The organism is Cohaesibacter gelatinilyticus (genome assembly GCF_900215605.1).
In the GTDB taxonomy this organism is placed as follows: Bacteria; Pseudomonadota; Alphaproteobacteria; order Rhizobiales; family Cohaesibacteraceae; genus Cohaesibacter; species Cohaesibacter gelatinilyticus.
The window spans coordinates 1-55203 of the sequence record NZ_OBEL01000008.1 but is presented as its reverse complement, the minus strand read 5'-3'; the positions used below and the strand labels follow the sequence as shown (position 1 = coordinate 55203).

At 52.5% G+C, this 55203-nt stretch carries 61 protein-coding genes and 2 pseudogenes (1 of these 63 only partly in view); 32 read left to right on the top strand and 31 right to left on the bottom strand.

The features are described 5' to 3' along the window. The 3 genes from CRO57_RS22485 to CRO57_RS22475 form a co-directional block, all read right to left on the bottom strand. A protein-coding gene (locus tag CRO57_RS22485) for a tripartite tricarboxylate transporter permease (RefSeq protein ID WP_097155777.1) crosses the window boundary here: on the bottom strand, positions 1–821 show its 5' portion. 715 nt of this gene lie to the left of the window's left edge; 821 of the gene's 1536 nt are visible here — the first part of the coding sequence; it begins with the start codon at positions 819–821; the stop codon falls past the left edge of the window. An 8-nt stretch (positions 822–829) separates the two neighbouring features. Beyond that, complete coding sequence (locus CRO57_RS22480; RefSeq protein ID WP_097155776.1) at positions 830–1369, bottom strand: tripartite tricarboxylate transporter TctB family protein; 540 nt, start codon at positions 1367–1369, stop codon at positions 830–832. 133 nt (positions 1370–1502) lie between these two features. Continuing rightward, complete coding sequence (locus CRO57_RS22475; RefSeq protein WP_097155775.1) at positions 1503–2456, bottom strand: tripartite tricarboxylate transporter substrate binding protein; 954 nt, start codon at positions 2454–2456, stop codon at positions 1503–1505. Positions 2457–2616: 160 nt separating this feature from the next. On the opposite strand from CRO57_RS22475, the gene CRO57_RS22470 reads away from it, so the two are divergent. Genes CRO57_RS22470 through CRO57_RS22465 form a run of 3 tightly spaced genes read left to right on the top strand, consistent with a single transcriptional unit; the run spans position 2617 to position 4920 of the window. Beyond that, complete coding sequence (locus tag CRO57_RS22470) at positions 2617–3399, top strand: IclR family transcriptional regulator (RefSeq protein WP_097155774.1); 783 nt, start codon at positions 2617–2619, stop codon at positions 3397–3399. Next, positions 3392–3565, top strand: a complete 174-nt coding sequence (locus CRO57_RS24840) for a hypothetical protein (RefSeq protein WP_170956217.1) — start codon at positions 3392–3394, stop codon at positions 3563–3565. Before CRO57_RS22470 ends, CRO57_RS24840 begins: the two co-directional genes overlap by 8 nt. Further along, the gene (locus CRO57_RS22465; RefSeq protein ID WP_097155773.1) at positions 3562–4920 is read left to right on the top strand and encodes an aminotransferase class III-fold pyridoxal phosphate-dependent enzyme; all 1359 of its coding nucleotides are present in this window, start codon (positions 3562–3564) and stop codon (positions 4918–4920) included. The genes CRO57_RS24840 and CRO57_RS22465 overlap by 4 nt, the downstream gene beginning before the upstream one ends. Positions 4921–4994: 74 nt before the next feature. Here CRO57_RS22465 and hpaR read toward each other — a convergent pair whose 3' ends face one another. Then, on the bottom strand, positions 4995–5459 hold the full coding sequence (gene hpaR, locus CRO57_RS22460) for a homoprotocatechuate degradation operon regulator HpaR (protein WP_097155772.1): 465 nt from the start codon (positions 5457–5459) through the stop codon (positions 4995–4997). 230 nt (positions 5460–5689) lie between these two features. Between hpaR and CRO57_RS22455 the strand changes: the two genes are divergently transcribed. From CRO57_RS22455 to hpaI, 6 genes are all read left to right on the top strand, one after another. Next, positions 5690–6079 (top strand): 5-carboxymethyl-2-hydroxymuconate Delta-isomerase, encoded by a 390-nt coding sequence (locus CRO57_RS22455; protein ID WP_097155771.1) that lies wholly within the window; start codon positions 5690–5692, stop codon positions 6077–6079. Then, positions 6079–7590: a 5-carboxymethyl-2-hydroxymuconate semialdehyde dehydrogenase gene (hpaE, locus tag CRO57_RS22450; protein WP_097155770.1), complete on the top strand. Its 1512-nt coding sequence runs from the start codon at positions 6079–6081 to the stop codon at positions 7588–7590. The genes CRO57_RS22455 and hpaE overlap by 1 nt, the downstream gene beginning before the upstream one ends. A gap of 100 nt (positions 7591–7690) precedes the next feature. Next, positions 7691–8536 carry a 3,4-dihydroxyphenylacetate 2,3-dioxygenase gene (hpaD, locus tag CRO57_RS22445; RefSeq protein WP_097155769.1) on the top strand — a complete coding sequence of 282 codons (846 nt, stop codon included), beginning with the start codon at positions 7691–7693 and terminating at the stop codon, positions 8534–8536. An 82-nt stretch (positions 8537–8618) separates the two neighbouring features. Continuing rightward, complete coding sequence (locus tag CRO57_RS22440; RefSeq protein ID WP_097155768.1) at positions 8619–9470, top strand: fumarylacetoacetate hydrolase family protein; 852 nt, start codon at positions 8619–8621, stop codon at positions 9468–9470. After that, on the top strand, positions 9467–10270 hold the full coding sequence (gene hpaH / locus CRO57_RS22435) for a 2-oxo-hept-4-ene-1,7-dioate hydratase (RefSeq protein ID WP_097155767.1): 804 nt from the start codon (positions 9467–9469) through the stop codon (positions 10268–10270). Before CRO57_RS22440 ends, hpaH begins: the two co-directional genes overlap by 4 nt. 12 nt (positions 10271–10282) lie before the next feature. After that, positions 10283–11065 carry a 4-hydroxy-2-oxoheptanedioate aldolase gene (gene hpaI / locus CRO57_RS22430; protein ID WP_097155766.1) on the top strand — a complete coding sequence of 261 codons (783 nt, stop codon included), beginning with the start codon at positions 10283–10285 and terminating at the stop codon, positions 11063–11065. Positions 11066–11146: 81 nt separating this feature from the next. Here the strand turns inward: hpaI and CRO57_RS22425 are convergent, their stop codons facing one another. Continuing rightward, positions 11147–12082: an AEC family transporter gene (locus tag CRO57_RS22425; RefSeq protein WP_097155765.1), complete on the bottom strand. Its 936-nt coding sequence runs from the start codon at positions 12080–12082 to the stop codon at positions 11147–11149. A 373-nt stretch (positions 12083–12455) separates the two neighbouring features. Here CRO57_RS22425 and hpaD (CRO57_RS22415) point away from each other — a divergent pair, with 373 nt between their 5' ends. Further along, on the top strand, positions 12456–13310 hold the full coding sequence (hpaD, locus tag CRO57_RS22415) for a 3,4-dihydroxyphenylacetate 2,3-dioxygenase (RefSeq protein ID WP_097155763.1): 855 nt from the start codon (positions 12456–12458) through the stop codon (positions 13308–13310). Between the two features lie 51 nt (positions 13311–13361). Here hpaD (CRO57_RS22415) and CRO57_RS22410 read toward each other — a convergent pair whose 3' ends face one another. The 4 genes from CRO57_RS22410 to CRO57_RS22395 form a co-directional block, all read right to left on the bottom strand. Further along, positions 13362–13742 carry a type II toxin-antitoxin system RelE/ParE family toxin gene (locus CRO57_RS22410; RefSeq protein WP_097155762.1) on the bottom strand — a complete coding sequence of 127 codons (381 nt, stop codon included), beginning with the start codon at positions 13740–13742 and terminating at the stop codon, positions 13362–13364. Between the two features lie 5 nt (positions 13743–13747). Next, positions 13748–13978: a ribbon-helix-helix domain-containing protein gene (locus CRO57_RS22405; RefSeq protein ID WP_097155761.1), complete on the bottom strand. Its 231-nt coding sequence runs from the start codon at positions 13976–13978 to the stop codon at positions 13748–13750. An 85-nt stretch (positions 13979–14063) separates the two neighbouring features. Continuing rightward, positions 14064–14954, bottom strand: a complete 891-nt coding sequence (locus CRO57_RS22400) for an SDR family oxidoreductase (RefSeq protein WP_097155760.1) — start codon at positions 14952–14954, stop codon at positions 14064–14066. Next, positions 14951–15310 carry a VOC family protein gene (locus CRO57_RS22395; RefSeq protein ID WP_097155759.1) on the bottom strand — a complete coding sequence of 120 codons (360 nt, stop codon included), beginning with the start codon at positions 15308–15310 and terminating at the stop codon, positions 14951–14953. The genes CRO57_RS22400 and CRO57_RS22395 overlap by 4 nt, the downstream gene beginning before the upstream one ends. Positions 15311–15409: 99 nt before the next feature. On the opposite strand from CRO57_RS22395, the gene CRO57_RS22390 reads away from it, so the two are divergent. Beyond that, entirely contained in the window at positions 15410–16303 is an 894-nt protein-coding gene (locus CRO57_RS22390) for a LysR family transcriptional regulator (protein WP_170956216.1), read from the top strand. A gap of 115 nt (positions 16304–16418) precedes the next feature. Here the strand turns inward: CRO57_RS22390 and CRO57_RS22385 are convergent, their stop codons facing one another. The 4 genes from CRO57_RS22385 to iolD are packed head-to-tail and all read right to left on the bottom strand — an operon-like array spanning position 16419 to position 21039. Next, entirely contained in the window at positions 16419–17252 is an 834-nt protein-coding gene (locus CRO57_RS22385) for a class II fructose-bisphosphate aldolase (RefSeq protein WP_097155757.1), read from the bottom strand. 18 nt (positions 17253–17270) lie between these two features. Continuing rightward, entirely contained in the window at positions 17271–18113 is an 843-nt protein-coding gene (locus CRO57_RS22380) for a 5-deoxy-glucuronate isomerase (RefSeq protein WP_097155756.1), read from the bottom strand. Between the two features lie 44 nt (positions 18114–18157). Beyond that, the gene (iolC, locus tag CRO57_RS22375; protein WP_244580186.1) at positions 18158–19135 is read right to left on the bottom strand and encodes a 5-dehydro-2-deoxygluconokinase; all 978 of its coding nucleotides are present in this window, start codon (positions 19133–19135) and stop codon (positions 18158–18160) included. Positions 19136–19143: 8 nt separating this feature from the next. Then, positions 19144–21039: a 3D-(3,5/4)-trihydroxycyclohexane-1,2-dione acylhydrolase (decyclizing) gene (gene iolD, locus CRO57_RS22370; protein WP_097155754.1), complete on the bottom strand. Its 1896-nt coding sequence runs from the start codon at positions 21037–21039 to the stop codon at positions 19144–19146. A gap of 155 nt (positions 21040–21194) precedes the next feature. Here iolD and CRO57_RS22365 point away from each other — a divergent pair, with 155 nt between their 5' ends. The 5 genes from CRO57_RS22365 (at position 21195) to CRO57_RS22345 (ending at position 26527) form a co-directional block, all read left to right on the top strand. Then, complete coding sequence (locus CRO57_RS22365; protein ID WP_097155753.1) at positions 21195–22316, top strand: Gfo/Idh/MocA family protein; 1122 nt, start codon at positions 21195–21197, stop codon at positions 22314–22316. Between the two features lie 65 nt (positions 22317–22381). Continuing rightward, on the top strand, positions 22382–23284 hold the full coding sequence (locus CRO57_RS22360; RefSeq protein WP_097155752.1) for a TIM barrel protein: 903 nt from the start codon (positions 22382–22384) through the stop codon (positions 23282–23284). Positions 23285–23342: 58 nt separating this feature from the next. Beyond that, positions 23343–24500, top strand: coding sequence for a Gfo/Idh/MocA family protein (locus CRO57_RS22355; protein ID WP_097155751.1), 1158 nt, complete (start codon positions 23343–23345; stop codon positions 24498–24500). Positions 24501–25017: 517 nt separating this feature from the next. After that, on the top strand, positions 25018–25560 hold the full coding sequence (locus tag CRO57_RS22350; RefSeq protein WP_097155750.1) for a hypothetical protein: 543 nt from the start codon (positions 25018–25020) through the stop codon (positions 25558–25560). Positions 25561–25615: 55 nt separating this feature from the next. Next, on the top strand, positions 25616–26527 hold the full coding sequence (locus CRO57_RS22345) for a dienelactone hydrolase family protein (RefSeq protein ID WP_097155749.1): 912 nt from the start codon (positions 25616–25618) through the stop codon (positions 26525–26527). Positions 26528–26531: 4 nt separating this feature from the next. Here CRO57_RS22345 and CRO57_RS22340 read toward each other — a convergent pair whose 3' ends face one another. Then, positions 26532–27158: a dioxygenase family protein gene (locus tag CRO57_RS22340; RefSeq protein ID WP_210200980.1), complete on the bottom strand. Its 627-nt coding sequence runs from the start codon at positions 27156–27158 to the stop codon at positions 26532–26534. Between the two features lie 218 nt (positions 27159–27376). Between CRO57_RS22340 and msrB the strand changes: the two genes are divergently transcribed. Next, positions 27377–27877, top strand: a complete 501-nt coding sequence (msrB, locus tag CRO57_RS22335) for a peptide-methionine (R)-S-oxide reductase MsrB (protein ID WP_097155748.1) — start codon at positions 27377–27379, stop codon at positions 27875–27877. Between the two features lie 9 nt (positions 27878–27886). On the opposite strand, the gene CRO57_RS22330 is transcribed toward msrB, so the two are convergent. The 3 genes from CRO57_RS22330 to CRO57_RS22320 all read right to left on the bottom strand — a co-directional run bounded on the left by CRO57_RS22330 (position 27887) and on the right by CRO57_RS22320 (position 30725). Then, positions 27887–28765, bottom strand: coding sequence for a DMT family transporter (locus tag CRO57_RS22330; RefSeq protein ID WP_210200979.1), 879 nt, complete (start codon positions 28763–28765; stop codon positions 27887–27889). A 93-nt stretch (positions 28766–28858) separates the two neighbouring features. Next, positions 28859–29740, bottom strand: coding sequence for a LysR family transcriptional regulator (locus CRO57_RS22325; RefSeq protein ID WP_097155747.1), 882 nt, complete (start codon positions 29738–29740; stop codon positions 28859–28861). 142 nt (positions 29741–29882) lie between these two features. Beyond that, positions 29883–30725 carry a DUF6544 family protein gene (locus CRO57_RS22320; protein WP_097155746.1) on the bottom strand — a complete coding sequence of 281 codons (843 nt, stop codon included), beginning with the start codon at positions 30723–30725 and terminating at the stop codon, positions 29883–29885. Between CRO57_RS22320 and CRO57_RS24435 the strand changes: the two genes are divergently transcribed. The 3 genes from CRO57_RS24435 to CRO57_RS22305 all read left to right on the top strand — a co-directional run bounded on the left by CRO57_RS24435 (position 30720) and on the right by CRO57_RS22305 (position 31892). Next, on the top strand, positions 30720–31031 hold the full coding sequence (locus tag CRO57_RS24435; RefSeq protein WP_141401321.1) for a hypothetical protein: 312 nt from the start codon (positions 30720–30722) through the stop codon (positions 31029–31031). The two genes, CRO57_RS22320 and CRO57_RS24435, sit on opposite strands and share 6 nt — an antisense overlap. Then, a complete protein-coding gene (locus tag CRO57_RS22310) occupies positions 30991–31209 on the top strand; it encodes a DUF6500 family protein (protein ID WP_097155744.1) in 219 nt (72 codons plus the stop codon). Before CRO57_RS24435 ends, CRO57_RS22310 begins: the two co-directional genes overlap by 41 nt. A gap of 173 nt (positions 31210–31382) precedes the next feature. Continuing rightward, positions 31383–31892 (top strand): hypothetical protein, encoded by a 510-nt coding sequence (locus CRO57_RS22305; RefSeq protein WP_097155743.1) that lies wholly within the window; start codon positions 31383–31385, stop codon positions 31890–31892. A gap of 86 nt (positions 31893–31978) precedes the next feature. Here the strand turns inward: CRO57_RS22305 and CRO57_RS22300 are convergent, their stop codons facing one another. Beyond that, entirely contained in the window at positions 31979–32950 is a 972-nt protein-coding gene (locus CRO57_RS22300; protein WP_210200978.1) for a serine hydrolase domain-containing protein, read from the bottom strand. Between the two features lie 257 nt (positions 32951–33207). On the opposite strand from CRO57_RS22300, the gene CRO57_RS22295 reads away from it, so the two are divergent. From CRO57_RS22295 to CRO57_RS22285, 3 genes are read left to right on the top strand one after another with little or no spacing between them, the layout of a single operon-like run. Then, a complete protein-coding gene (locus tag CRO57_RS22295) occupies positions 33208–33597 on the top strand; it encodes an MAPEG family protein (RefSeq protein ID WP_170956215.1) in 390 nt (129 codons plus the stop codon). Positions 33598–33644: 47 nt separating this feature from the next. After that, on the top strand, positions 33645–34067 hold the full coding sequence (locus CRO57_RS22290) for an ABA4-like family protein (protein ID WP_097155740.1): 423 nt from the start codon (positions 33645–33647) through the stop codon (positions 34065–34067). A 27-nt stretch (positions 34068–34094) separates the two neighbouring features. Continuing rightward, on the top strand, positions 34095–34334 hold the full coding sequence (locus tag CRO57_RS22285) for a hypothetical protein (RefSeq protein WP_097155739.1): 240 nt from the start codon (positions 34095–34097) through the stop codon (positions 34332–34334). 13 nt (positions 34335–34347) lie between these two features. Here the strand turns inward: CRO57_RS22285 and CRO57_RS22280 are convergent, their stop codons facing one another. The 10 genes from CRO57_RS22280 to CRO57_RS22230 form a co-directional block, all read right to left on the bottom strand. Continuing rightward, positions 34348–35037 (bottom strand): TetR/AcrR family transcriptional regulator, encoded by a 690-nt coding sequence (locus CRO57_RS22280; RefSeq protein ID WP_097155738.1) that lies wholly within the window; start codon positions 35035–35037, stop codon positions 34348–34350. An 89-nt stretch (positions 35038–35126) separates the two neighbouring features. Next, positions 35127–36119, bottom strand: a complete 993-nt coding sequence (locus CRO57_RS22275; RefSeq protein WP_097155737.1) for a LacI family DNA-binding transcriptional regulator — start codon at positions 36117–36119, stop codon at positions 35127–35129. 158 nt (positions 36120–36277) lie between these two features. Next, on the bottom strand, positions 36278–37303 hold the full coding sequence (locus CRO57_RS22270; RefSeq protein ID WP_097155736.1) for an ABC transporter permease: 1026 nt from the start codon (positions 37301–37303) through the stop codon (positions 36278–36280). Between the two features lie 14 nt (positions 37304–37317). Further along, entirely contained in the window at positions 37318–38343 is a 1026-nt protein-coding gene (locus CRO57_RS22265; protein ID WP_097155735.1) for an ABC transporter permease, read from the bottom strand. Continuing rightward, positions 38321–39103, bottom strand: a complete 783-nt coding sequence (locus CRO57_RS22260; RefSeq protein WP_097155734.1) for an ATP-binding cassette domain-containing protein — start codon at positions 39101–39103, stop codon at positions 38321–38323. Before CRO57_RS22260 ends, CRO57_RS22265 begins: the two co-directional genes overlap by 23 nt. Before the next feature lie 135 nt (positions 39104–39238). After that, positions 39239–40171, bottom strand: coding sequence for a sugar ABC transporter substrate-binding protein (locus CRO57_RS22255; RefSeq protein ID WP_097155733.1), 933 nt, complete (start codon positions 40169–40171; stop codon positions 39239–39241). A 300-nt stretch (positions 40172–40471) separates the two neighbouring features. Continuing rightward, a complete protein-coding gene (locus tag CRO57_RS22245; RefSeq protein ID WP_097155731.1) occupies positions 40472–41347 on the bottom strand; it encodes a DMT family transporter in 876 nt (291 codons plus the stop codon). Between the two features lie 198 nt (positions 41348–41545). Beyond that, positions 41546–41896: a RidA family protein gene (locus tag CRO57_RS22240; RefSeq protein WP_097155730.1), complete on the bottom strand. Its 351-nt coding sequence runs from the start codon at positions 41894–41896 to the stop codon at positions 41546–41548. A gap of 70 nt (positions 41897–41966) precedes the next feature. Further along, positions 41967–42161, bottom strand: coding sequence for a hypothetical protein (locus CRO57_RS22235; protein ID WP_097155729.1), 195 nt, complete (start codon positions 42159–42161; stop codon positions 41967–41969). 51 nt (positions 42162–42212) lie between these two features. Further along, a complete protein-coding gene (locus tag CRO57_RS22230) occupies positions 42213–43010 on the bottom strand; it encodes a helix-turn-helix transcriptional regulator (RefSeq protein WP_097155848.1) in 798 nt (265 codons plus the stop codon). Positions 43011–43253: 243 nt separating this feature from the next. Between CRO57_RS22230 and CRO57_RS22225 the strand changes: the two genes are divergently transcribed. From CRO57_RS22225 to CRO57_RS25410, 7 genes and pseudogenes are all read left to right on the top strand, one after another. Then, positions 43254–44816 (top strand): ABC transporter substrate-binding protein, encoded by a 1563-nt coding sequence (locus CRO57_RS22225; protein ID WP_097155728.1) that lies wholly within the window; start codon positions 43254–43256, stop codon positions 44814–44816. Between the two features lie 99 nt (positions 44817–44915). Next, on the top strand, positions 44916–45854 hold the full coding sequence (locus tag CRO57_RS22220; protein WP_097155727.1) for an ABC transporter permease: 939 nt from the start codon (positions 44916–44918) through the stop codon (positions 45852–45854). Positions 45855–45867: 13 nt separating this feature from the next. Next, positions 45868–46725: an ABC transporter permease gene (locus tag CRO57_RS22215; protein ID WP_097155726.1), complete on the top strand. Its 858-nt coding sequence runs from the start codon at positions 45868–45870 to the stop codon at positions 46723–46725. Continuing rightward, positions 46722–47699: an ABC transporter ATP-binding protein gene (locus tag CRO57_RS22210; RefSeq protein WP_097155725.1), complete on the top strand. Its 978-nt coding sequence runs from the start codon at positions 46722–46724 to the stop codon at positions 47697–47699. Before CRO57_RS22215 ends, CRO57_RS22210 begins: the two co-directional genes overlap by 4 nt. Next, entirely contained in the window at positions 47696–48622 is a 927-nt protein-coding gene (locus CRO57_RS22205; protein WP_097155724.1) for an oligopeptide/dipeptide ABC transporter ATP-binding protein, read from the top strand. Before CRO57_RS22210 ends, CRO57_RS22205 begins: the two co-directional genes overlap by 4 nt. 18 nt (positions 48623–48640) lie before the next feature. Beyond that, complete coding sequence (locus tag CRO57_RS22200) at positions 48641–50275, top strand: amidohydrolase (protein WP_097155723.1); 1635 nt, start codon at positions 48641–48643, stop codon at positions 50273–50275. A 136-nt stretch (positions 50276–50411) separates the two neighbouring features. Then, positions 50412–50806 (top strand): annotated as a pseudogene (locus tag CRO57_RS25410) (M81 family metallopeptidase). Here CRO57_RS25410 and CRO57_RS22190 read toward each other — a convergent pair. Further along, positions 50769–51374, bottom strand: a pseudogene (locus CRO57_RS22190) (integrase core domain-containing protein); the annotation flags it as partial. The pseudogenes CRO57_RS25410 and CRO57_RS22190 overlap by 38 nt on opposite strands. Before the next feature lie 104 nt (positions 51375–51478). Here CRO57_RS22190 and CRO57_RS22185 point away from each other — a divergent pair. Continuing rightward, complete coding sequence (locus CRO57_RS22185) at positions 51479–52252, top strand: carbon-nitrogen hydrolase family protein (RefSeq protein WP_097155722.1); 774 nt, start codon at positions 51479–51481, stop codon at positions 52250–52252. Between the two features lie 246 nt (positions 52253–52498). Here CRO57_RS22185 and CRO57_RS22180 read toward each other — a convergent pair whose 3' ends face one another. After that, on the bottom strand, positions 52499–53293 hold the full coding sequence (locus CRO57_RS22180) for a helix-turn-helix domain-containing protein (RefSeq protein WP_097155721.1): 795 nt from the start codon (positions 53291–53293) through the stop codon (positions 52499–52501). A 190-nt stretch (positions 53294–53483) separates the two neighbouring features. Between CRO57_RS22180 and CRO57_RS22175 the strand changes: the two genes are divergently transcribed. Beyond that, positions 53484–53912, top strand: a complete 429-nt coding sequence (locus CRO57_RS22175) for a hypothetical protein (RefSeq protein WP_097155720.1) — start codon at positions 53484–53486, stop codon at positions 53910–53912. 232 nt (positions 53913–54144) lie between these two features. Here the strand turns inward: CRO57_RS22175 and torT are convergent. Next, positions 54145–55203: TMAO reductase system periplasmic protein TorT (gene torT / locus CRO57_RS22170; protein WP_097155719.1), on the bottom strand; the 1059-nt coding region annotated here is incomplete at its 5' end.

Here is a 55203-nt window from a genome sequence, read left to right as displayed (position 1 = left end):
AGGAACTGGGCGGTGAATTCGCCAACGCCGGGGATCATACCCATCAAAACGCCAAGGCTTGAGGCGGCGGTTGCGACACGCTTGATGCCGAAAAGCTCTTTCAGGCCGGAGAAGAGATTGCCCTCGACATGGGTGGATTTTGGCGCATGTTCCTTGTCGATCAACAACAGAAGGGCTTGCGAGATGGCGAACAGGCCAAGCACCACGACGATCAGATCGATACCGGAGCCGAGCCAGGTCTGATCAAAGGTGAAGCGCTTGGTATATTTGACCGGCTCCAGCCCGACGGTGGAGAGGAAGACACCGAAACAGGCCAGCATGCCGGCGGCCAAGACCTGTCCACGATGGGCCAGGACAACCAGAATGATGCCCATCAGGGCTGCCAGAAAAATCTCTCGAGAGCCAAAATGCGGCGCAATCCAGGCCAGAACAGGAGAGAGAATGATCAGGCATAGAATAGAAAAGATGCCGCCGAAGAAAGAGGCGGAATAAGCAAGCGATAGCGCGCGATGTCCTTGACCACGTTTGGTCATGGGGTAACCGTCATAGGTGGTCAGCGCGTTTACTGCTGTGCCGGGCGTGTTGATCAGAATGGCCGGAATGGAGCCGCCATACATGGAAGAGCCATAGATCCCAAGTAGCAAGGTCAGGCCGACAATAGGCTCAAAGGAAAAGGTGGCGGGCAGCAGGATGGCGATGGCGACAGGGGCACCCACCCCCGGGATGGCACCGATGATGACGCCGCCAACAGAGCCGATCAGCAGTGCGATCAACACTTCCCATTGAGCGAGAATGATAAAGCCGGAAAGCAATTGTTCCATGATGATTCTCACAAATAGGTTAGGGCAAAGGCCCGCACGGCATCAGGCAGGTGGTTGTAAAGCTCACCCGATGGAATTTTGACCTGAAGAAAAGCCCGGAAAATGATTGCCACACCCATGCCGAAGGCCACTGCACTGAGGATGGCCTGCCTGGATCGATAGCCGACACGCAAGGCTAGAAACAGCGCGAAAGCCATGGTGGAGGGCAGATAGCCGAGCCATGGAACGAGAGCGACATAGATCAGGAAATAGAGCACATATTCCGCAGAGCGCAGCCAGAACCAGACCTCGGTCCAACGGCCAGCAATGCGCGGAGAGCAGAGCGAGCCGATATAATGCAGGACCGAAAAGATGGTCATGCCCAAAATGGAGGCAGCAGGCCAGAAACTTGGTTGCGCATAAAGCTTGGTGCGGGCAACCCATTTGGTCTGAAATTCAAGCTGGGAAAGCAGGAAGAAGGAGAAGAAGCAAAAGAGAATTGCAAAGACAATATCTCCCGGCCTGCGATAGCGCTTGAAAAGTTCCTGCAATGTCTTGATGCGCGACATGTGCCGATCCTTTTATGTGATGCAATAGCCCGTTCTGCCGATGGTCAGTCGGCAGGTTCGCAATGTGTGAAAAGAAGCCGATCCCTGCAGATGGATGCAGGGTCAGATCGGCTTCTTCTCGGCTCCAGGGAACTTATTCGTCCAGAAGCTTGTCGATATTGGCAAGAATGCCGGTATGCTTCTCGAGGACCTTGTTGGTTTCTTCCGGGTTGTTCCAATAGATCAGAACACCGGTTTCCTTGATCAGCTTTTGAGCTTTCTCAGATTTCAGAGCCTTTTGTGCAACGGTAGCAATTTTCTCGCGCACGTCATCCGGGGTGCCCTTGCGGACATAAAGGCCATTCCAAAGCGACACATTCAGTTCCGGGAAGAGTTCCGCGACAGTTGGAACGTCAGGGGTCAGGCTGATGCGTTCTTCACCAATGGAAGCAAGGACCTTCACGTCTTTCAGGCACGGCAGCACCAGCTGGATGGTGGTGTTGATGACATCAGCATCGCCTGAGGCAAGCGTATTGCAGGTCAACTCGTCAAAGGCAGCATCAGAGCCAAAGTCAAAGCCGGATTTTTTGGCAGCAGCAAGCGTGATGCGGGTTGGAGGCAGGGGCGCACCAAAATGGCCAAGGGTGACTTCGTTCTTTTTTGCATATTCGGAGAATTCAGCCCAGTTGCTGTAAGGCGCATCCCCTTTTGCGACAATCACGAACGGATAGGTCATGAAGCCGCCGATTGGTTCAAACGGATTTGGGGACAATTCCGGAATTCCGATAACAGGGCCTGAGACAGGAACGTCGACCACAAAGGAACCGATGGTGTAGCCATCAGCCGGAGCCGTTGCCACAGAGACCGCACCCGGGAATGGGCCGCCGCCGCCGCCGGGCTTGTTGACCACGGCAGCTGGCACGCCATAGGTGGCCTGAAACTCATCTGCGATGATGCGGGTCAGGACATCTTCCAGATCACCTGGGGGCCACGGCACGATGAAGGAAACAGGCTTTTCAGGATATTCGGCTTGAGCTGGTGTGGTTGCAGCCAAACCGGTTGCAGCAAGCATACTGAGCGCTGTGAGGAGATTGAGAGCTTTTTTCATTTTGCGTCCCTCTAGACAAGATAATCGGTGACTTCGTTTTTCTTATTGGTTCATTATTTGAACCATTGATTTATTTTTTATGTTGCGATGTGAATTAATTTCTGTCAAGCTTTCTGTATGAGAACAGCGATTTTATTTTTCAAAATGTCGGGAGGTAAAAATGGGAACGGTAAGTAAAGCATTGAAGTTGCTGGATTACTTCTCGAATGATTTGCCGGAAATTGGTTTGACCCAATTCACGCGCCTTACCGGTCATAACAAGGCAACGGTTCTGCGTTTGCTGACCGAACTTGTTGAAATGGGATTTCTTGAACAGGATATGGAACGCAAAACCTATCGTCTTGGCCCCGCTGTTCTGCGTCTTGCCAATGTGCGCGAACAGACTTTTCCAGCCCAAGAGGCCGCGCGTCCCATTCTTGCCGCTCTTTGTGAGACCACGACCGAGACGGTGCATCTTTCCATGCTGGAAGGGGAAACCTTGAGCACCATCGCGCAGCAAGAGACCCTGAAACATGGCACACGCGTGATGATTGACCCGGCTGTGCGTCTGCCTCTTCACGCCACGGCCTCAGGTAAGGCAGTGATGGCCTTTCAGCAGTCGGGCGCGTTGAACGAATGGCTGGAAACGCCGTTTGAAAGTTTCACTTCCGAGACCGTAACGGACGCCGAAGTGCTGCGCTCGGAGATATCAGAGGCGCGCCAAACCGGATTTGGCCGCTCTCGCGACGGGTTTGAAAAAGAAGTCTATGGCATTGCCGCCCCGATTTTTGATGCCAAGGGAACCGCGATTGGAGCGGTGGCCGTTGCCACACCGAGCAGCCGACTGGATGCCGAGCTTATTGGCATTATCGAAGTTGCCTTGAGGAAAGCCTCGCAGCAACTGACCAAGGAATGGGGCGGGATCACGCCTGTCGCTCTATTGGAGGAATGGAAGAATGCCTGATGTGAACCAGTCCCTTGTTCTGAATTCTGTCGATGACCAGCATCGCAACATTATCGGCGCGCAAGCTGTCAGCATGTGCTGCGTTGAATTCGGCGTAATGGCCCAGGCCCAATCCTATCAAGAGGCGCTGGACCATCTCGGCCTGCAGCCGGAGGAGAAAATATGAAAGATTCCAATTTTCTGAAAGAGAATAATGCCCGCCATGTCTGGCATCCCATGGCGCATCCGGCTGATAGCCAGAAAAATCTGCCAACCATCCTGACCGGTGGTGAGGGTGTTTCCATCATCGATGTGGATGGCAACAAGGTGATTGATGCGGTTGGTGGTCTTTGGAATGTCAATCTTGGCTATTCCTGCGATGTAGTCAAAAAAGCCATTGCAGATCAGCTCAATGATTTGCCCTATTACTCGACCTTTCGTGGCACCACCAATGACAAGGTGATCGAGCTTTCCTACGAGCTGGCGCAATTCTTTGCCCCAGATGGTTTGTCTCGCGCTTTCTTTACTTCCGGGGGCTCGGATTCTGTCGAGGTTGCTCTTCGTCTCGCACGGCAATATCACAAGATCCGCGGCGAGGCTGGCCGTGTGAAATATCTTAGCCTCAAGAAAGGCTATCATGGCACGCATACCGGTGCTGCCAGTGTCAACGGCAATGGTAAATTCCGCAATTCCTATGAGCCATTGTTGCCGGGCTGTTATCATATTCCGGCACCTTACACCTATCGCAATCCATTCAATGAGAGTGATCCGGCCAAACTGGCGCAGCTCTGTGTGGCTGCGTTGGAAGATGAGATCGCCTTTCAAGGTGCCAATACCATTGCAGCCATGATCATGGAGCCGGTACTGGGAGCAGGGGGTGTCATTCCGCCTCATAAAAGCTTCATGCCGATGGTGCGCGAAGTCTGCGACAAGCATGGCATCTTGCTGATCTCCGACGAGGTTATCACCGCCTTTGGACGGACAGGCACGGAGTCTGGTGCGCGTCATTGGGGCGTGAAGCCTGATTTCATGTGTACAGCCAAGGCGATTACCAATGGTTATTTCCCGTTTGGTGCGGTCATGATTTCAGACCATGTTGCTGATGTCTTCGAGAAAGACGTTAGCGGAAAAGCCTCCATTGATAGTGGCTATACCTATTCCGGCCATCCGGTTGGGGCAGCAGCTGGTATTGCCTGTCTGGAAGAAATCAAACGTCTGCGTGTGCATGAAAATGCAGCGGCGCGTGGTGATGAACTTCATGCCGGGCTGAAAGGTTTGATGGAACGCTACGAATTGGTCGGTGATGTGCGCGGTGGTGAAGGTTTGATGCTTGGCCTTGAGCTGGTCTCTGACCGGGCGACCAAGAAGCCCGTCGATAAGAATCTACCGGTGGTTCTGCAGAAAGCTGCTTATGAAGATGGGGTGATGGTGCGTGTGTCCGGCAACAATATCCTGTTGTCACCGCCGCTGGTTGTCACTTCGCAAGACTGTCAGAAGATCATCTCCGCTTTGGAGACTGGTTTGAAAGCCGTAAGCGGCTGATCTTCTTTAAACGCATTGATCCCGGCAAGCTTTGTTGTTCCTTCCAACACCTTGCCGGGATCAGTTACGAGACTTCAGATCTTGAGATCTTGCAGCTCTTCCAGAAGATCAAGCAGGGTTTCGAGTTTCTGACGGCCATATTGAGACTCGATGCGTTCATAAATCTGATTGCTGGTCGGCATGTTATGCATCAGGAGATCCCGGCCAAGTGGCGTGATCTGTACCAGCGTCCGCCGGCGATCCACTTCATCGGATTTGCGAGAAATCTGACCATCGGCCTCCATGCCACGCAAAATGCGCGTCAGGCTTGGTAGCAGCAAACAGGCTTCTCTTGCAATCTGGGTTTGCTCGATTTCACCACATTCATCCAGGGTCCGCAGAATGCGCCATTTCTGTTCGGTCAGGCCATTCTCATTCAGCATCTCACGAATGGGAATCATCACGGTTTCCCGGGCGCGCAACAGGGCGATGGGCAAGGCTCGTGAGGTGTGGCGAACACTGCCGTCCGCGAGTGGCTGTATGTCTGGTTTTTCGCTCATATCCCTTTATGGAGCCATTCCAGATGGGGTGCAAGAGCGGCTCGTAGACATCCACCTGTTATTTAAGATCGCAAGCAATTGGCTTTTTCAAAAAAATACCCAATAATGTTGACATGTTAAATTTTATTACTTAACATGATAATTAATTTTATTGCGTATTCCCGAAAGGTTGAAGCACCTTTCGGAAAAGAATCCGCTTCAAAATAAGACGCGCGTGAGGGGAGGCATTCATGCCGCATTTCTGCATCGATTACTCACCCAATCTGGAAGACCGGATGGATATGGCAGACTTTTGCAACCACCTGCGGGAAGTGGGTTTGCAAACCGGTGTTTTTCCCATGCCAGGCATTCGGGTGAGGGCCTTTGCAGCGAGCCATTGTTCCATTGCCGATGGTGAGGACAACAGGGCCTATATCGACATCTCTGTTCGCTTGCGTGGTGGGCGTACTCTGGAAGTGCGCAAAGCCGCAACGGAGCAGATCTTTGAAGCGGCCAGCGCCTATCTGGCACCGCTGATGAAAGAGATGCCATTGGCTCTATCGATGGAAATGCGTGACATCGATCCCGAATTAAGCCCGAAGAAGAATTCAATACGTCAGTTTCTGGAAGGTGACCAATAATGTCAGATCTACAGACCCATATTGCAAAGCTTGAAGGCTATCTGGACCGCTTCAAAACATCAGGGATTGAAAATCTGATCAATGGTGAAAGCCGTCCAGCCATCAATGGCGCAAGATTTGATACGACCTCTCCGGTCGATAATAGCCTGATCTGCCAGGTAGCCAAGGGAGATGCTGCTGACATGGATGCAGCAGCCGCAGCCGCTAAGGCAGCATTTCCCGCTTGGCGTGATATGCCTGCCAAAGAGCGCAAGGCTATCCTGATCCGCATTGCCGAGCTGATTGAAGAGCGCGCCGAAGAAATCGCCCTTTGTGAATGCTGGGATACCGGACAGGCCTATCGCTTCATGTCCAAGGCGGCCCTGCGTGGCGCGGCCAACTTCCGCTTCTTTGCTGACAAGGTATCCTCGGCACGTGATGGTCAGAATTTGCAGTCTCCGACCCTGATGAATGTCACCACCCGCACACCAATCGGACCGGTCGGCGTCATCACTCCGTGGAACACGCCTTTCATGCTGTCCACCTGGAAAATCGCTCCGGCTCTGGCGGCAGGTTGTACTGTGGTGCACAAGCCTGCGGAATTCTCTCCACTGACCGCTCGCATTCTGGCGGAGATTGCCCATGAGGCAGGTCTGCCGAAAGGCGTCTGGAATCTGGTCAACGGCTTTGGTGAAGATGCAGGCAAGCGTCTGACCGAGCATCCTGATATCAAGGCGATTGCCTTTGTCGGTGAGAGCCGCACCGGTTCCCTGATCATGAAGCAAGGCGCAGATACCCTGAAGCGCGTGCATTTCGAACTGGGTGGCAAGAACCCTGTCGTGGTCTTTGAAGATGCCGATCTTGACCGCGCTCTGGATGCCGCGATCTTCATGATCTACTCATTGAATGGTGAGCGTTGTACCTCTTCTTCGCGTCTGCTGATCCAGAAGTCTGTTGCCAAGGAATTTCAGGAAAAGCTGATCGAGCGGGTGAAGAAAATCCGTGTGGGTCATCCTCTGGATCCAAAGACCGAAGTCGGTCCGCTGATCCATGAAGAGCATTTCAACAAGGTGACCAGCTATTTCGATATCGCAAAGGAAGATGGTGCAACCATTGCAGCAGGTGGTAAGCGTATAGGTAACGAGGGTTATTTCGTTGCTCCGACCCTTGTCACCAATGCAAAGCCTGACATGCGCGTTTCTCAGGAAGAAATCTTTGGTCCATTCCTGACCGCCATCGAGTTCGAGACCGAGGAAGAGGCCTTGGAAATCGCCAATGGTGTTGACTATGGCCTCTCCGGCTATGTCTGGACCAACGATCTGACCCGTGCCATCCGCTTCACTGACAAGCTGGAAGCTGGCATGATCTGGGTGAACTCGGAGAATGTGCGCCATCTGCCGTCACCATTTGGTGGGGTCAAAGCGTCCGGTATCGGTCGCGATGGTGGTGACTGGTCCTTTGAATTCTACATGGAGCAGAAGAATATCGCCTTCGCACTTGGCGAGCATTCCATTCCAAAGCTTGGCGCTTGATCCAAAACTTATTCGAGAGGGGAGATATCTTCCCTCTCGTCTATAGGAATAAAGGGTCGGCAAGCATCAGGCTTTTGAGAGACAAAACAGGGAGGAAAAGATGGGAGAGATTGTACAGGCGGCGAAGATTACGCATGTTCCATCCATCTGGATGTCGCATACCATGCCTCAGCATAAGGGCATTCGCCAAAATGCCATCGATGGTTTTGCCAAACTTCGCGAAGAAGCATTGGCAGCGGGCGTCGATACATTTCTGATTTTCGATACCCACTGGATCGTCAATCAGGGCTTCCATTTGAATTCCAAACCCCGCCATCAAGGCCGCTTCATCAGCCATGAATTGCCACATATGCTGGCAGATATGGAATATGGCTATGACGGAGCACCGGATCTGGCGGATCTGGTGGTCAAGGAAATTCAGGAAACCGGCTTGAAAGCCATGGCTCATAACCAGCCTGACCTTGGTGTGGAATATGGCACGCTTTTGCCGATGCATTTCATTAATGAAGGCCCGATTGCCAATGTGTTGCCCATGGCGGCCAACCAATTCTCGTCCATTGAGGAAAACCGCATTGCCGGGGAAGCCATTGCACGGGCGATTGCCAAGTCGGACCGCAAGGTTGCGATTTATGCCTCTGGTTCTCTTAGCCATGCTTTTGCTCCCAATGAGATTTCCAGCGATTACCTGAACAAGGTGAATGGCGAATTCAATCGTCAGATGGATTTGCGTGTGCTGGATCTCTGGGCGGAAGGGCGCTGGGAAGAATTTCTCGACATGCTGCCTGCCTATGCTGCCAATTGCGCAGGCGAATGCGGCATGGTCGATACGGCTCTGCTGTTCGGGGCTCTTGGCTGGGAAGACTATAAAGGTTCTTGCGAAATCCATACGCCTTACTTTGGTAGCTCCGGCACCGGTCAGGTGAATGCAAGCTTCTCGCTGGCTTGAAGCTACACTATTGATTCATTGTTCTTTTCTGGAATTAAAATATCTCTGCATGGGCGGGATCGATGCCGCCGAGGAGGCTTGAATGCGCATTGCAACTTATACCGCCAAGGGCGAAACCTTTTATGGTGCCATCACGGATGATGGGGCGATTGCCCTGTCTCCGGACTTTGCGCAATGGCCAACGCTTTATGATGTTGTTGCCGCTGGTGCGCTGGAGCAATTGGTGGAAGCAGCCAAAGATCGCGCCGTCACTCACACCGAGTTCGATTATGAAATGGTGATGCCGAGCGCACCGCGTATCCTGTGCGTGGGGGTGAATTTCCCGGATCGCAATGCCGAATATAAGGATGGCAGCACTCAGCCGAAATATATGTCGCTCTTCCCGCGCTTTGCTTCCGGTTTTACCGGCCATAATCGCCCTCTGATCCGCCCACCGGAAAACCATACGCTCGATTATGAAGGTGAAGTTGCCATCGTCATCGGCAAGGGTGGTCGCCGGATCAGTCAGATTGACGCCTATGATCATATTGCGGCGCTTACCTTGTGCAATGAGGGCACCATCCGTGACTGGGTGCGTCATGCCAAATTCAATGTCACCCAAGGCAAGAATTGGGACAAATCCGGCTCCATCGGCCCATGGCTTGTGCCTTTCACAGACGCCTCTCAACTGGATGATGCGCGCATCATTACCCGCGTCAATGGTGAGGTGCGTCAGGATGATGTGCTCAGCCGCATGATGTTTCCCATCCGCCGCGAGATCGAATATATCTCCACCTTCATGACCCTGCAGCCGGGCGATATCATCATCACCGGTACGCCAACCGGTGCCGGTGCTCGCTTTGATCCGCCGAAATATCTCAAACCCGGCGATGTGGTCGAGATTGAGGTTGAAGGGATCGGGACCCTGATCAACGGAGTGGAGGACGAACAATGAGCATGAGAGAAGATGTCTTTGCGGTTGCCAATGCTCTGTTTGAAGCGGAAAAGACCGGCACACAGATCGGTCTGCTGACCAAGGCCAATCCTGAAATGGATATGGAAGATGCCTATCGGGTGCAGTCGGCGCTGGTCGATCACAAGCTGGGTGCTGGTCGCAAGATCATCGGCTGGAAAATTGGCCTGACTTCAAAGGCCATGCAGGATGCATTGAAAATCGATATTCCCGATAGTGGCATTCTGTTTGATGACATGCGGTTTGAAAATGGCGCGACCATTCCCAAAGGGCGCTTCATTCAGCCACGGATCGAGGCTGAGATTGCCTTCATCATGAAAGAGGATCTGAAGGGGCCGGATGTGGGCCGCGATGAAGTGATTGCAGCGACCGAGAGCCTTGCGCCATCGCTGGAAATTCTTGACACCCGCATCGTGCGTCAGGATGCAGAGACCGGTGCCATTCGCAAGGTCTTCGATACCATTGCCGACAATGCCGCCAATGCCGGACTTGTTCTGGGTAATGAGCGGTTCGATCCAAGTGAAATTGATATGCGTTGGGCAGGTGCCATCGCCAAACGCAATGGTGAGGTGGAAGAAACCGGACTGGGGGCAGGGGTGCTGGATGATCCGGCGACTTCCGTTGCCTGGCTGGCCAATCGCCTCGCCATTTATGGCGATCACATCCGGGCTGGCGATATTGTGCTGTCCGGCTCCTTCATCCGGCCGATCGAGGCAACGCCGGGCAGCCGTTTTGATGCTGACTTCGGCACTTTCGGTTCCGTCACCTGCCAGTTCGAATAGAAAGATAAGTTCATGCCTGCACCGAAAAATACCTTCAAGGCAGCCCTCAATGAAGGCAAGGCACAAATGGGTTGCTGGGTCGGTATGGCCGATCCTTATGCAGCCGAAATCTCTGCAACGGCTGGCTTTGACTGGCTGTTGATTGATGGTGAACATGCACCCAATGATCTGCGCTCCATTCTGGCTCAGCTTCAGGTGATTGAAGCTTCAAGCAGCCATCCGGTCGTGCGTCTTCCCATTGGCGAAGACTGGATGATCAAACAGGTGCTGGATGCTGGTGCGCAGACCCTGCTCATCCCGATGGTGGAAAGCGGTGAGCAAGCCGCCGATCTGGTGCGGGCCGTGCGCTATCCGCCCTTTGGCAAACGTGGTGTCGGTTCTGCCCTTGCTCGTGCTTCCAAATTTGCGGCCATTCCTGATTATCTGAAAAGTGCAGATAAGCAGATCTGCCTGCTGCTTCAGGTGGAAAATCGCGCTGGCCTTGCAGCGCTGGATGACATTCTGGCAACCGATGACGTTGATGGGGTCTTCATTGGTCCATCTGATCTGGCTGCTGACATGGGTCATATTGGCAACCCGGCGGCCCCGGAAGTGATGGAAGCAGTGATCGATGCGATGACCCGCATTGCGGCTGCTGGCAAAGCTGGCGGTATCCTGACACTCAATCAGGACCTGATCAAAAAATGCCTGGAGATTGGGGCAACCTTCGTTGCCACCGGCATTGATGTCACGTTGTTTGCTGGCGGGATGCGCGATCTGGCCAAACGCTCCAGGGCTATGAGGGACGGCGACTAGAATCTCGCTCCCCGATAGAAAATCACAAAAGGCGTGCTGCATTTCGCAACACGCCTTTTTCTTTGCTCAATCGGGAGGAAACTAACCGCTTGTGGTCCAGAAGACGGCAAGATTGATGGTGATGAAGGAGAGAAGGGTGGCGGGGATCAATGCTGCTGCGCAGAGGCTACCCATATTGTAGCGCTCACCAATCGCGGAGTAGATCCCAAACATCGGCATGGCCGAGAGGATAACGGCAACAGCGGTCAATGTCGGATCCAGCGTTGGTCCGAGATACAGACAGGTTATGACGGCCAGCGGATGAAGGATCAGTTTGGTTGCCACGATTTGGGACAGATCCAGCGCCATGCCCTGAAAACGAATGCCGACCAGATTGCCACCCACGGCGAACAACGCAACTGCCCCGACGCTTGCCGCCAGCATATCTATGATTTTCAGGACGGGAGCCGGGGCCTGCAAGGCCAGAGCGGATGAGGCAAGGCCGAGAATGATGCCCATGATGATGGGGGTTTTCAGCAACTGGGCAAAGGTGCGGCCAAGCGTTTTGAGGACATGATCCTTCTTGTTCTGCTGTAGCTCCGCCAATGTCAGGACAAGAGGCATCATGATCAGATTTTCAACCATCAGCGTCAGCGCAAAGGGGACAAGCGCCTTGGCCCCGAACAGCTGATAGATGATCGGGTAGCCGATCATCAACGTATTGGAAAAACTGCCGCCCATGGCGATGATGGCGCTTTGGTCGAGCGGACGGTTACGCATCTTTTTGGCGACAAGAAACAAAATGGCAAAGGGTATCAGCGAGCCGGTGCCATAGATCAGCAGATAATCCGGCTGGATGATTTCGGCAAGATCCCGCTCGCCCAAGGCTTTGAACAAAGCCGCCGGAATGGCGAAGGTCACCAGATAGCGTCCAAAGGCAGCCACGCCTTCTTTCGGCACAAGTTTGTAGGAGACGGCAAGATAGCCGATAGCAATCAGGGCAAAAATCGGTCCGGTAAGGGAAAAGAGCGATTGCATATCAGGCCTGCGATTGGATTAATTGATTGATATGTTAATAATTACTTTGTCGGAATAAGCAAGTAGTTTCTTCTGAAACTAAAAGTGCCTCATGAATATGAGGCACTTTGATGCTTTGTGGTAGCAGATTCTTGTCACCCCATTTGGGCGATCTGAAAAATTTGTTTGTCTTTTTTGGAAAATAATTGCGATGATAAATATTTTTGAAATTCTCTGAAAACATAAACTACTTCAATGGATTATAATTAAACTTATATTTTTCAGCATCCTAAGCAGTAATCCGTATTTTTGATGCAGGTCAAATGCATAACATCCGGAAGCCATTAGCGTCAGAATATCAATTAACATGTTAATGGAATTTCAGGAGGAAACTATGGGTAAGCTTGTCTATGCAGCGAAGGTGACACATGTGCCAACCATGCTGCTTTCCGAGATGGATGGGTCCCTCAAAGGGTGCCGTCAGGCCGCGATTGACGGGCATAAGGAAATCGGCCGTCGCGTACGCGAAGCCGGTGCTGATACGGTGGTCGTGCTCGACACCCACTGGCTGGTCAATGCCGCCTATCACATCAATGCCAATCACTCCTTCAAGGGTGTCTTTACCTCCAATGAATTCCCGCAATTCATCAAGGATATGGACTATGCCTATGAAGGCAATGCCGCTCTCGGCGATCTGATTGCCGAGAAAGCGCAGGTCAAAGGCGTCAACGCCATGTCTCATCAGGTGGATTCACTTGAGCTGGAATATGGCACACTGGTACCGATGCGCTACATGAATGAAGAGCGTGATCTGAAGGTTGTCTCCATCGCTGCCTGGTGCACCGTGCATAGCCATGCTTCTTCACGCAAGCTGGGTGAGGCCATTCGCGAAGCCATCGAGGCCAGCGACAACAATGTGGCGCTGGTTGCATCGGGCTCCCTGTCTCACAAGATCTGGCCAAACGATATCTATGCCGAGAATAACGGCACCTTCACCATTTCCAGCGAGTTCAACCAGCAGGTTGATTTGCGCGTGCTGGATCTCTGGCAGAAAGGTGACTTTGCGACCTTCGTGAAGATGCTGCCGGATTATGCCAATTATTGCGATGGGGAAGGCGACATGCATGACACCGTCATGCTGCTCGGTGCCCTTGGCTGGGACAAGTATGAAGGCAAGGCAGAAGTGATCACCGATTACTTCCCAAGCTCTGGCACCGGCCAGACCAATGTGGTTTTCCCACTCGATTGATAAGATGAAGGTGAGGGGATTTTGGGGTCCTCTGACCTTTTTTGTAAACACTTAGTGCTTGTTGAACAGGCGTTTCAACTGACGTTTGATCAGGAAATTGTTCGCCCGAAGAATAGACGGAACATCTCTTGTCTGACGGATCAGGGCGACAATGATGAGCTGATCCGTGTCGGGTGAGGGCAGATAGACAAGATAATGCTCTCGCGCCGCATGGACGCCCAGACCACTTGCTCCGGTCAGGTCTTCTCTGACAGGCAGGGATCGCCAATTCTTGGCAATATAGAGGGCGCTCTCGTGCAGGTCCTGAAAATATTGCTTGGTCAGATCCTTGCCCCAGCGCTGTCTTGACCAGTTTCGCGCATTGCGAAAATCATTCTCGGCCGTCTCGGTCAGAATGTAGGGCAGCCTTGATTTGGGCCTTGATTGTGACATGGGAATTATTCGTCTTCCGCTTCAATATCCAAAATTGAATTGGAAGAGAAATTGCCCTCTTCAATATCTTTCAAACCGGCAAGGACATGATTGACGACTTCGCTCTGCTCCATGTCTCGGCGGATGAGGTCGCGCAAATACTCGGATGGAGTGGCAAAGAGGCCATTCTCGCCGGTCTGGCTATCGACAAATTCCCGCAAGGGCTCTGTCAAAGACACATTCATTGCTTTTGCCATGCTGTCACTCCAAGTAAACTCATTACTTGGAAATATAGGAGTGATGTCGAATATTGTCAATTATCGACATCATTTATCAGGATATTCAGGAGCGTGGCAGGAGGGGTTGCACGAGCCTAAGTTCCGGCAAAAGGATTTCATTGGCAAAATCGTGGAAGTCTCGTGGTGGTTTGCCCGTAATCTTTTCGACATTTTTCGTGGTAAAGTCACCCCAACCTGATGCGTAGGCTTTTCCATAGTCGCGGGCCAATGCCGCCATCCAGTTTCCCCATCCTGCGCTCTCAATCATCGAATACACGTCTTCTGGCGATATCGGCTTGTATTCAATAGGTTTGCCAACCAACTTGCTTAAAGCAACGGCTACATCGGCATAGCTGATAGCTCGAGGCCCTGTCAGTTCGAAGGATTGTCCATCCCATTGATCTGATAACGCACATGCCACGGTGCAGCTGGCAATGTCGCGTGTGTCGACCATGCCCATTTTGCCGTTAGCCATGGCAAAGGAGAATTTTCCATTCTGCTTGATGAAGTCAGTCACCATGAACAAGTTTTGCATGAACAGATTGGGCCGAAGAAAGACATATCCCAGACCGCTGGTGACAATCTCAGCTTCCGTTCTGCCGTGAGCGCGGGTGTTATTGATCGGTCCTTCAGGGGCTGCCTTGATAGCCGAGACACGAACGATCCGTCGTGTTCCTGCTGACTTGGCCGCCTCAATCAAATTGGAAGCCTGTTCCTCTGCCAGCGGGTTGGCAGGAGTGATCAGCACCACGGTCTCTATCCCGGACAGAGCTGCATTGAGCGCTGAATGGTCTTCGAATGTACCAAAGACTGGATCCAGTCCGTGAGCGGTAACCAGATTTGCTTTTTCTGCGTCTCGTACGAGTGCTCGCACACCTGATATGCGCCTTTGTCCCAAGATCTGAAGCATCTCTTTTCCGATTGTACCGGTGGCACCAGTGAGGAGAATGCTCATTCCGTCACCTCGGACCAAATTGCCAGCTCATTGCCATTTGGATCGGCAAAGTGGAACCGGCGCCCACCGGGGAAGGAATAGATATCACGAATGATGGTGGCACCGGCTGCTTTGACATCAGCCAGAGAAGCTTCGAGATCATTGGAGTACAGGATGATCAAAACACCTGGATTTTGAACTGGCGTATTATCCTCACCGTTGAAGCCACCATCGATGCCAGCACCGCTGAAACTCAGATAGTTTGGGCCCCACTCTTGAAATTCCCAGTCAAAGACAGAGGTAAAAAATTGCTTGGTCGCGGTGGGGTCGATGAGTGGAAATTCGATATAGTTGATCTTCTTGTGTTCATGCGTCATTGGGCTACCCTTTTTTGTCCTGTTGGCAGCAGATTAATGTTTCCATATAATAAAGAAATACAATTTTTAGGAAGGGTTCTTCCATATTTGGAAATCTTTATGACAAGCTTAGACGCGATTGCAATCTTTGCCCAAGTGGCACAATCTCGCAGCTTCACCGAGGCGGCGCGGGTTTTGGGAATGCCCCTGTCATCTGTCAGCAGGAAAGTATCGGAGCTGGAAACGGATTTGAATGTCCGTCTGATAGATCGGAACAAACGTCAAATTCGCTTGACGGAAGCGGGCCAGAGCTATCTTGAGCTTTGTCGCAAAGGGCTTGATACGATCCATTATGCCAACCGTGTCATGACAGACAGGCATAGTGACACCGCTGGGACGATCACGATCACGGTTCCTCCGAACTTGTTGGAGGTCCTGTTTCTGGAATCAATCAATTCTTTCCAAAGACATTACCCCAACGCCCGTCTGCGCATTTTGGTATCGGAACGGATGCTGGATTTTGTCGATGACGGAGTGGATCTCTCATTTCGTGTTGCCCGTCCCGAAACCCCTGAACTCATCGTCAGGACGCTTCTGAGATATCGGCATCGGCTGGTTGCCTCGCCAAGCTATCTGGCTGCCCATTCCGCGCCCGGCTTGATTGCGGAACTTCAAGATCACAAGACCATCGGCTTTGGATTTCACAATTCTCGCAAAGTGAATTGGTCATTCTTGCGACAGGGGCAGATTGAGAAGCTCTGCTTTGAACCTGATCTGACCATCAACGACTATGCCTCCGTCAAGGCAGCGGTTTTAGCATCTCATGGAATTGGTGAGTTGCCGGAACCTTTGTGTCAGGAAGCATTAACTGCTGGGCAGCTCATTGAAGTGCTTCCCGAATGGCATCTTCCGGAGATCAAGCTTTATGCCGTCCATCCCGGTAAGGCCACCCTCTCCAAGTTGGCACGGTTGTTTCTGGATACGGTTTCGTCGAACTTGAGACGTCGAGCTTAGGCAGCGGAAATATTGCTCTATGTTCCTCGACAAGATAGCGGGCCAGCTTTCTTCATGATCTTTTTTATATCTCTGACCTTGCTGGGTCTTGTTAGGAACATCTCCAGCAAGGCATTCAGGAGCGTGGCAAGAGGGGTTTGATGACCTGTTTGGCGGCCTCAAATACGGCTTCTTCGGTTGGTTTGAGAATTGAAATCCGATCAAACATATCGGGATTGTCGCTCAAGACATCCCGTAAGCTCTTGCCAAAGGCCATGCGCACTTCGGTGCCGATATTGAACTTGCTGACATGACTGCTTTGGGCCAGCTTTTGCCGAACAGCGCTCGGAATGCCGGACCCACCATGCAGCACCAGCGGGATATCGCAATCGGCTTCGATCTTGCGCAAGAGATCAAAGTCGATCTCGGCGGCTTGTTCCTGCTGCAGATGAACATTGCCAATGGATATGGCCATGGCGTCCGCACCGCTTTGCCGGGCAAAGAGGGCGGCTTCCCCGACCTTGGTACCGGCAGAATTAGCCCCTTCGGCATAGCCTACATAGCCGACTTCCCCTTCGACGCTGACACCATGTTTATGGGCATAATCAGCGATGGATCGGGTAATCTCGATATTCTCTTCTATCGCGAGTTTGGAGCCATCAAACATCACCGATGAAAAGCCAAGATCAACGGCCTTGAAGCAATCAGCCGCTTCATATCCATGATCCAGATGGGCAACCACATCCACGCTGGCAGTCTCAGCCAGATGGCGGAACATCGGGGCCAACACTTCCAGAGGCGTATGGGCCCGGCAGCCCGGCCCGGCCTGCAAAATGACCGGACTGTTGGTGGCTTCGGCTGCACGGACATAGGCACGGGCATCTTCCCATCCCAGTACAACAAATCCGGCGACGGCATAGCCCTGCTCCTTGGCAGGGGCCAGCACGTCTTTCAGGGTGGCCAATGGCATGTCAGATACCCGTGTTTCTTATTTGAATTTGGCGATCATGTCTTTGATGCCGGGGATGGTTTCAACCTGATAGGCATGGGTCGGCTGGAAATATTGCACCAGTGAGCGCTGACTCAGGCCACCAAGAATGGTGAAATAATACATCTCATAGCCAGGAGCGGCCACGCAGGGGTGATAGCCTTTGTCGATGACAAAGGTGGACCCATCGACCACATGGAAAGCTTCGCCAACCTTGCCATCTTCTTTTTGCAAAAGCTGGGTGCCAAAGCCGTGGCCCGGACGGAAGCGGAAATTATAGGTCTCGTCATGACGTGTCTCAAGAGGCAGGCGATCAGTGTCATGCTTGTGCGGTGGGAAACCGGACCAGCCGCCCTGACCAACGGTGAACAGCTCGGAGACCAGCAGGCGGCCGACCTTGTCATGATATTTAGTACCAAGGATATGCTTGATCTTGCGGTGGGTCTTGGTGTCATCAGAGCCATACTGAACCAGATCGATCTCCTCAGCACGTACGGCAAAAGGCTCCAGCACACCATCAAAGCGCGCACCTGCAATGAAGACTTCGGCAGCGTCAGAGGTACAGACGAAAGTGGCCTTGGCTCCGGTCGGGATATAGACGCCTTCCGGCTCGCCATCCCAAACATCGACGCCACGTCCGCCAATGTTATCCCATTTGATCCCTTCGCATTCGATATCAATGCTGCCAGTTGCTGGCACGATACAGGTCTCATAGCCAGGAACCTGATAATCGAAAGCCTGACCGCGCGTGAGCTTGACGATGTTGAAATAGTTCAGCGGCACGCGTTTATCATCCATATCAACGATTGGCTTGTTTTGATTGTCATAGGGAGGGATATGCATGATTTGATCCTTTAATTCTTTCCTGACCTCACAAATGAGGGACGTTAGGCAGTTTGTGAGGTGACATGATTGCTGTTCAAAAAGGCGTTCAGCTCATCTGGTGTCGGCATGGCAGGCGCGCAGCCCGGCTTTGACACCACGATGGCGGCAGAGGCAGAGCCGCGCAGGACTGCCTCTTGCAAGTCGCCTTTCTTGACGAGGGTGGCCAGAAAACCACCCATGAAGGCATCGCCTGCACCAGTTGGTTTCAGAGCATCCACCTTGAAAATTCCGGTCTGGAATGAGCAGCCATCGGCATAGGTGATGGAGCCTTCCGGGCCCATCTTATAAACGCAGATACCATTGATGCGCTGGGCCAAGTCCTTGGCAAAAGCTTGTCCGGCATCCTTGCTGCCAGCCATGAAGCCAAACTCGTCATCATTGCCGATGACAATATCACAAAGTGGGCCAATCTGGCTGTAGATCTCGGTTGCCTGCTTATCAGATTCCCAGCTATAGGGGCGATAATCGACATCGAGAATGCAGATCACGCCAGCTGCTTTTGCTTTTTCCAATGCATAGAGAGAGGCAGTGCGAGATGGCTCGGACGCGAAGAGTGTGCCGGTGACGATCATGGCATCAAAGCGCGAGAAATCCACCTTGTCGATGTCGCTCTTGTCCATCTGAAAATCAGCGGCACCATTGCGATAGATGACGGTCTGATGATCTTCAATACGGCTCTCGGTAACGGCAAGAGTATTGCGATATTCACCACCAATCGAGCGCACATGGTCCCGGCCGATCTTGTAATGATCCAACTGATTAAGGCAGAAGCGACCGATGGCGTCGTCTGATACACAGGTCACCAAATCAGCCTCACAGCCATGGCGGGTCAGCGCTGCGGCGATATTAGCCGAAGAGCCACCCAGATGCGCGGACATCTGGGTGGCATCCTCTGCTTTGGTACCGGCAGGTATCGGAGAAAGGTCCATACCGGCACGACCCACCACGAGAAACTTCCCACCTGTCAATTTTTCCAGCATGGTCTGCATCACACACCTTTGCGTTGATTGACGCGACCAGCTTCCCAATTGACCCGAGCTTCGCGAACTGACGGATCTTTTGATACTTCAGGCAAGCCAACTTCCCACCAGGCATGGCCTTCCTGTGTCCAGCCTTCATATGGATCCACCTTGATATAGATGATGGTGGTGCGATCATTGGCCTTGGCGCGCTTGAAAGCTTCGCGCAACTCATCCATGTCCGTGACACTTTCGGCCTGCGCTCCTTGTGAGCGTGCATGAGCGACAAAATCCACTTCCACCTGATTGGTGATGGTCGGACAATCGGCAAACAGATTGTTGAAGGAGGTGTTGCCGGTATTGTTCTGCAGCTTGTTGATGACTGCAAAGCCACCATTGTCGCAGACCATGAGGATCATCTTCTTGCCGGTCAGAACTGACGAATAGATATCGGAATTCATCAGTAGGTAAGAGCCATCTCCGGTAAAGACGATGGTGTCCTGATCAGCCTCTTTCTCGCTCTGTGCAATACGGGCACCCCAGCCACCGGCGATCTCATAGCCCATGCAAGAGAAGCCAAACTCTACATCAACTGAGCCAATTGCTTTGGTTTGCCAGTTGGCAGTAACTTCCGCAGGAAGGCCACCAGCGGCGGCTACCACACGGTCCTTGTCATCGCATAGATCATTGACGGCACCAATCACTTGCGCATAGGAATTCGGGCCATTGGCAGGGTCGACATTGCGGGCAACATAATCCAGCCATTGGGTTTTCTCATTGGCAGCAAAGTCGCGCCAGCTCTGGGCGGTCTCGAACGTGCCCAGACCGGCCTGCAGCGCATTTAGGCCAAGCTTGGCATCACCAACCACAGGCAGGGAGCGGTGCTTTGCTGCGTCATGGCGCGCCGCATTGAGAGACACGAATTGTGCGTCCTTGCGGAAGGCGGTCCAGGAACCGGTGGTGAAATCCTGCAAGCGGGTGCCAACGGCAATGATCACATCGGCCTCTGCCGCAATGGCATTGGCGGAATTGGAGCCGGTTACACCGACCGGACCGCAATTGAGCGGATGGTCGGCGAGCATATTGGCGCGACCGGCGATGGTCTCAACCACTGGAATGGAATGCTTCTCGGCAAAGCTGGTCAGATCAGTGACAGCGCCAGAATATTGCACGCCACCGCCCGCAATGATGACAGGCTTTTCTGCAGATTTGATGGCTGCAATCGCCGCGCCGAGCTCATACTGATCCGGGGTGACACGGCGAATATGATGAACTTTCTTTTCAAAGAAGCTGATCGGATAATCATAGGCCCAACCCTGTACATCCTGCGGCAAACCGAGGAAAGCCGGGCCACAATCGGCAGGATCCAGCAAGGTGGCAATGGCTGCCGGCAGAGACTGAATGATCTGAGCCGGATGAGTGATCCGATCCCAATAGCGGGTAACAGAGCGGAAGGCATCATTCACGGAAGCAGTTGGATTGCCATAATGCTCCACCTGCTGCAGAACCGGATCTGGCAAGCGGGTCATGAAGGCATCTCCACAAAGCAACAGCATCGGCAGACGATTGGTATGCGCAAGTGCAGCGGATGTCACCAGATTGGTGGTGCCAGGACCGGCAGAAGCTGTGCAGAACATGAAGCGTCGGCGCAGGTGATATTTGCCATAGGCTGCTGCAGCAAAGCCCATGCTTTGCTCATTCTGACCACGATAGAGCGGCAATTCCTCACGATGCTGGTAGAGTGCTTCCCCAAGGCAGGAAACATTGCCATGGCCAAAAATACCAAAGCCACCACCACAAAGGCGCATCTCTTCGCCATCAATTACGATATATTGATTGGCAAGATATTTGACGATTGCTTGCGCCATGGTCAGGCGCAGGGTGCCGCTTTCTGCGGTCTGGATTGCGTCAGAAGAATTGGTCATGACGTCTTTTCCCTGTCCGAATTCAGCACCTGCCAGAGAGTAGCTTGGGCTGAAGAATTTTGTAATTGAGATACTTCGCTATTGACGAAGCAGTTATTTTGAAGGATACCTATTTTGCAACCGGTTGCAAGATTTCTTTTTCAGGGAGGTGTAAAATGCGCGAAATCGGCATTGGACTCATAGGTGGTGGCTATATGGGTAAACTGCATGCCGTGGCCATGCAGGCAGCACCTGGTGTCTTCAACACTGCTCTGCGCCCACGCCTGGAAATGATCTGTACCACGACCGAAGAAGGAGCTGCTGCAAAGGCGCAGCAATTTGGTTTTGCGCGGGCAACATCTGACTGGAAAATGCTGGTATCCGATTCCAAAGTCGAAGCCATTGTCATTGCCAGTCCGCAGACCACGCATCGCGAAATCGCTCTTGAAGCTTTTCGACTTGGAAAGCCGGTTTTATGTGAAAAACCCTTGGGTGCAAGTCTTGCAGATGCGACCGCCATGGTGCAAGCCGCTAGGGAGTCTGGTCAAGTGAACCTGATCGGTTTCAACTATATCCGCACCCCTGCCACTCAATTGGCAAAGGAGCTGATATCCGAGGGCGCAATTGGTGATGTCACCTTCTTTCGAGGTGAGCATACCGAAGACTTTTTTGCTGACCCGGATCAGCCTGCCAGCTGGCGCTCCTTTGGGGATGCCAATGGCACATTGGGGGATCTGTCTCCCCATATGATCAATTGCGCGCAATTCCTGCTGGGCTCGATCACTGAGTTGAATGCGCAAATTGAAACCGTTTACAAAAAACGCCCTTCCGAGGAAGGTTCTGGCCAGATGGTTGAGGTGAGCAATGATGATGTCGCACAGTTCATGTGCCGCTTCGAAGGCGGTATAGCCGGTCATCTGATGTTCAGCCGCGTTGCAACAGGTCGTAAGATGGGTCTGATTTATGAGATTACAGGCACCAAGGGTGCCATCCGCTTCAATCAGGAAGACCAGAATAGCCTCTGGCTCTATCAAAGCAAAGATGGGGAAAGATTGGCCGGTTTCCGCCAAATTCTGACTGGTCCAGCGCATCCCGATTACAAGGCTTTCTGCCTTGGACCAGGTCATGGCACCGGCTATCAGGATCAATTGATCATGGAAGCGCGAGATTTTCTCGAAGCGATTGAGACCGGCAACACCAATTGGCCGACCTTTGCCGATGGGCTGGCGGTTTCCCGCGTCGTCGATGCCGCCAAACAATCCGCGCAAAGCGGCGCTTGGACAAAGATACAGGGCTGATCAGCACATTCTTAGCTGACAGTCTCAGAAACAGATCATTCAAGACAAGATAAGGAATATCATCCGTGAGCATCCGAATTGGAAATGCCCCCTGTTCATGGGGTGTGGAATTTGCCGATGATCCAAGAAACCCCGAATGGACGCATGTACTCGATCAATGCGCCGGGGCTGGATATAAGGGCATTGAACTTGGTCCGGTTGGTTATATGCCGGAAGACCCTGCAAAGCTGGGCGATGCCTTGGCTGCGCGTGATCTCGAGCTGATTGGCGGCGTTGTGTTCCGTCCATTCCATGATGCAAGCGCATGGGATGATGTAATGGATGGCGCCGTTCGTACCTGTAAGGCTCTGAAAGCCCATGGTGCCGAGCATCTGGTGCTGATCGATTCCATTTCCCCACGCCGTGCTCCAACTGCTGGCCGTGCGTCCGAAGCCGAGCAGATGGATGACGCCGAATGGACAGCCTTCAAGGATCGCATCATGACTGTCGCCAAGATGGGCCATGAGGAATATGGCCTGACGGTTGGTATGCATGCCCATGCCGCTGGCTTCATGGATTTTGAAGATGAGCTGGAGCGTCTTTTGGCTGAGACAGATGAGAATATCCTCAAACTCTGCCTCGATACCGGTCACTGTACCTATGCAGGCTTCGATCCGGTTGCCTTCATGGAGCGTCACATGGACCGCATCTCCTACATGCATTTCAAGGATACTTCCGCTGCTGTGAAAGCCGATGTCATTGAAAAACGCACCGGTTTCTATGATGCTTGCGGACAAGGCATTTTCTGCAATCTTGGTGATGGCGAAGTGGATTTCCCGGCTGTGCGTCAGAAATTGGTGGATGCCGGTTTCAATGGCTGGTGTACTGTTGAGCAGGATTGCGATCCTGAAGGCGATACCTCGCCAATCGATAATGCGAAGCTGAACCGCAATTATCTCGACTCCATTGGTTTCACAGCGCATTCCTGAAAAGTTGCAGCACTTTTCAGATAAGAATTCGCTTCAGACAAATACTAAGGATAGAACCATGACCAAATTGAATTGGGGTCTGATTGGTGGCGGTGAAGGCAGCCAGATTGGTCCTGCGCACCGCCTTGGTGCTGGCATTGATGGTCTGTTCCATTTTGCAGCCGGTGCTCTGGATGTGGATCCAGCAAAGGGCCGGGCTTACGCTCAATCTCTCGGCGTGGCGGAAGATCGCGCTTATGGTGACTGGAAAGAAATGTTGGCCGGAGAAAGCAAGCGTGATGACAAGATCGATCTTGTGACTGTTGCAACGCCGAACGCGACACACTTTGAGATCACCAAGGCTTTCCTTGAAGGCGGTTTTCATGTGCTGTGCGAAAAGCCGATGACCATGACCGTTGAAGAGGGTGAGGAGATCTACAAGATCTCCAAGGCCACCGGCAAGCAATGTGCGGTGAATTTTGGCTATTCCGGCTTCTCTCTGGTGCGTCAGATGAAAGCGATGATTGCCAATGGTGACATTGGCAAGGTGCGTCTGGTGAAGGCTGAGTTTGCTCATGGCTTCCATGCTGATGCAGCCGATGCTGACAATCCACGTGTTCGTTGGCGCTATGATCCAAAAGCTGCTGGCGTTTCCGCTGTGCTGGCTGATGCCGGTATCCATGCTCTGCATATGGCATGCTTCGTGACCGGGCAGGATGTAGAAACCATCAGCGCTGACTATGCGTCCACCATTGCCAGCCGCGAGCTGGAAGATGATGCCATGGTCAATTTCCGCATGGATGGCGGGGCCGTCGGACGTCTTTGGACTTCTGCCGTTGCCATTGGGCGCATGCATGGCCTGACCATTCAGGTGTTTGGTGAGAGCGGTGGTTTGGTGTGGCAGCAGGAACATCCGAACCAGCTCTATTACACGCCATTGAATGGTCGCACCCAGATCATCGAGCGTGGAGCAGGGGATCTTTATGCCGAGGCAAGCCGCGCTTCTCGTGTGACCATCGGTCATTCCGAAGGCATGCCTTTGGCTTTTGCCAATATCTATACGGACCTGGCTGAAATCATCCGTGCCGAGAAGGAAGGTCGTGCCGCAGATCCTGCAGCCAATCTCTTCCCGCGCGCCGAAGATGGCCTGCGGTCCATGGCAAGTGTTTATGCCGCAACCGATAGCGCCAAGGGCGATGGTCGCTGGGTGAATGCAGTGCCAAATATCTTGAAGTGATCTTCATCCTTGGAGCGCGTTCTTCGAAAAATTGCAGACTTTTCGGATAAGAATTCGCTCAAAAGGTCCAAGAGATGGACGTGACGATATGAGGTTAAGCCCCTTGAGAGTCACTAGGACGTAGATTCATAAATGTGATGCATTTGGTAGAGGCAAGTTTTTTTGATCGCAAGGAGTAAGGATGCAGACAATGTGTTGCATTTTCAAATCCTTGCGACGTGGTGATCGGGAAAAATCGCCCTATCCTTCGGACGACAAAATGGTCAAGATCTGGCGTCGGCAAAGAGCTTGAATGGGCAATCAGCCCATCCTTCACCCTTTTTCTAGCCATATCAGACCATTTTGACGCCAAATCCAGCTCATTTATGAATCTACGTCCTCACTTGCCACGCCATCCGGCGTGGCTTTTTTGTTTGGGAATAGCGGTTTAGATGAGTTCCAAGAATTGAGGGCTTGTTCAGAATATTTATGAATTGTATTGGTAAATTATGCTCTTTTAAGTTTCTGAGGCTGCAATATGTTCAGAACGATATTCTTTGCATCTCTTTCAAGAGTTGCCCAGTCTATATGCCTTCTCATCTTATTGGTTTCTTTGATAATTATTCCATTTTCGATACAGAACCTTCTCAATGTGAAGCAATATGTAAGTTCGGCTCAGAGCAGCAAAAAGAAACTTCAGGCTGCGGTTGGCTACATAAAGTCATTTGAAAGAGAGCATAACAGACTGCCAACCAGACAAGAGCTTGCCTGTCGTTATGATCAGAAAGATCGCTGTAATTATGAATTACAGATTGAACAAAATGAGGCTGGAACTGTCGTCGTTAGAGAATATGCGTGGACCTATCCATTTTCTGATCGCATTGCTCATGTTTTGGGGGATCGAGTTTATGAGATGGAGATGGAAACGCGAGTGTTCAACTACGCTCATGTAGATGAATTTCATGAGGTATTTTTTCGGCTCTTAGGTGAGGTCCTGCTGCTCATCACATTGATCTGTGGGGCTAAGATAACCCTATCTCGGCTCCGTCGTCCGATTCCGGTTACAGACGCATCAATGTGATCTGATTGCGTGAATGCACTACTGCTAATAGCATGGGATTTGAGCTCAAACCTCCATGGATAAGGTCGATGAGATGCATTTGTTCAAGACATTAAGCTTTGCGACTTTTTCAGTGCTTGGGATCATGGCATTTGCTGGTTTGGCCGATGCTCAAGAGCAAGGGCTTCATAACAGCTCGAAGGTCTTTTCAGCGCCTGTGGACATCTCATGGGAAGATTGGGCGGATGAGGCAGAGATGCAACGCACTTGGGACGCCGCTCTGGCCTATTTGCCCAATGGCTCTGGTCAATCCAAACGCATCACGATGGCAGAATTGGAACTGGCGAAAGTTGGTTCAAGACAAATCTTTCCAACCATCATCTATATGCATGGTTGCAGTGGATTTTGGTCTGGCATTCATACGAGGTTGAGCCTGCTTGCAGACAAGGGATTTGTAGTCATTGCTCCCGCCAGTCTTGCGCGACAAAAATATCCGAAATCATGCGATGTCGAGACCAAAAAGGGCGCGCTCTTTCGCGGGACATTGAAGTTGCGCCAGCATGACGCCGGATATGCGATTGAACAGGCAAGACAGCTACCCATGGTCGATGATCAGAAGCTCGTTCTGATGGGCTTTAGTGAAGGTGCGGTTGTGGCTGCCACATTCGAAGCTGGCAATGAGCATCAAAAGGTAAGCGCAAGAATTGTCGAAGGCTGGACCTGCCAAACACCATGGTCAGAATATAAAGGGGTGAATGCGCCTGTAGGCGAGCCGGTGCTGACGCTGGTGGCTGAAAAGGATCCTTGGTATCAGAACCAATGGACCAAAGGGGATTGTGGGTCTTTTCTGAACAGCAGTAATGGCAGCAAGTCCATTGTCTATCGCGACAAGGAACTGATCAAGCAGCATGCATTGCTGGAGAAATCTTTGGTTCAAAAGGATATCTCTGATTTTCTAAAGGCTGTCTTGGGTCAAATATCTCAATGACAGATCAAACTGTCACATTGATGATGGCCTCGGTTTCGTCTCTCGTCTCAGCATAGACCATCGACACGTTTTTTGCTTGTGCTTCGGACATGCGGCGATAGAGACCGTCTCGCTCATTGGCTGGCTCACCGGCCACATAGAATTGCGTGGTCAGCAATTCCGTATCGCCGTCAAGAACCTTCACATGGATATGAGGTGTGCGGCCGGGATATTTGCCCGGTTTGATGGTGCGAAAGCTGTAAGATCCATCCTTGCCGGTGATATCATGGCCAAAGCCCTGAAAGCCCTGGTCATAAGCGACATTGCGGTTGTCTCCGGGATGCAGATATTTGCCATTCATGTCGCATTGCCAGATCTCGATCCGAACGCCCGGGCGTGGCTTGCCGTTCCTGTCGGTGATAGTGCCTTTCAGCGTGATCACCTCGCCGCCAGCTTCTTCAACCAGTCCCATCACCTTGACCAGATCATTGTCGATATCGGGCATGCGCATGGAAGGCCTTGGATAGAAGGGGCCCTCGGACGCGCGTGGGGTCAAACCGGAGGCATCAGCATTTCGCAGAAAAAAGGATCCACCAGCCAAGGTGGCCAAGCTGGCTATCAGGCCGCGACGGGTCATCTTGTTCTTTTTCATGGCTCTTACCTCCGGTTTCTCGCGCTGTTTGGCAAATTATATCATGATTAGTGGCAAATCTTTGGCTGTTGCTCATGCACTTATCCGACCTCACCGACTGTTCTCACGATCGTGATTGGCGATTGATCGACCAGCCTCCTATCTTGACTTCGAAGGGTAGAGGGCTTGGATCCGGACTATCAAGTTAGGCTCAAAAGACATTGAGGACACAGGAGATCATGATGAATAGACGGACATTCTTTCTGTCAGGTGCTGCAGCCTTGTTTGGTGCAGGAGCTTATGGATTGCTAGGTGCCTCGCGCTCGGATGCCGGTCAGAATGGTGCCTTTCCTTTGAACTTGTCTGATGCGGAATGGCGCAAGCGCCTGACCAGCGATCAATATGCGATCCTGCGCAAACATGCGACAGAGCGTGCTTTCACCAGCCCGCTGAACAATGAAAAGCGCGATGGTATTTTCCATTGTGCTGGCTGTGAGCAGGCGCTCTATTCTTCCAAGACCAAGTTTGACAGCGGCACCGGCTGGCCAAGCTTCTATGAAGCCCTGCCAAATGCGGTGGGGACCAGCACTGATACCAGCTTCTTCATGACCCGCACCGAGGTTCATTGCAGCAATTGTGGGGGCCATCTTGGCCATATCTTTGATGACGGCCCAAAGCCAACCGGCAAACGTCATTGCATCAATGGCATTGCCATGGCATTCCGCCCAACCAATGTCTGATTGGGGGGCCTAGATGGTCTTGTTACGCGCTTCGCTTCGAAGTGCGTAATAGTTTGAGCCAAAGATCAGCAGCGCTCCCAGCAACAACCATGCTTCAATCACTTCGCCATAGAGATAGAAGCCGACCAGAGCGATCAAGGGCACCCGGAAGAAGTCGATCGGAATGGCGATCGAGGCATCCACCAGCTTCAACGCCTTGGCCATTGTGTAATGCGCGCTCATGCCGGTAATTCCGGCCAGAATGATCCATGGCACATTTTCAAGGCTGGGTGATTGCCAATTGGGGATTGCCAATGCCAGTCCCATGGGCAATTGCAGCAGGATCATCCAGACAACAATTACGGCAGGCGAGCAATCCTTGGTTAGGATCTTGACCATGATGACGGATATACCAAAGCCAATGGCTGCGATCAGCACAATGAAGGATGCCGGATCGACGATCTCGAAGCCCGGCCGCAGGATCACCAATATTCCGGCAAAGCTGGCAAAGACCGCGATCATCCGGGCGCGGCTGATTTTCTCTCCCAGGAACAGAAAAGCGAACAAAGCCGCCCAGACCGGCATGGTGAATTCCAATGCGAAAACTTCTGACAAGGGCAGAAGGGCAACGCCCAAGGTCCAGCAACATTGCGCTCCAAAATGCACCACATTGCGCGAGAAATGCAGCATCATCCGCTTGGTTTGGCGTATTTCTGGTAACAAGGTGCGCACGAACAGCAATATAATGCCGACACCAACGAGCGAGCGGAAAAACAGAATTTGAAAGATCGACAAAGATTGTGACAATTCCCGCGACGCAACGGCGATGCCGATGAAGGAGGCGAGGCTGCCAATCATCCAGAAAATGCCAATAGCAAGATTCTGTGTCTCTCTTTTGTTGCTGATCATTGTCATTTCTGGTTTGCCTTTGCTACCCGATGTTTCATGTTTATCAGACAGACAAAGATATTGGGAATTCAGATTTCAAATGTGTACTATTAATTAATTAAATGCCTGAAGCAGTAATTCCTCTGCTGTATTCAACTCGCGTGATGCCTTCCAGGCGATGCCGACATCCATGGTTGGAATGGGCTCCAGGACTTCAATTTTCTCCACGCGCCGTCCCTCGAGTGTCCAGGGGCGATAGATGACATCGCTGAGAATGCTGACCGCCTGACCAGAGGCAACCAGACTGCGCACCGCTTCGATGGAAGCCGATTCCAGCTTGATGTGGGGCTGACCTGTTTGTTCATTCCAGTAAGTAAGTGCTTGTCTATCCGCTTCGTCCGAGCGCAGGATTGCGTAAGAATGTTGTGCGATATCCGCCAGGCTTACTTGTTTTTGCTTGGCCAATGGATGGTCGACGCTGACCCAGAGATGCCGTTTGGATTTGTGGAAGGTGCGACTTGTCAGGCCCAGATCCCTTGACAGATTGGAGGTCAGAACAAGTGCCAGATCAAGTTGACCTTCGACCAGGGCCTGTTCCAGATTTTCGCGTGGGGCCTCGATGAGCTCCACTTCGATCTGTGGATGCTTGCGCCAGAATTGCTCCATCACGGGAATGGCGAAATAGGAAGAAAGCGTCCAGCTCATGCCCAGTCTGATGTGACCGGTGATGCTTTCATCAATGCTTACAACACTTTTCATCGCCGCTTCAAAAGAGGCGGCTATATCTCTTGCATGATGTTGAAATTGCTGTCCGGCTCGGGTCAGGCGCAAACCGGTCGGTAATCGCTCGAAAAGCATTGCTCCCAGTCTCTCCTCCATATCCTTGATTGACAAGGTCACGGCAGATTGAGAGACATTCAAAGCTTTTGCTGCAGCCGAAATTTGCCCGGCATCGACAACAGCCAGAAAATAGCGGATCTGACGATGGGTCAGCATATTAGAAAATCCAATAGAGTCTCAATTGAATCTGAGTTTTCAATATTAGAGCGCATTCCTGAAGAATTGAAGTACTTTTCGAATAAGAATTTGCTCGAAAATGAAGATGGAAAGCCTTTGCATTTGTCCAGAGAACACCGGTTCATTTTGGATAGTGAAAGACGAATTTTGTTATGTCAGCTTTGAAGAAAGGGAAGTAGGATGGCGTATCGATGTGATTACCGCCTTCCACATGAGCAGGCAATCTGTAGCCTTGGTAACATCTGAAATCTGACAATAGGCCGCCAAAGGGCTGATCACGGAAGATTTTTTCTTTGTTTTCATTGCTCCACCGTAGCATCGAGACTTTCCTGGGTATGCCGAACTCATCCAGGGTTATATCGACAGATTGGGTGAAGTTGCCATGCCGGACGGTGGCGCGGGCAGTCTCATTGTCAGGGCTTTCCCAATGCACAAACCTGCTGGGTAGAAGGCTTGCAGGGGCCCAGATCGCAGCTTCAGCGACAACTCTGCCAAATGCTGAACGCTTATGATCGGCACTGCTGGCTCTGACAACAGGGATCATCCCCAAAAGCCAGAACCGTGTCCATGATCTATCCGGTAATGCGCCATCTGAGCCGGCTAGTGCGCCTGAATTCAGCTTCCAAACCAGTCCGTATGGCGGCGACAATATCTGATGTGCCTGCATGGATTGATAGTTTGGTTCTTCCTTGGAACCGAGGCCCAGCTGGCCGGTCATTTCAATTTCGACCGTGCTGCAAAGGGGGGTGCCTGGTTCGATCATGTAGCGAAAATATTGTTGTGCGGGCTCTGGCAATTCCGCAATGAGCGCATATTCGAAACGGTGCGATTTTGCACTGGAATGTGTGGCAAGAAATTCCCATGCTGATTTTTCATTGAGGCGGTCCGATCGACGCCAGACGATCAATGTCAGACCTATGAGTGCCAGCATGGCAATGGGATATAGGAGCCAGATGAATTGCATTCAAAATCCTTCGACATATGCCACACCAGCGACGATCTGATGCTGGCACGGCAGGATGAATGGTGCAATGCGCATATTGTCCGCATTATCTGTCTGGGATTCATTCTGCGCATGATTGGTCTTGTCAGGGTTTTGCAACGCAATCAATTGACGACAGACTTGACCACCGAGGCAGAATCTGGCGGATGCAGGAATGACCCATCGATCAGACCTGCCGGGTTTCAACTTGTCGACGGGTATCGGAAACAGCCAATGAAAGAGCAACATGAGATCAAGTTTGAGAGCCAAAGCGATAGCAATCTGTGATGAAAAGATTGCAAAGAAAGGAGAGGGTGTGGGTCTTTCATTTTATGCTTTCTTCGCCAATAAGAATGATGACCCGGATCTGCTTTTGGAAGCGGCGGTTTGGTGGATCAAGACGCACGAGCTTGATCACTTTGAAAAAGCGGTGAAAATCCGTGAGATGATTAAATCTGGCGTTTGAGATCCAGCAGAAAAATCAACATTTCTGTCTTTCGGCAAGCCTGATCCGAGAAATCAGGTGAATATCACATTAACGCCTAATTAACGATCTATTCAGGCGCCGCATGTTGGTTAGAGACATGTATATAAAAGGGCCCGGGAACCGGGTCTGGTAACGGATAGCAGGAGTTATCAATGTTCCGTAAGTTAATTGTCGCAGCCTCGCTTACCCTTCTTGTTGCTGCTTGCAGCGAAGAAGAAAAGAAAGAAGCAGCCGGATCTGACACCGCACCTGCAGTCTCAGAGGCCGATAAATCAAAATCCAAAATGGATGATGCTGCAGCCAAGGCAAAAGAAAAGATGGATGCCGCCGCTGAAGAAGCCGCGCGCCTGAAGAAAGAAGCGGAAGAAAAGCTTCGCGTTGAAGCCGAAGCTGCCAAGAAAATGGCTGCGGAGCAGGCTGAAAAAGCCAAAAAAGCCGCTGAAGAGGCGGCTGCCAAGGCCGCAGAGACAGCCGAGAAAGCAAAGGATGCCATGAAAGATGCAGCATCTGATGCCAAGGAAAAAGCCTCTGACGCCATGAAGGTGATGGAAGACAAGATGTCTGAAACCAAAGACGCAGCTGGCACCAAGCTGGAAGAGGCTGGTGACAAGCTCAAGGAAATGGGCAAGGCAGCAAGTGAGATGATGAAGAAAGACAATTGATCGTTTGAACTTCTATATCTGATCACATCAGCAAGAATTCAGGCCATCGGGATTTTATCATCCCGATGGTTTTTTTGTTTTGCGGCTTATTTTCTATGTTTGGATGCTTCGGGGATTACGTATTCCAATAGAACCTTCAAAGATAATTGCCACGCCTTTGGGCCGTTATAATTTCCGGTAAAGGTGGAAACCACAAAGCGGGTTCTTGGTTGAATGGTGAGGCGCTGGCCTCCATTCCCGAGAGCGAAGATTATCTGGTCACCAATCGGGCCGGATGCCAGATACCAAAGGACACCATATTGGACGCCATTGCGAAGGGTCGAAGCGGGTTGAAATGAGGCTTCCAGCCAATCTTTGGGTACAATTTGCTGGCCCTTATATTGGCCATTCTGGTATTGGCCATTCTGGGCAATCATGGTGCCTATCTTGGCGAGGTCAGAAGCGGTCAATCGCAAGCTGGACGCAGCGGATGGTACGCCATCTGCTCCTTTTACCCACTCAAATTCAGTGATTCCAAGAGGAGCAAAAAGCTTCTGTTGTGCAAAATGCTCAATTGATTGTCCTGTTCCTTCAGAAATCAGTTTGGCAAGAATGGCAACGGCTCCACCATTATAAGACCAGGTTTTGCCGGGGGCGATACCATCGGCCATCTCCATCGCAATTTCGCTGTTGCGTGGATTCGTATAGGGCAGATCTTCGTTCCATTTGGTTCCCATCTTCATGATCAGGGCGTCTCGAACGGTGATTTGCTCACGAGCAGAACCATCTCGTAAATCCTGATAATCAGGGAAAAAATCCAGCAAGGGTTGGTTGATGTCAGGTACATCATGGTCCGCAAGTGCTATGCCATAGAGCAGACTGACGACGGATTTGGTGATCGAACGTGTGTCATGGAGCGTGGTGAAACCATGCTCTACATTTCCCAATGGCCTTCCCCAGCGTTCATCCATACCGGAAAAGTAGGAGCTGGCTATCAGCTTGCCAGTCAGTACAACGACGGCAGAGTGAAGGCCTTCCAGTTTACCGGCATTCATCGCCTTTCTCAGCTTTTGATCCATAGTTTGTCCTGTCGCAGAAGAAAGTAGAAATGCAGTCGCCAATATGGCCACTAGAATTCGAAAGAGTTGATGAGCCATCGTGGTTCCTTGAGTTTTCGCAAGGGGTTTTCAAGGTGCATGAAGAAACCAATTGACACAAAACATACCAGTGGTATTTTTGTATCAAGCTGTATCGTTGCCGACGAGTTTGAACCTGTGGCGTAAGTGCATTTAAGGGCAGAACCTGGCACCTTGCTCGATCAGGAATGAGGGTGGAAATGGAATTGGAATATCATGTGCTGTTGATCGCATGCTGTCTTGGGCTGACTCACATTGCTTGCGCGTCATTTGCATTCAAAAGACAGGTTGGTCATGCTTATACAATTGGCCCCCGTGATGATGCCTTAACTCCGATTGGTCTGGCCGGACGATTACAAAGAGCTCAGACTAATTTCTTCGAGACCTTTCCGATCTTTCTGGCGCTGATTTTCATGCTTGCTCAACTTCAGGAGTTTGACCAACTCAGCCAGTGGGGAAGCATGATCTATTTGATAGGCAGGCTGATGTTCTTGCCGCTTTATGCATTTGGTGTGGTCTTGTATCGAACTTTGGCATGGAAGATCGCAACCACCGGCATTGCACTGATGGTGATATCGATTTTTGTCTAGAAGTTCTGTTTCGGATTTATCTCTATTGGCAAGAGTAGGGTGTCTTGATGAATGATCTGTTTGTTGCCGTTAACCTGCTTGCATTGGTTGGCTGGTGTTTTTTGATATTTGCACCAAAAGCAGAAATAACCCGCATAGCATTGAACAACATGCTTTTACCGGGCTTACTATGCCTGATTTACAGTGCCTTTCTGATCACTGAAATCTTCCTGAGAGCTGGCTCTGGTGAAGGTGGCTTTACCAGTATAACCGCAGTTCAGGGGCTTTTTTCTGCGCCTAATGGGGTTCTGTTGGGATGGACGCATTATCTGGCCTTTGATCTTTTTGTGGGGATCTGGATCGTGGAGCGTGCCCGATTTCAAAACCGCTGGCCTCTTATTCTCATCCTGATTTCATGCATGCTGTTTGGACCATTGGGGCTGCTTCTATTTCTTGGACAGCAAGCCATTATGCAACGTGTCTCTATTTGAGCCTTGCTTGGGAGTGACTGATACAAAATGAATGAGACGTCAGATTATTTGGGATTCACCTATCAGATCCGTCGTGGGGAAGAAGTGCAAATATTTCATCATGGCCGGTTGGCGACTACCCTGCGGGGTGATAAGGCAGACGACTTTTTGGAAGATATAGAAGATATGTCTGATGCAGATAGCCAACAATGGATGGCGCGGTTGACGGGCAACTACAAACGCGGAAATGAGAGGCAGGCCAAATCCCACCCTCGCAATCGTCGCTGACGAACTGCCGAACCTATGTTTTGCCAAGATTTGGAAGCTTGGACATTGCCTTTTGGCTTCTCAGTTCTGTTGTCCCATCTGGCAAACCAATCAGGCGATCAATAGCTATGCCCTGTTGCTTGATTAGATGCTCCACTTCTTGCACCCGGTCCAAGGTTTCAGCAGGTGTTGAAGCATATCTCAAGCGTTTCAGAGCGGGTTGATGTGCCAATGAAATTTGCATCACCAATTCTGAAGCGGCTTTGGCCTCATCAGGGGAGAGTTTTGTGTTTGTCAGTCCCTTTTCCAAAATTCCGCTAAGCACCGGTACCGCCAGATCAACTATTTTCTGACAAAGCTTGTTTCGAATGCTGTCATTCTCATCAAGATAGATGGCCCGTCCCAGTTCAGGATTTGCCTGCTGAGAGGGAAACTCAAATTCGCTTCGCATCACATGGAGAAAAGTCAGATAGCTATCCACCGGAGAGGAAACCTGCTGCAGATCAATATCGTTCAGGCGTGCACCAAGATGCGCAACAAGACGATCCAGCAATTGCTCAAGGATGTCAGCTTTGGAGCTGAAGTGATGATAGAAGGCTCCCTTGGTCACCCCTGCAGATTTTACGATATCAGCAATCGATGTATCTTCATAACCGCCTTGAAAGAATAAGATCTGTGCATGGGACAGGATCTGATTAGCTCGGTTGGGATCTTGCTTGGTCATCAATCAATGCTGGTTTGCAGGGAGTTGGGAATGTGCTGCTACAAAGTGGCAGCTCTATGCCCGGGCTGCAACTCCTAATGCTACTCCGCTCAACTCCGCAGCGTTCCTCGTTCCACCACATGGCAGGGGAAGAGGCGGGTTTCCGGCATGCGGGCGGGATCGTCCAGGCAATCGACCAGAAGCTCGACGGATGAGGTGATGATCTGGCGGATGGGGTGATGGATGGTGGTGAGGTTGATATTGTCCCAACCTGCCATTTCCATGTCATTGAGGCCCATGAAGCCGATATCTTCTGGCACGGACAGGCCAGCCGATTGCGCGGCACTGAGCGCGCCGATGGTCAGCACATCATCGCCGCAGAAATAGGCCTCGGAGCGCTTGCCTTTCAGGATCTTGCCCATGGCCTCACGCCCTGCATCAAAGGAATAATCATCGGCAAAATTGATGCTGAGATCCAGTTCCGGATGGCGGGCAAAGATGGTTTCGAAGCCTTCCAGGCGGTCTTGTGTGGAGGTGGCTTTTTGTGGGCCACCCAGGAAGCCGATTTTCTGATAGCCCTTGTCGATCAGCAATTGCGCGGCGATCTCACCGGAATGCCGGTTGTCGATGCCAACGGTATGCACACTTGGCGCGGCGATACAGCGGCCGAAGGAATGCACCACCGGGATATCAGCATCACGAAAGCTCTTGGCAAAGTCGGGCTGCAGGGTAGAGGAGGCAACGATCACGCCGTCGACGCTATATTGCAGCAACATGTCCAGCGCCTTGTCCGGGCCGATATCGCCCGACAGATTGACCAGTAGCGGACGCAGGCCTTTTTGCTGCAGCATCTGGGTGAATAGATCGAAGACCTGCAGAAAGACCGGGTTGTGAAAGTTGTTTGAGACCAGACCGATCAACTTGGTGCGGCGGGTGGTCAGGCTGGAGGCCAGCACATTGGGGCGATAACCCAGCTCGCTTGCAGCTTTTTCAACTTTCTTGCGCGTTTTGGCGGACACGCTCGCGCCTTCGGTGAAGGTGCGAGAGACAGCAGAGGTGGAAACCCCGGCTTTCAGTGCGACATCCTTGAGAGTGACCGCCATTGTGATCCTTTGTTTGCCAGGTGCTGTTTGGCGCTGACAGGCGCTTTCTTAAGTCCTAAATGGCTACCGGGATCTTGTAAACCGCTTGCAATACAGAGAAATCAATAAAACGCAATCGAGGCCGCATTTGCGGCCTCGAAACAGGATGGTAATCGGATTTATCGGATCGAGCTGCGTTTTTGCCGATAGGTGTCGGCCACCACAGCGGCAACGATGATCACGCCCTTGACGATATTGATATAGAAGACATCAATGCCAAGGAAGGTGAAGCCCGAGGTCAGAACCCCAAGGATCATGACCCCGATGATGGTGCCAAAGATCCGGCCGCGCCCTCCAAAGAGCGATGTGCCGCCGATGACCACAGCCGAGATGGCATCCAGCTCCAGCATCAGGCCTGTGCCAGACTGTGCGGTCATGGCACGGGAGGTCTGTACAATGGCAGCCAGGCCATAGAGACCGCCAGCCATGGTATAAACCAGGATCTTGTGCTTCTTGACATCAATGCCAGCCACACGGGCAGCATCTTCATTGGAGCCGATGGCATAGGTGCGGCGTCCATAAACCGTATAGCTGAGCAGCACATGGAACAGCAAAGCCACGGACAGGAAGATGATGATGGGCCAGGCACCTGAGCCAAAGACCGCAAAATCTTCAACGAAGAAGCTGACCTGTTTGCCGCTTGTATACCAGCGGGCCAGACCGCGCGCCGCGACCAGCATGCCAAGGGTGGCAATGAAGGGAGGAATGGCTGTGGCGGCGATCAGCCCGCCATTGACGAAACCAAGGGCTGCGCCGACGGCGATCCCAGCCAGAACCGGAACAATGACCGGCAGATCGGTCAGGGATGGATAGACCGCCCGGGCAAAGTCGGAACTTTGCGCAAGGGATGCCGCGACCAATCCGGCAAAGCCGAGAATCGAACCGCCTGATAGATCTATCCCTGCCATGATGATGATTTGCGTTACGCCGATTGCCATGATGCCGATGATGGCCATCTGCAAGATCATGATGAAGAGGCGCTGGCCGTTGAAGATGAAGGTCTGATCCGCATAGATCCAGCCCAGAATTTCAAACAGGGCGGCGATGCCAATCAGCACCATGAAGATGCCGGTGTCTTTTGGCAGACGTTGTATAAGCGGTGGCTTGGTGAAAGCAGCTCCGCCAGTCGAACTTGTCGTGTCCATTTGGTGCTCCTATCCTAAGCCCGCTTGCCTTGACGGCGTTGGTCAGCAATCACGGCGGCCACAATGATCATGCCCTTGGCGATTTCCTGATAGTAGAAATCAACGCGCAGAAAGGTGAAGCCAGAGGTAATGACACCCAGAATGAAGACGCCGATGACGGTGCCGGAAATGCGACCCTTACCCCCGAAGAGCGAGGTGCCACCAATCACGGCTGCTGAAATGGCGTCGAGCTCATACATGAAGCCCATGCCCGGCTGCCCCATGGTGGCGCGCGCGCTCATCACGATGCCTGCGAGGCCCGCCAAACCACCGGCGATGGAATAGACCAGCACCTTGTGACGGTTGACCTTGATACCCACCGTGCGGGCGGCTTCCTCATTGGAGCCGATGGCATAGGTGCGGCGCCCATAGACCGTATAGGTCAGAAGGATATGGAACAGGACCGCAACGCCAAGGAAGATCACCACTGGCATGGCACCCTGGCCAAGCGCGACATAGCTCTCGGTCAGGCCAAAGATTGGCTGACCTTCGGAATAGAGAACCGCGATGCCACGGGCAGCGACAAGCATTCCCAGCGTTGGAATGAAGGGTGGCACACCGGTATAGGCGGTGATGGCACCATTCAACCAGCCTGCCAGCATCCCGACGCCAATGGCGGCCAGGATCGGCACGATGACCGGAAGGTCAACCACGCCCGGATAGAAAATGGAGAACCCGCCGGAGGCTTGTGCCAGACTGGCCGCGATCATGGCGGCGAGGGCGGCGACCGAGCCCCCTGACAAATCAATGCCCGAGGTGATGATGACCTGTGTTACACCAACGGCAATGATGCCGATGATGGAAACTTGCAGGACGATGATGACCAAACGTTTGGAGTTGGCCAGAAAGCTTTGACCGACAAAGATCCAGCCCAGAATCTCGAACAGGGCGGCAATGCCGATCAACACCAGAAATATGCTGAATTCCTGCGGAAGTTTCTTCTTGTGCGCCTGATTCATATCGGCTGGGGCGGTCGGATTAGATGTAGCTGGCATTTTCATGAACACCTGTCTGAACGCCTGTTATCAGGGAAACAATCTCGTTGCCATCGCTTTCCTTGGCATTGACAACGCCGACGATTTCACCGCGACGGAATACGAAAATGCGGTCCACAAGATTGAAGACCTGACGCAAGTTATGGCTGACCAGAATGAGCGGCACGCCCTGTTCTTTCAGGCGGCGAATGATGTTTTCCACCTGTGTGGTTTCCTGAACACCGAGAGCGGCTGTCGGCTCATCCATGATGATCAGTTTGGAAGCAAAGGCAGCGGAGCGGGAAATGGCCACACACTGACGCTGCCCACCGGACATGTTGCCGATGGCATTGCGCAGGTTCGGGATCTTGACCGCGGTCCGCTCCAGACCTTCCTTGGCTTGCTCCAGCATCTTCTTTTCATTGAGAAAGCTGAAGGGACCAAGATTGAAATAGACTTCCTCGCGGCCCAAAAAGATATTGGCCGGAACATCCAGATCATTGGCCAGGGCCAGATTCTGGAAGACGGCTTCAATACCGGCTTCACGAGCATCGAGCGGGGTTTTGAAAGCGACTTCCTTGCCGTCAAAGAAGATGGAGCCGGAGCTTGGTTGCTCAACACCTGTGATTTGACGGACAAAAGTGGATTTGCCAGCGCCATTGTCGCCGACAATAGCAACATGCTCGCCTTCATAGAGTTCGAAATCTGCTCCCTTGAGAGCCTGCACGCCACCGTAATTCTTGCACAGATCCTGAGTTCTCAGCACGAGTTTACGACTATCTGTCATGACTGTTTCCTGGCTGTTTCATGCTGGTATCTCGCACCCTGAAAAAGGGTGCGAGATGCTTATTGCAAGGTTGGAGCGCATTCCCGAAAAGCATGTGCGGTTTTCGGATAAGAATGCGCTTCCAATCAAAGCGCTTTAGTTGTTGCCCATATATTTGTCGACATTGGCAGGGGTCACCAATTCAAACGGAATATTGATCCAGTTTGGCAGGGCGTTGCCTTCCATCGCGGAAATGGCAGCATCAACAGCACCGGTGGCCTGACCATTGGCATTCTGGAAGACAGTCACATCCAGCTCACCAGCTTTCATGGAAGCAAGGGCATCAGCAGTTGCGTCAACGCCGCCAACCAATACGTCATCCATATTCACACCGGCCGCTTTCAGGGCTTGCAAGGCACCAAGAGCCATTTCGTCGTTGTTGGCAAAGACAATGTTGAAGTCCTTGCCGGAGCTCAGCCAGTTGGCCACAACGTTGTTGGCTTCCGTTCGCTGCCATTTTGCTTCCTGCTCAGCGATCAGTTCGATACCCTTGCACATGGAGAGCTTCAGCACTTCGCGAACGTCTTCAGAACGGGTCACGGCTGCCTCATTGGACAGGATGCCCATCAGCATGACGGCTTTGCCGGTGCCTGCTGCCTGATTGCAGATCTCAAAGGCTTCCAGAGTACCGGACCAGGTTTCATCGGAGCCAACGAAGGCTGCCTTGTCGCCAAGCTTGTCCAGATCGGCAGGGCGGCGGTTCACATAGATAAGGGGAATGCCTGCAGCTTCTGCCATCTTGGTGATCTGTGGGGTCGCGGCTGCAGAAACAGGAGCCAGAATGATGGCGTCAACACCGGAAGCGATGAAGTTCTGGATCTGGCTCAGCTGCATGCCTACATCCTCACGTGCATCTTCGATCTGGATGCTGTGACCCAGTTTTTCTGCATGGCTTTTTGCTGTTTCACGCAGAACGGTCTGGAAGTTGTCATCAAAGTTCGGGCTGGAGAAGCCGATGGTGCCCGCCATGGCGGCTGAGGTCAGAGCTGCAAAAGAAGCGGCGGCTGCGAGTAGCTTGAGTTTTTTCATAAATTCCTCCCAAAATGCAATCGAGTGCAAGCTGAATTTTTCAGAATCAGGAAATGAATGGGTCGAATAAACAAAGATTTATTCGTAGTCCTGACTGAAAATTCTAGTGGGAGATTATATCTCGAAAAGAAAAATTGCAACCGGTTGCATAAATTTTCTGAAAAGTGATGAACCCGAGTTGGAAGTTCCAAAGGATGAGCTGTTGGATGATGGGGCGGGTTTGGTGGAAAAATTCTTCGATTTTTCCGAAACTTGGGGTCGAACCAGATTGGCTGTCCCACAGGCATGAATGCAATCCGATTATCGTTTGAGGATGTTCACGATCAGCGAGCCAAGTATGATGGACGCCCCTGCAATTTGGTTGAGTTCAATGGGTTCCATCAAGACAAACCAGCCAAGACTGAGTGAAACGGGTAACTCGAATGTTCCGCCTATTGCAGAACGAACAGGACCAGCGGCTCCGGCCCCGATTGCCAAAAAGGCATTGGGAGCAAGGGTTGCGATTATACTGAGCCCGATCACCCCGATCCAACCATTTGTGCTGCTAGGCAGAATGAGGCTCCCGTCAAAGACAAGCATGATTGCAATCGATCCCAATAATCCGCCTAAACATAGAGCTGCGCTGAGTGAGAGAGCGGGTAGATCCTGCTTTTGAGTGGAGAAGGTAACAAGTACTGCGCCATAGGCGGCCGGCCCTAGAAAAGTCGTCAGGACCGAGGCAAGCGATACCTTGTCGGGATCAATCGGACCTGCCACCAATGCCACCGCCAGTGTGATCAGGCTCAAGGTGATGATTTCCGATTGTGTTGGTCGAAGACGCAACAGGATCAGCTTGTAGAGGGAGACAAAAAGCGGGAAGCTGAAAAAGATGATGGCGGCTATGGCGACATCCAGATCCCGAATGCCAACGGCATATCCATAAGTGCCGATAGCAATGGCGATGCCGACCAGAAAAGTGCGAAAGGCTGTTGTACGATCTGCGAGTAGGGGTGGCAGAAGAAAACAAAGAAGAAGGGCTGGCAGAAAATATCGCATGAAGGTGACAGAGGCCGGAGTCAGGCCATCAGCAAAGGTCATGCGAGAGAAAAGCGGAATGGAGCCAAAGCACATGGCCGCTGCCATGACACAAAAAGTGCCAATCACGGGAGAAGTGGCACGCAAGGAAGAAGGGACCAAGTCTATTGCTTTCTTTAGGTGGAGTGGCTCACTGCCGCAAACGGCGATAGTGCGTCAGGTGAGATGTGTAAGCAAGCCTTGTGATGGATTGTGGGATATGGCCAAAAAGAAACCGATCAGCCCGGTTGGACAAATCGGTTTCAAATGGAATTTGGACTGTGCAATGATACTCAGGCCAAATCCAGATTTCTTGATAACTTACTCAGCCGCAACGACGGAGAATTCGACCAGAATATGCGGGCGGGCCATGCGAGCTTCGACGCAGGCGCGGGCTGGCTTTTCGCCATCTGCTACCCACGCATCCCAAACCGCATTCATGGCGGCAAAGTCCTTCATGTCACGGATATAGATGGTGGTGGAGAGGATCTTGTTGCGATCACTTCCAGCTTGCTCCAGCAGAGCGTCAATCTTGTCGAGGCAACGCTGGGTTTGCTCGGTAATATCCCAGTTATCGTCATCGGCTGCGGTTTGCCCGCATAGATAGATGGTGCCGTTATGCTTGACGATTTTGCTCATGCGCTGGTTGGAGTCCATACGCTCGATGGTCATGATGACATCTCCATATCGGGAAAATTATAATGTCTTGCGCTCACAGTGATCCGCGCGAAAAGTCGTGAGATCAAAGAGGGTGCTTTGTTTGTGACGAGTTCTGATAGCACATCACCAGGGATGGTCCCAAGCCGAAAACAATGAGCTGAGAAAGCGAAGGCGTGATAGGCTTTTTCGCACCAATTGTCGGACCGATGACCGGCAGATTATCCGGCATATGGGCTTTCAGACCTGCCCACATGCGATTGATGGTGGCATTCTTCATGATGGGGAAGAAGGTCTTTGTTGTCTCGGCTGCCAGTGCCAGTTTGGATAGTTATGTTTTACCCAAGGACCTTGTGGAGGTCGGCTCAGTAGGCTCGCTTAGGAATTTACGAACAGTTGGATCGATCTGGAGGCTATGAGTAGGGTAGATTCCGCAATCTGATATAGCCTCGCGCGCGGATATCCGTTCACTGAGCCGCTTCCAGATTGTGCGAGATGAGTAAGGGTGAGGGTGTGGGCGCCAGGCAAGGCCCGTGGTCATTCCGCGCAGATACTTTAGTTGCTGACGCTGAGCTGTATAAAGGATTGTATGGGCAATGCTTCCTTCGTGCGAACATTCATGCTCGGTTACAAAGATCCTATTGCCGCGCATGGTTACCAGTCCGCTATATTTCGAAATCTGACGGATTGATTTGTCGCGTGAGGTGGCATTTTCAAAGGATCTGCTTGTAATTATTCCATCTTTTTCGCTTATCCGCACCAAAGAGCAGAAAATGCGCCCTTCCCAGGAGGGGGTGCAAAAAAAGGAATGATAGAACCCGAGGTATCGTCGGAGGTTCTTTTGCTGCCCGCGATAGGGGGCCAGAAAACGCTCAGCAGGTCCATCTTCTTGGTCTTGGCGCGCCCCTATCTGCGCCTCTTCAAATTTGGAACCTGGTACGAACAGCAGCTCTTCGGCAAGACCAAAGTGGCGCGCGATCCGTCGAAGGTTATGGGCCGATGGCAAGCTGGACCCATTCAGATAGCGATTGAATTGTTGCCGGTTGAGTCCAATCTCACGACAAATCTGCGAGATACTGCCGTAGTCGGCGCATAGAGATCGAAGATTGGTGGAAAAGTTTTTGTCCATTGTCGGCATTCCTTTCGCGATCTGACGCGACTTCACTTCAATGTGCGTCATATTGCGTAAAGTTGCACAATTTTGTTTTGCCGAAAACCCGTCTTTTTTACTCATGAAATCAGGCTTTAAGGGCGATGCGGATGACAGGTTCATCTCGCGCCAAATCGATATGAAAATAAAGTTCTTGGCGAAGTGAGTTGAGAGAGATCACTTGGCTGAGGTCATGTGCAACTGGTTCCGAGGGAGGAAGACATGAAGATTGAATGGCAAAAGGCAGCAGTAGGGCGACGCAGTTTTATGAGGGGCGTCACAGCTTTGGGAGCAGCAGCGGCACTGCCCATGGGATTTGGCAATCGGGTCCTGGCTGCTGGTGACAATACCCTGCGGGTACGCGCCTATGGGGATGCTCAGAATATGGACCCAGCACATAGTGTTGGCGTTTTCGAAGAAGAGGTCTACGCCTCCATCTACAACAAGCTGATTCAGTACAAACCTGGCCGTGAATGGGATTGGCAATTGGATGCCGCAGGGATGATCGAGCAAGCCGATCCGACCCACATCAAGTTTGCCCTGCGCGATGACATCGGTTTTACCAATGGCTTTGGCGCAATGACTGCCGAGGATGTGAAATTCAGCTTTGAACGGATCATCGCCGATGCAACCGAAAGCTCGAACAAGCCCGACATGGGGACGCTGAGTCACGTTGAGGTAACAGGTGAACGCGAAGGCACCATCGTTCTGAAAGAACCCTTTGCACCGCTTTGGAGCATTGCGTTGCCATATATCACTGGCAACATCGTCTCCAAGGTTGCGGTAGAAGCTGCCGGTGGGCGGATCGGCTCCGATCCTGTGGCGGAATCCGGCCCCTACCTGCGGACGAACTGGGAGCCGAAGGCCAAGACCACGCTCAAACGCAACCCGGATTGGAAAGGCGAAGCACCCGCCTGGGACACCATCGAGATCCTGCCGATCGACGATGAAAACACCGCCGAAATTGCCTTTGAGGCAGGCGAGCTGGACTTTACCCGTGTGTCGCTGGGCTCGGTCGAGCGTTACCGTGCCGGAGTTCCAAATGGCGGCACCCTGCTGGAATACCCTTCGCTGTACTACGCATGGCTTGGCATGAATCTGGATCATCCAAAGCTGCAGAACCAAAAGCTGCGCCAGGCCATCCAGCACGCCATTGATGTGCCGATGGTTCTGGAAGCCGCCTATTTTGGTGCAGTCGAACCTTCGACGGGTATCATTGCTCCGGGACTGGCTGGCAACCGGCCGAAAACGATGGTACCCCCACAAGCGAACTTCGAGAAGGCGGCAGCGCTGCTGGCAGAGTCGGGTGAAACCAATGTGACCCTCAAGCTCGATACATTGAACAAGACCACCTTCACCACCGCCGCTCAGGTGATCCAGGCGACCCTGGCTCAGATCGGTATTACGGTCGAAATCAACGTGCTGGAATCCGGTGCTTTCTGGGCTAGCGGAGACAATGACGATCTGCAGCTGGTGCTGAACCGCTATTCCATGACTCCGGACCCCTATTATGCGACCTCCTGGTTCACCACTGAACAGGCGGGCATCTGGAACTGGGAACGTTTCAGCAATGAAGAGTTCGACAAGATCCATAGCGAAGCGTCGCAGCTGACCGACCAGACCAAACGGGCGGAAATGTACCAGCGCGCGCAGGATCTGATGGAAGAAAGCGGTGCCTATCGCTTCCTGACACACGAGGCGACGCCAGTGGTGCATTCCGCCAGTGTTACCCCCGCATTGCGCCCCGATGGGCTAGCGCTGCTGCGGTACTTTGGCAAGGCCTAAAACTCTCCCCCAGGCCTTACCAATTGGCACGGCTGCATTCTCGCTGCAGCCGTGCTGCCCTTCTTCCGCACAGCGATGAACTAATGGAGTCATGCGGTAATGTTGATCTTTACTTTCCGACGGTTTGGGCTGGCTCTGCTGATCCTGATCGTCGCTATCACCACCATGTTTCTTATGATCCGCGCCGTGCCTGGAGATCCGGTGCAGATCATGCTGGGTCCCCGCGCCACTCCCGAATTGCAGGCGCGGCTGACAGCTGAACTGGCGCTGGACCAGCCGATCTGGAAACAGCTTGCCATCTTTTATGGCAACCTGCTGCAAGGGGATCTGGGGACTGACGTGTTCTCGGGGCGCTCCGTGACTGAAATCGTGTTCCAGCAATTGCCACATACCCTTTGGTTGATCCTGAGCTCGATCATCTGGTCCGCCACCTTGGGTATCGCCCTGGGTTCCTATGCTGCGGCACACCCCAATACCGTAATCGACCGGATCACCGCGGCCATTTCGGTAAGTTTCGTGGCTGCCCCCGCTTTTGTGGTGGCATTGCTGTCGCTGCTGATCTTTGCGGTGAACCTGCAGTGGTTTCCCGCCATCGGCGCAGGCGAAGGCTTCTGGGGGCGTCTCAATCATTTGGTGCTGCCCGCCTTTGCCATCGGCCTCAGCTGGGTTGGATACATCGCCAGGCTGGTACGCGCCTCAATGCTGGAAGTCATGGGTGAGCCTCACATCCGCACCGCCCGAGCGTTTGGACTTAGCGAACGTCAGGTTGTGATGATCTATGCGCTGCGCATCGCCATTCTGCCCGTAGTCACGGTGATCGGCGTCGGAATGGGGTTCCTCTTGTCCTCTGCCGTCTTTGCCGAAATCGTCTTTGCTCGCCCCGGACTGGGCAAACTGGTTATTGACAGCATCACCACCCGCAATTACCCGATCGTAATGGGATCGGTGCTGATTTCGACCGGTCTGTTTGTGGTTTCCACAGCGCTTGCCGACTTGATCAACGCCTGGCTTGACCCCCGCGCCCGTGCGGCTGTCTGAAGAGGGAACTGATATGTCTAAATCCCGTTCCGAACTTGGTCAGATCCTCCATGAAGTAGCCCGCGATCCATTGGGGCTGATGGGGCTGATTATTGTCGGCAGCATCCTGTTCTGTGCCATCTTTGCCGTCTGGGTCGTGCCCTATGATCCCGTTGGCATGAACATCAAGGACCGCCTGCAGGGCCCGTCAGCCGCGCATCTGCTGGGTACCGATCAACTGGGCCGCGACACGTTTTCCCGTGTGATCATGGGCGGACAGGTTGCCTTGAAGGTCGCTTTGCCTGCTGTCTTTGGCGCCATGGCCATTGGTCTCACCCTGGGTATGATCGCGGGCTACGGTCCAAAATGGCTCGACAACCTCTTGATGCTGTTCTTTGACACTATCCGCTCTTTCCCAACTGTGATGTTTGCCTTGGCCGTCGTGGCCCTGGTCGGGCCAAGTCTGCAAACCGTCGTACTGGTCGTCATGGCAACCTCGATCCCGACCTATGGCCGGGTGGCGCGAACGCAGACGCTGACCTTGCGCAATTCTGAATTCATCCTAGCCGAGCGCTCGATGGGTGCCAGCATGAAACGTATTCTGGGGGTACATATGCTGCCAAACATCGTCGGCGTGCTGGCGGTGCTGGCAGCGATGGATATCCCCACAGTGATCGCGCTAGAAGCGGGTCTGTCCTTCCTTGGCCTCGGGGTGAAACCACCGACCCCAAGTTGGGGAGCGCTTTTGAAGGACGGATATTCCCTGATACGCCAGACACCCTGGCTGGTGGTGGGTGGCGGGCTACCAATCATCCTGGCAACCCTTGGCTTCACTTTCCTGGGTGAATCCCTGCGTGACGTGGTTGACCCAAAACTGAGGAAGCAGCGATGAGTGATACGCTTCTGGAAATCGACCGCCTCAGCGTCGACTATGAAACCGCCCGCGGTGATCTGAAGGCCCTGCGCGATATCTCCTTTGACATCCGCAAAGGTGAGATTGTTGGCATCGTTGGTGAATCGGGCTGCGGCAAATCCACCCTGATCTCCTCGATCCTGCGGCTGACTGCGCCCAACACAAGGTTCCGTCAGGGCGAGGTACGTTTCAAAGGCCAAGACCTTCTGCAACTGCCCAAGCGCAAGATGCGTGACTTGCGCGGCGCAGATATCTCCATCGTGTTCCAGGACCCGATGCAGACACACAACCCTGTCCTGTCCATTGGTCGGCAGATGCTGGATATCCAGCACCGCTCCAATGCGACCAAGACCGAAAAATGGGCACGCGCAGCGCAGATGCTGGGCGCGGTCGGTATTCCGGACCCGGAGGCTCGGCTGGACCAGTTCCCGCATGAGTTCTCCGGTGGTATGCGCCAGCGGATCGCCATTGCAATGGCATTGATGTCGGAGCCGGACCTGTTGATCGCGGATGAGCCCACCACGGCGCTGGACGCCACGCTGGAGGTGCAGATCATCGAACGTCTTCATCAGCTGCAACAGGAGTTTGACTGCGCTATCCTGTTCATCTCTCACCATCTGGGGGTCATTGCAGAGCTCTGTGACCGTGTAGTGGTGATGTATGCAGGCACCGTCGTCGAAAGCGGCGATGTTCGCGAAATCTTCCATGATCCCAAACACCCCTATACCCGCCGTCTGATCGATTGCGATCCGGGCCATATCAAGGAACGCGCTCGTGTGCTGCCGACCATCCCGGGTGAGGTGCCGGATCTGGCCAAACTGCCCGGGGGCTGCATCTTCCGTGGTCGCTGCTATCAGGCTATGCCCCACTGTGCAAAGGTGCCTCCGCTTACTAAGCTAAAAGAGGGTCACCATGCAGCCTGCTGGCTCAATCACGAGGAGACAGCCCAATGACCTTGCTCGATGTAAAAGATCTGCAAACCAGCTATGGACAGGTCAATGTGCTGGCGGGTGTCAGCTTTTCGGTGAAAGCAGGCGAAACCTATGCCTTGGTCGGGGAAAGTGGATCGGGAAAGACAACGGTGATCCGTGCTATTGCCGGTTTGGCTCCCGCCCAAGGTGGTTCTGTCAAATTCAACGGTCAGGAGATCCGAGGGGCCTCGGAACGAGCGCTGCGCCCCTGGCGCAAAGACATTACCATGATGTTTCAGGATCCGATCGGTTCCTTGTCACCGCGACTGACTATCGCCAGCCTGATCACCGAGCCTTATCGTATTCAAGGCATGAAAGAGCGCGACATGCAGGCTGAGGCCAAGCGCCTGCTGGAGATGGTGAACCTGCCTTCGCATTTTGCCGACCGCTATCCTTATCAACTGTCCGGCGGACAGGCGCGCCGCGTAGGTGTCGCCCGCGCGCTGGCGCTGGAGCCCAAGCTGATCCTAGCGGATGAGCCCACTGCGGGTCTGGATGTGTCCGTGCAGGGCGAGCTGCTCAATCTGCTCAACGATCTGCGCGAGCGACTGGGCCTGGCGATGGTGATCATCACCCATAACCTCAACGTGGTGCGCCACGTCGCCGATCGCATGGGCATTATGTATCTGGGACGACTGGTCGAAGAAGGCAGCACAGAAGCGATCTTTGACGACCCACGTCACCCCTATACGCGATGTCTTTTGTCCGCAAATCCAGAGCCGGATCCTGATGCGCGGCTGGAACGTATTGCCTTGAAAGGGGAGCCGCCCAGTCTGCTCAAACGGCCCTCCGGCTGCGAGTTTCGCGAACGGTGCCCCTTTGCACGGGATTTCTGCATTCAGACACCAAGCTGGGAGGTCGACAATGGTCACGGCCTGCGTTGCTTGGCTCCGCTGGGTCAATAAAAACTGGTGAGAAGAACCATGTCGAGCACGCTCTATTTCAACGGTCCAATCCTTACGATGGACGAGGACAACAGCCGCCCCGAAGCGGTACTAACCGAGGGGCAAATCATCAAGGCCGTTGGCACAGAAGCCGCCCTTCGTGCTGAAATGCCCGCTGGCAGCAGGGAACATGACTTGCAAGGGCATACCCTGATCCCTGCTTTCCTCGACCCACACGGGCATTTTCCGGATCCCGGATTTATCCGTTTGTTTCGGGTGGATCTGTCCTCACCGCCGCGTGGGGATTGCGCGGACATGGCCACCGCACTTGAGCGTCTTCGTGCCAAGGCGGCTGACACGCCCAAAGGCGAATGGGTGATGGGGGTGTTGTTTGACAACACGGCAATCGCAGAGGCCCGCATGCCAACGCGATTGGAACTGGACAGCGTCTCGACCGATCACCCGATTTGGGTCATTCATGCCTCAGGGCATAATGGCTCGGCGAATTCACTGGCGCTACAGAACCACGGGGTGAACCGTGATACTCCAGATCCTCTGGGAGGCCGCTTTGGGCGAGACATGGATACCGGGGCATTAACAGGGTTGATCGAAGGAATCTCTGCCATGGGTGACATGGGAGACACGGATTTCCTGATCACACGTGAGCGATTCTGGCAGGGGTTCCAAGCCACCCGAGACGAATATCTGTCCCAAGGCGTGACCTTTGCGCAGAACGCCTGGACCTCTCGCAAGATGCTGGAACACTTTGCTTCGCTGCCAGCGGATCAGGATCCCGGCTATGATCTGGTTCTGTTGCCGATTGGCGAGGATGAGCCTGAGGTTACCGAAGGTCCAGATGCAGTTGATTGGCCCGGTAATCCACATTTCAATCTTGGGCCCCGCAAGCTGTTCACCGATGGTGCCTTTCAGCTGCAAACCGCGCTGCTATCCAAGCCTTATCACAAGCCGGTTGACCCCGAGCACCCCTGTGGCATGACCTATGCCGATGCCCAGGCCCATAGCGCTGAGGTCAAACGGCTGCATCGACTGGGCTATCAGATCCACTGCCATTGTAACGGCGATGGCGGGGCCGAGATGTTCATTGATGCGGTTGAAAAAGCGCTTGCGGAATGTCCCCGCGCGGATCACCGCCATACCATCATTCATGGCCAGATCCTGCGCGATGACCAACTGCAACGCATGGCTGAACTGGGCATGACCGTCAGCTTTTTCCCTGCCCATATCCATTTCTGGGGGGATCGTCATTTCGATACCTTCCTAGGCCCGGAACGCGCGCAGCGGATTTCACCAGCTGCCTCGGCCGAGCGCTTTGGGTTGCGTTACACGATCCACAATGACGCCTCGGTGACGCCGACCCGCCCGCTGCATCTGGCCCATTGTGCTGTAAACAGAACCACTGCCTCAGGTCGGGTATTGGGCGAGGATCAGAAGATTAGTCCGCTTTCAGCCCTCAAGGCGCAGACCATTGATGCGGCTTGGCAGGTCTTTCAGGAAGACCAGCGCGGATCGATCGAGGTTGGAAAACTGGCCGATCTTGCCATCCTGTCGCGCAACCCGCTTGAAGAGGCGGATCAATTGCTGAAGACGACTGTCTTAACAACGGTTCGGCGTGGGGAAACTGTGTTCCAAGATTTCAGTGCAGACAGGGTTTGACGGTGACACGCGTTGCTATTGCTGGTTTTCAGTATGAAACCAATTGCTTTGGCGTGACCAAGGCCGGATTGGCAGAGTTTGGAATGGCCGACTTCTGGCCTGCCATGTTGTACGGTACCCGGGTCATTGAAGAGACATGCGGGATGAATTTCCCCTCGCGGGGTTCGCCGCAGCGACCCCGGCCCCGGCCGCGGGGTTTGATGTTATCCCTGTTCTGTGGTGTACCGCCGAACCCTCCGCCGAAGTGACCGATGATGTCTTCGAGGCAATCTGTTCAATGATTCTGGCGGGGATTGCACAAGCTGGTCTGCTTGATGCGGTCTATCTTGACCTTCACGGTGCCATGGTCACCGAAACCTTGGGGACGGAGAGGGCGAGATTCTGAGGCGCGTGCGTAACCTTATCGGGCCCGATATTCTTCTGGTCGCCAGTTTGGATCTGCATGCCAATATCTCGAAAGTGATGGTTGATCTGGCAAGCTACCTTGCGATCTGTTCAGTCCCGGCATTTGATGGATTGGATTTAGGTTGAACCTTTTTGGTTCTTTTGTCCATTGTTTGCATATGAATTCATACGGTGTGAGGCCCTTGAGTGTTTTTAGCCGTCTTGCGTAATTGTATACATTGATGAAGTCATCGAGATGAGCGATTAACTGTTCATGGTTGTCATAGTGATAACGCTTGACGGTTGTTTCCTTGATCGTACGGTTCATGCGTTCGACCTGACCATTCGTCCAGGGATGCCTGATCCTGGTCAGACAGTGTTCAATGCTGTTTTCCCTGCATCGCATGTCAAACATATGGGTCATGTAGCGTGCTGTAGGACCGTCAGCATAACGAGGAGGAAAGGTAAATTGGATCCCGTTATCTGTCAGAACAGTAGGGGTCTTGTAGGGTACTGCTTCTATCAGAGCTTCCAGAAAGGCAGATGCTGACGATCTTCCGGTTTTTCTGACGGCTTGTACAAAGGCAAATTTGCTTGTCCGGTCAATTGCAACATAAAGGTACAGCTGCTTGCCTTCTGCTGTCTGAACCTGAGCAATATCGATATGGAAATAGCCGATTGGATAATGCTTGAACTTCTTCTTTGCAGGTTTGTCGTCCGACGTCAGTTTGATCATAATTTGATGATCCATGCGAATAAAATCTCTATTGACCAGAATTGAGGCGGTGTAACCTTTTCATCAAAAGATGAGGAGAGACCATGAAAGTCACTGTTTGCCAATGGAACCCGGATCCCAGCACGCTGGATGATGCCATCGCTGGCCTGAAAGAGCATATTCGCGAGAATGGCAGCGACTTTGTTCTGGTTCCTGAAATGAGTTTTTCCGGTTGGTTGGCTGCCAGCCCCGATGCAAATGAAGCAGACTGGAAAAAGGCTGTAGCCGATCATGAGATCCGAATTGCCGATCTTGGCAATCTGGGGGCAAAGGCGGTGATGGGCACCCGTCCGATCATCAATGCCCAAGGCAGCCGTCGCAATCAGGCTTATGTCTGGTCACAGGAAGAAGGCGTTGCGGGTTTCCATGACAAATATTACTTGCCTGACGAAGAGGATTATTGGGAACATAGCTGGTATGATCGCGGCGAGAAGCGGTTCGATAGCGCTCGCCTCCTCGGCATGCGTCTGGGCGTGCAGATCTGTACAGAGATGTGGTTCTTCGAATGGGCTCGCCATTACGCGCAATCACGCGTTGATCTGCTCTGCGTGCCACGCGCAACGCCTCACGGCTCGGTTGATAAATGGCTGGCAGGCGGCCAGGCAGCCGCAGTTTGCTCCGGTGCCTATTGCCTATCCTCCAATCTCTGGGCTCCGAAAGGTGAGGGACCAAGCATGGGTGGTCTTGCCTGGATCATCGATCCGGAAGGCAATATTCTGGCCAAAACCGATGAGCATAATCCCTTTGCTACAGCAAAGATTGATCTGGACTTTGCCAGAACCAGCAAAAAGACCTATCCGCGCTATGTGCCGGAATAAGAAAATGCATTTAACAAGAAGAATGAGAGGCGGGAAAATTCCGTCTTTTATTTGGGTTGCTCGCTATCGAAGTGTGCTCCCAATTCGGCTCGCCATAGAGATATGATCAATGCATATTCTTGATCTGAGAGAAGAGCGATCCACCGAATTCCCATCCAGTTTGTCATGCAAATGATCATGTCGGTTTGTATCAGCTCCAAGCCGCACCAATATGAACTTCCCGGACAATGACTATCTGACCATCAGTCAGAATTCAGCCTTCACCTTCTGGTCGATCTCAATCAGTGCGGCTTCACTTTTGGGGTCGGATGGAAACATCAACTCGATCTGAATATCGCAAATGGACATGTCGAAGACGGTCCCAAAATGTGCAATGGTTGAAAACATGCAGATAGATTTCCCCCCGATCTTGAACCGTGTAGGCAACATGGCCTGGCTGAAATCGACGTGAAAATCCTTACCTCCAAATTTGTGAAAATGCTCCTCCAGACTGGTGATCAATCGAAACAGGATCGGATCATCACCGGCATGGGTCAGTTCGATCTTTGAGCGGTACAGAATCAGAGCAACCGCTTCATGCCAGTTTTCTATCGAGCTTTCTTCGGGAGGTTGCGCTGCCAGTGCTTCCATGATGTTTATGGCGTTGGCGAAGCCTGCATGATGAAGGAAAAACCGGGCAGCTTCATTGGCATCAATGATATTCCAGTGTTTATCCAGAACAATGCCGGGGAATGGCATGTGATTGTCCAACATTCGCCGGATGCAGGATCGCAGTGGAGCAAGATCGATGGATGAAGGATCCTGCTTGAAAATCGGAGCATGCCCTGCTGCAAGAGCGGCCAGATTGGTATCAGCTTTTGACATTTCCAGTGTTTGGGCCAATTGCACGACCATGGAGCGTGAGGGTCGGGCACGGCCTCTTTCAATGAAATTGATATGCCGTGCCGAAACATTGGCTTGCAGACCAAGCTCCATCTGGCTTAGCCGCCTTAGAGATCGCCATCGTCTCAGAATATCTCCGAATTGGGGTTCAGGGTTCATGATTGCATTCTTCTCCCTGATAGATGGGCAAAAAACTTTGACGCAATGAGTTTAGGCTCGGCTCTGTAGCCTGATTTGCATTTCCCTCTATAGCGTATCTGGAGGGATCAAACACTTACTTCCGAGGTAATTGTCTTGCAGTTCTTTTGGTGGCTTCTTGTCGCGAAATGCCATTGAAAAGGGAAAACCAATGACCAAGCGATTGAGTGCGAACCTCACAAAAGCGATTGCCTGTCTACTTTTTGTGATCAGCTTTCTTTGGGGGCTGGCAGCCTTTCCACCATTTGATTTAGCAGCCCGAATCTATCTTGATCTGCTGCATTGGCCCGTTGGAGACGGGCTGCCGCAATGGAATCAGGAAACGATATGGTTGTCATCGATCGGTGCCGGGCTGGTTTGTGCTCTGGCGGTGTTCTATTTGCTGATTGTGACGCCGGCGGTGCGCAAAGGTGATCGGCAAACCATCAAGGCAGCTCTTATTGCTGTCATTGCTTGGTTTGTCGTTGACAGTATTGGGTCATATGCAGCAGGCATTCTATCGAATGTCGGTTTTAACATTATCACCCTGACACTCTTGATCACGCCATTATTGATGGCTCTGGCAAAAGCTGAAGAATGATCAAAGACCAGACAATGGAAAATTCTGGAACCTGGAGTATTTTGATGGCCGGATATTCATTCAAAATGCTCTAGTCACCCGAATCTAAAGTTCGTCACATTGAACAGCGAGCACCGAACGAACTTTAGATTCAAAAGGGTGGCTAACAAATATATGTTTCTAGTGTGGTTTCAGGAATTGAAATAGGCAAATGAACCTGCCGATAAATGATACCTATTTCAATTCCACCACACTAGCGGGAAATCACTGCCCAATGATCTGCAGGAATATGCGTGGGTGTGGCGATGTCGATCTTCGGACCCAATTGTCTATAGCGCAACTTGCCTTCCAGAATGCGTGCGCTTTGCTCAACGGCTAGCCAGCCTTGCAGAACCGCAAAATCGACAATGGCGGCTTCGATCTTTTTGGACCGCAGGCCTCGTTTTACGGCAAGGGAATAATAGCTGGCATAGATTTTGGGTTTGCTGGGACAATCGATCAAACGAACCAGCGACATGGCGGCTTCTGCTGCGGGTGCGCTGCCAATGATGATGTGATTGGGCTGGCAATCGGCAACGGCTTTTTCGACCTGCACAAACTGGTTGCGATAGTCACTGTCCGATTGCAAGGATGAGCCAAAGCGGATGCGGTCGGATTTCAGGCCTTCTCGCAAGCCTTCTTCCAGAATGGGGGCCCAGCCGGATTCAGATGGCCCGGAGACCAAAGTCACTCGATGAGGTTCCCTTATATTGTCTGGTAGATCTGACACGACCTTTTGCCCCAGCATGCGGCCCATCTCGTACCAGGATACGGCGGCCTTGGCTGCAAGATGCGGAGATTGCAGTTCATTGACCATGGCAATGACCGGGATGCTTTTTGATACTGCCTCAACTGCCTTCAAAAGCGCAGGGTCATTGGCGCTGACTGCACCGAGAATGATGGCATCATGGCCTTGTGTAACGCAGGCCTTGATCTGTTTGATCTGTCGATCCAATTCAAGATAGCCGCCCGCCTCATGCCAGCTGAATTGCAGTCCCAAGGCACCGGCGCGGTTCTTGAAACCGGACTGGACGCTGATCCAGTATTCATCCTTCATATGAGGCACGAGAACGCAAAGGGAGTAGGACTTTTCCACCGATTGCAGCGGGAAAAGCCTGACAGGCAGGGTAGGGGATGAAAAATCCAGTGCTTTTTCATGGGTCTCAATGGCTACATCAAAGTCAGCAGCAATGCTATGAAGGATAGTGACGAGCATTGCCAATATGGCGAGCATGGTGACCATGGCCCAGTGGCGCATTTGGTTTTCACGTTT

Coding starts and splice junctions, on each gene's coding strand:
- CRO57_RS22385 (WP_097155757.1), bottom strand. CDS start 17,252: ATGCCATTGGCCACCCTGAAAGACGTGCTGGCCCCTGCCAAGGAGCAG.
- msrB (WP_097155748.1), top strand. CDS start 27,377: ATGATGAATAGACGGACATTCTTTCTGTCAGGTGCTGCAGCCTTGTTT.
- CRO57_RS22440 (WP_097155768.1), top strand. CDS start 8,619: ATGCGCATTGCAACTTATACCGCCAAGGGCGAAACCTTTTATGGTGCC.
- CRO57_RS22480 (WP_097155776.1), bottom strand. CDS start 1,369: ATGTCGCGCATCAAGACATTGCAGGAACTTTTCAAGCGCTATCGCAGG.
- CRO57_RS22235 (WP_097155729.1), bottom strand. CDS start 42,161: ATGAAGAATGCCACCATCAATCGCATGTGGGCAGGTCTGAAAGCCCAT.
- CRO57_RS22410 (WP_097155762.1), bottom strand. CDS start 13,742: ATGTCACAATCAAGGCCCAAATCAAGGCTGCCCTACATTCTGACCGAG.
- CRO57_RS24840 (WP_170956217.1), top strand. CDS start 3,392: ATGCCTGATGTGAACCAGTCCCTTGTTCTGAATTCTGTCGATGACCAG.
- CRO57_RS22220 (WP_097155727.1), top strand. CDS start 44,916: ATGTTGATCTTTACTTTCCGACGGTTTGGGCTGGCTCTGCTGATCCTG.
- CRO57_RS22470 (WP_097155774.1), top strand. CDS start 2,617: ATGGGAACGGTAAGTAAAGCATTGAAGTTGCTGGATTACTTCTCGAAT.
- CRO57_RS22185 (WP_097155722.1), top strand. CDS start 51,479: ATGAAAGTCACTGTTTGCCAATGGAACCCGGATCCCAGCACGCTGGAT.
- hpaE (WP_097155770.1), top strand. CDS start 6,079: ATGTCAGATCTACAGACCCATATTGCAAAGCTTGAAGGCTATCTGGAC.
- hpaH (WP_097155767.1), top strand. CDS start 9,467: ATGAGCATGAGAGAAGATGTCTTTGCGGTTGCCAATGCTCTGTTTGAA.
- CRO57_RS22280 (WP_097155738.1), bottom strand. CDS start 35,037: ATGACCAAGCAAGATCCCAACCGAGCTAATCAGATCCTGTCCCATGCA.
- CRO57_RS22340 (WP_210200980.1), bottom strand. CDS start 27,158: ATGAAAAAGAACAAGATGACCCGTCGCGGCCTGATAGCCAGCTTGGCC.
- CRO57_RS22465 (WP_097155773.1), top strand. CDS start 3,562: ATGAAAGATTCCAATTTTCTGAAAGAGAATAATGCCCGCCATGTCTGG.
- CRO57_RS22275 (WP_097155737.1), bottom strand. CDS start 36,119: ATGGCGGTCACTCTCAAGGATGTCGCACTGAAAGCCGGGGTTTCCACC.
- CRO57_RS22260 (WP_097155734.1), bottom strand. CDS start 39,103: ATGACAGATAGTCGTAAACTCGTGCTGAGAACTCAGGATCTGTGCAAG.
- CRO57_RS22320 (WP_097155746.1), bottom strand. CDS start 30,725: ATGCAATTCATCTGGCTCCTATATCCCATTGCCATGCTGGCACTCATA.
- CRO57_RS22390 (WP_170956216.1), top strand. CDS start 15,410: ATGACAAGCTTAGACGCGATTGCAATCTTTGCCCAAGTGGCACAATCT.
- CRO57_RS22295 (WP_170956215.1), top strand. CDS start 33,208: ATGGAATTGGAATATCATGTGCTGTTGATCGCATGCTGTCTTGGGCTG.
- CRO57_RS22325 (WP_097155747.1), bottom strand. CDS start 29,740: ATGCTGACCCATCGTCAGATCCGCTATTTTCTGGCTGTTGTCGATGCC.
- CRO57_RS22405 (WP_097155761.1), bottom strand. CDS start 13,978: ATGGCAAAAGCAATGAATGTGTCTTTGACAGAGCCCTTGCGGGAATTT.
- CRO57_RS22290 (WP_097155740.1), top strand. CDS start 33,645: ATGAATGATCTGTTTGTTGCCGTTAACCTGCTTGCATTGGTTGGCTGG.
- CRO57_RS22300 (WP_210200978.1), bottom strand. CDS start 32,950: ATGGATCAAAAGCTGAGAAAGGCGATGAATGCCGGTAAACTGGAAGGC.
- hpaI (WP_097155766.1), top strand. CDS start 10,283: ATGCCTGCACCGAAAAATACCTTCAAGGCAGCCCTCAATGAAGGCAAG.
- iolC (WP_244580186.1), bottom strand. CDS start 19,135: ATGCTGGAAAAATTGACAGGTGGGAAGTTTCTCGTGGTGGGTCGTGCC.
- CRO57_RS22400 (WP_097155760.1), bottom strand. CDS start 14,954: ATGAGCATTCTCCTCACTGGTGCCACCGGTACAATCGGAAAAGAGATG.
- CRO57_RS22230 (WP_097155848.1), bottom strand. CDS start 43,010: ATGGACAAAAACTTTTCCACCAATCTTCGATCTCTATGCGCCGACTAC.
- iolD (WP_097155754.1), bottom strand. CDS start 21,039: ATGACCAATTCTTCTGACGCAATCCAGACCGCAGAAAGCGGCACCCTG.
- CRO57_RS22285 (WP_097155739.1), top strand. CDS start 34,095: ATGAATGAGACGTCAGATTATTTGGGATTCACCTATCAGATCCGTCGT.
- CRO57_RS22270 (WP_097155736.1), bottom strand. CDS start 37,303: ATGGACACGACAAGTTCGACTGGCGGAGCTGCTTTCACCAAGCCACCG.
- CRO57_RS22210 (WP_097155725.1), top strand. CDS start 46,722: ATGAGTGATACGCTTCTGGAAATCGACCGCCTCAGCGTCGACTATGAA.
- CRO57_RS22455 (WP_097155771.1), top strand. CDS start 5,690: ATGCCGCATTTCTGCATCGATTACTCACCCAATCTGGAAGACCGGATG.
- CRO57_RS22330 (WP_210200979.1), bottom strand. CDS start 28,765: ATGATCAGCAACAAAAGAGAGACACAGAATCTTGCTATTGGCATTTTC.
- CRO57_RS22350 (WP_097155750.1), top strand. CDS start 25,018: ATGTTCAGAACGATATTCTTTGCATCTCTTTCAAGAGTTGCCCAGTCT.
- CRO57_RS22240 (WP_097155730.1), bottom strand. CDS start 41,896: ATGACCATCGAGCGTATGGACTCCAACCAGCGCATGAGCAAAATCGTC.
- CRO57_RS22365 (WP_097155753.1), top strand. CDS start 21,195: ATGCGCGAAATCGGCATTGGACTCATAGGTGGTGGCTATATGGGTAAA.
- hpaR (WP_097155772.1), bottom strand. CDS start 5,459: ATGAGCGAAAAACCAGACATACAGCCACTCGCGGACGGCAGTGTTCGC.
- CRO57_RS22475 (WP_097155775.1), bottom strand. CDS start 2,456: ATGAAAAAAGCTCTCAATCTCCTCACAGCGCTCAGTATGCTTGCTGCA.
- CRO57_RS22265 (WP_097155735.1), bottom strand. CDS start 38,343: ATGAAAATGCCAGCTACATCTAATCCGACCGCCCCAGCCGATATGAAT.
- CRO57_RS22310 (WP_097155744.1), top strand. CDS start 30,991: ATGAGATCAAGTTTGAGAGCCAAAGCGATAGCAATCTGTGATGAAAAG.
- CRO57_RS22225 (WP_097155728.1), top strand. CDS start 43,254: ATGAAGATTGAATGGCAAAAGGCAGCAGTAGGGCGACGCAGTTTTATG.
- CRO57_RS22355 (WP_097155751.1), top strand. CDS start 23,343: ATGACCAAATTGAATTGGGGTCTGATTGGTGGCGGTGAAGGCAGCCAG.
- CRO57_RS22200 (WP_097155723.1), top strand. CDS start 48,641: ATGTCGAGCACGCTCTATTTCAACGGTCCAATCCTTACGATGGACGAG.
- CRO57_RS22180 (WP_097155721.1), bottom strand. CDS start 53,293: ATGAACCCTGAACCCCAATTCGGAGATATTCTGAGACGATGGCGATCT.
- CRO57_RS22255 (WP_097155733.1), bottom strand. CDS start 40,171: ATGAAAAAACTCAAGCTACTCGCAGCCGCCGCTTCTTTTGCAGCTCTG.
- CRO57_RS22395 (WP_097155759.1), bottom strand. CDS start 15,310: ATGACGCATGAACACAAGAAGATCAACTATATCGAATTTCCACTCATC.
- CRO57_RS22205 (WP_097155724.1), top strand. CDS start 47,696: ATGACCTTGCTCGATGTAAAAGATCTGCAAACCAGCTATGGACAGGTC.
- CRO57_RS22425 (WP_097155765.1), bottom strand. CDS start 12,082: ATGCAATCGCTCTTTTCCCTTACCGGACCGATTTTTGCCCTGATTGCT.
- CRO57_RS22215 (WP_097155726.1), top strand. CDS start 45,868: ATGTCTAAATCCCGTTCCGAACTTGGTCAGATCCTCCATGAAGTAGCC.
- hpaD (WP_097155763.1), top strand. CDS start 12,456: ATGGGTAAGCTTGTCTATGCAGCGAAGGTGACACATGTGCCAACCATG.
- CRO57_RS22175 (WP_097155720.1), top strand. CDS start 53,484: ATGACCAAGCGATTGAGTGCGAACCTCACAAAAGCGATTGCCTGTCTA.
- CRO57_RS22380 (WP_097155756.1), bottom strand. CDS start 18,113: ATGCATATCCCTCCCTATGACAATCAAAACAAGCCAATCGTTGATATG.
- CRO57_RS22345 (WP_097155749.1), top strand. CDS start 25,616: ATGGATAAGGTCGATGAGATGCATTTGTTCAAGACATTAAGCTTTGCG.
- CRO57_RS22305 (WP_097155743.1), top strand. CDS start 31,383: ATGTTCCGTAAGTTAATTGTCGCAGCCTCGCTTACCCTTCTTGTTGCT.
- hpaD (WP_097155769.1), top strand. CDS start 7,691: ATGGGAGAGATTGTACAGGCGGCGAAGATTACGCATGTTCCATCCATC.